Origin of the sequence: Pseudoalteromonas sp. A601, assembly GCF_002165575.1 — a bacterium.
GTDB lineage: Bacteria > Pseudomonadota > Gammaproteobacteria > Enterobacterales > Alteromonadaceae > Pseudoalteromonas.
The window spans coordinates 57,672-106,093 of the sequence record NZ_MXQF01000018.1 but is presented as its reverse complement, the minus strand read 5'-3'; the positions used below and the strand labels follow the sequence as shown (position 1 = coordinate 106,093).

Genomic DNA, 48,422 nt, shown 5'->3' with positions numbered 1-48,422 from the left:
AGCTTTTTCTTCCTTAACTGATCGGCATTACTTAACAGGCCTTTTTTATTACTAACTCGAAGATAAATCTGTTTAATTTAGTCCACAATAAAAACTAGCTTTATCTATACAAGTATTAGAATTACTTATCGAGCAATATGTCATGGATCTTTGCAAGATCAGTCTTACCTTCGATGATCTCATCAGGCGTTAGCCCTGAAAGCTCATGTGGGAATACTAACCACTCATCTGATTCATGAATGTAGTAATCAGGTTTCATATCAACCTTGGTATTCTTAGGCTTATAGTATGGGCATGCAACACGAATATCTTTAGGTAAGTTTAAACGCATAAGCTCAGAAAGCTTTTCTTTCAGAGCGAAAATACTACGGCCTGAATCAAAAACATCATCAACAATCAGTAAAGAATCACCCGCATTAGCTTTTTCAATAATGTAATGTAAGCCATGAACTTTGATTTCTTTTGACTGTTGATTAATACCGTAATACGAAGAAGTACGCACTGCAATATGATCCGTTTCTATACCTTTGTAGTCATAGTATTCTTGCACTGCAATACCAATTGGAGCACCACCACGCCAAATACCAATTATAAAGTCAGGACGGAAACCGTCTTGGTAAACTTGTGCTGCAACGCGAAAAGAATCTTCAAGTAATTGTTGCGCCGTGATGTAAGTCTTATCAGACATAATAGAAACCCCAGTGTAAGTAGTTCAATCAAGTGTAGTCTAAGCAAGACTAAGTTAACCACCTGAAAAGCTGTGGGGCGAGATTTTATACTAATTTGAGCGCAAAATCTTGCTTCTGAATAATTTAATCACTATTAACAGGCTTGGCTTGACCCGTAAGTGATTTAAGTTAGGATAGATTAAAAAGGTTATGAGGGAATCACAATGGATGCATGTATAAATCAACTCACTCAGCAATTACAGCAACATCAATTACAGTCCATTGTTGATGACTTTCCTAAATTATCTGCGCAGCAGCAAAGCATGCAGTTACTTCACTTATATCAAAGTGCACAAAGGATGGATGTAAAATACAGCTACTTACAAAATGTTGCGACCCGTATTTTAACTCATCACCCTCTCCCCAAACTTTTGATAAATCAATTCAAAGAGACAGATCAACTAAGCTTTTTTACTCCAGGGCTTAAATTCAATAAGGGTTTTGCCCTACAAAATGATACAAAAAATAATGTCATACACAGTTTATTTAGCCGCTGCGATGGTGAAAAACTGCCATTTAATTATGTGCGCTCGCTCATGTTATTTGAAAGTAACGAGACTCTATTATTGGCATTAACGCAGTATAATAATCAAGCACTAACACCGGTGGCTAGTTATATAACCTGTAACCTTAGCCAAACTAGTTTGCCTAAACATGAGTTTTCAGCGCTGCTCGCTTTAATGGAAGTAGAGTTAACACAAAATAAAGAGGTCAACACCACTGCTTTTTTAAAAGCCTTAGTCGCGCTAAAAAACACACTTCATAACACTCTCAATGAATACACTATTTTACTGGCAAGTGCTTATTTACGTTGTAAAACACATCAGCTTGAAAGCTATTTAGTCCGATAAATAGTATTCAATGGTGGTTACCACACGTACTTTTTTTAGTTGTGGTGTGTTTGAATCTCTATTTGAAATACTAAACTGACCTTGTCGAGCTGATTTAATTTTGCCTAATTTAGATTGTGAATCTTTTGCAAACTTAATTGCTACTTCCCGTGCCTTTTCAGTGGCTTCTTGCACCATTACAGGCTTAACATCATTGAGCCCAGTAAATAAGTATTCAATACGAGTCTCGTAGCTATCTTGAACTATCGCGATGCCTTGTTTAGCTAATTGCCCGACATGTGCAAGCGCATTTTGTACTTTACTAGGCTGTGATGAGTATACGGTTATATTAGCACGGGCAATATAACGAAACTGCTGATTATCACTGGAGTATTCACGAGCTTGTTTATCAACAATCGATTGTGCACCGCGACTGATTTCTTCATCATCAAAACCATGTAACTTTAGAAATGCAGTAACAGCATTATTTTTTCGCTCAATACGCTCAACCAACTTTTCAAGGTTATTGTCTGCATCACTAAATTGCAGCGGCCAAATGACAGTATCTGCAGGCACTTCCATTTCAGCAAGCCCCTTCACTTCAACTGTCCGCTCCATGCTTTTCACATCAAGCGCAGCACTTTTAAGGATCAAACCTAACCCGAGTAGGCCAATCGATATGGCTATCGCAGCGATTACGATATGGGAAGCTTTTGTGTTGATCATGTTTATTCCTTGATATAGATCTACTTAAGTACTCGAAAACTAGTACTAATAAGTGTTAGATTGAAATTTAAATGGTAGAGTTTAAGTGTTTCACCTTAACCGCCACTTTACAGCGAAGGAAAAGCCATGAGTGTAAAGCGCATTAGTCAATTTTTTAACCCTACTTCAGTTGCCGTTATAGGTGCATCAAATAATCCATCTCGCGCAGGCTTTATTGTAATGCGAAACTTGCTCCAAGGTGGTTTTAACGGCCCTATCATGCCCGTCAGTCCGACACATAAAGCGGTGCATGGCGTATTAGCTTATTCCTCTATTGCTGCTTTACCTAAAGTGCCTGATTTAGCTGTAATTTGCACCAATAAACATACAGTTACATCAATAATTACGGAACTGGGCGAATTTGGTTGCAAAAATGCTGTAGTCATCGCGGCAGGACTCAATGTAGATCAAAAAAACGCACTGCAACACGCAGCTAAAGAAGCAAACGTGTCATTACTTGGACCAAATTGCCTAGGTTTGTTAATCCCTCATATCGGCTTGAACGCAAGCTTTTCTCATACGGTAACAACACCTGGAAAAATAGCCTTTGTATCTCAGTCAGCTGCTGTGTGTTCAACTATACTAGACTGGGCGAAAAACAAAGAAATTGGCTTTTCTTATTTTGTCTCAGTGGGTGACTGTTTAGATATCGGTTTTGCTGAACTACTGGACTTTTTAGGACGCGATGCTAAAACCAAAGCGATTTTATTGTATATAGATAATATCGAGAATATTCGCAATTTTATATCAGCCGCGCGTGCCGCTGCATTTAGCAAACCAGTCATTGCAATAAAGACAGGAAAAACTGCCGCTGGCGCACTCGCTGCAGAAATACACACTGGTGGTAAGCAAAGCTCCGACGCTGTTTACGACGCCTTATTTCAGCGTGCGGGTATGCTGAGGGTAAGTGATTTAACGGAGTTATTTGCTGCAACTCAAACGCTAGCAATGCACCCTAAACTGCTACAAGTAGAACAACTGACTATCTTAACTAATGGTGGCGGCCCAGGAGTTATGGCTGTAGACAGCTTATTGCAAAGCTCTGGTAAATTAGCACAACTTAGTGACGAAACGCGCGCTGCCCTTAATAAAGTTATTCCGCAATCAGATATGACTTCAAATCCGGTTGATATTTTTGGAGATTCATCGCCGGCGCGCTATAAGCAAGCACTCGAAATATTACTGCACGCTAAAGAAGTTAAAAACTTACTAATCATTCACACTCCCTCTGCGATTGCACCGAGTGAAGAATATGCACACATTATAGCGCAAACACTCAGTAAACTCCCTAAGATGGCGCGCCCATATGTGATTACCAATTTTATGGGTGAAGATGCAGCTTATGCGGCTAGAAAGCTCTGCAGTAACTTTGCCATTCCTACTTATCGCACTCCCGAAGGCGCTGTCAGAGCATTTATGCATTTAGTGAGTTACCGTAGAAATCAAAAGCATCTAACACAAACGCCAGAGTCAAATACTGATGATGCAAAAATTAATAAACTTGGCGCTAAAGAACTTGTTAATGAGTTTTTAGCCGAGCAACAAAGCTATCTTTCAACTCATCAAGCGAGCCAAATACTGACTCATTACGGTATTGAGTGTATTCAAACCGAAGTAGCATACACCCCGACAGAAGCAAAAGAGCAAGCAATCGAGTTAGGGTTTCCGGTTGCGCTTAAATTGATTAGCCCAAGCATTCCTTCTAAATCAGAGGTTGGTGGCGTTGTATTAAACCTCAATGATGCACAAGAAGTTGAGCAAACAGCATTTGCTATGTTGCTACGAATTAAAAATACCTACCCAGATGCGATAATTGAAGGGTTTTCGCTGCAAAAAATGGCACCGCGCGCAGGAGCTAATGAGCTACGTATCGCCATTAAAACCGAACCAAATTTTGGTCCTGTTATCTTGCTCGGTGAAGCTGGAACAGGGCTTGAATTTGCTCAATCAGCTGTCGCCCTACCGCCACTAAATATGAACTTAGCTAAATACCTAGTTGCTGCAGCGCATGATAAAGGCGTATTAAAAGACCGTGTTTTGCCAGAAAAAGTTGATAAATACCGTCTATGCGCTTTATTAACTCGGATCTCACAGTTAGTTATTGATCAACCGGATATTACATCTGTTGAATTAAACCCAATACTGGCGAGTAACGGGCAATTTTTGGTACTTGATGCCACGATGACCCTAAGCCGTTATCAAATTCAAAGTAACCGCAAACGTTTATCAATTCGCCCTTATCCTATCGAGCTTGTGAAAAGCGTAACACTAAAAAATAAAAGTCTCGCTATTTTAAGACCAATTAAGCCTGAGGATGAGCAAGCACACAAAGCATTTGATCAATCACTCACAAAAGAAGACCGCTACAAACGATTTTTTGGTGAGCTACCTCAGTTTAACCATGATCAACTGGCTAAGATGACGCAAATTGATTATGACCGTGAAATGGCCTTTATTGTGACCCAGGAACAACAAGGTCAACAACTTACCTTAGGGGTTTCTAGAGTGTTGATGGATCCAGATAAAATTCGTGCAGAATTTGCCATTGTTGTTCGCTCTAATTGCCAAGGCCTCGGGCTAGGCGGTATGTTAATGCGTGCTGCTATCGAGTATTGCCAAAGCCAAGGAGTACAATTTATTGAAGGGATCACCTTACCTGAAAATACCGGAATGATAGAGCTTGCTCGTAAATTAGGTTTTAAAATTAGCCGGGATTTTGAAGAAGGTAGCATAAACATGCTACTTAAATTAACCAAATAGACTTAATACGGATACGACTTTGAACACTTTAAGAAAACGTACAGCTCTATTACTTGAAGGACATGGAGAATACACCAAAGCCGGACACATTATAGATATATTTTTAATCACATTAATTATGGTAAACGTAGTTGCTATTGTGCTGGAATCCATCGCGAGCCTTGCGCAAACTTATACTTACGAATTTTTAATGTTGGAAATCGCATCAGTCAGTATTTTTGCTATTGAATATATCCTGCGCTTATGGTCTTGTGTTGATCGCGCTGAGTACAAAAGCATAAAAACGGGGAACTTAAAACGCCGTCTTAAATATATATTTTCTCCTTTAGCGCTAATCGATTTACTTGCTATCTTGCCGACCCTATTAATGTTCTTTATTGCTTTTGATTTACGCTTCTTAAGAGTATTCAGATTGCTACGCGTATTCAAATTAACTCGTTACTCCCGCGCAATGCAATTATTACTAAAATCGTTTCGGGACGAAAGTAGCTCCCTGATGGCTGCTTTTTTTATAATGGCTGTAGTACTTATTTTAGCTTCCTGTGGCATTTACCTCATCGAACATGATATTCAACCAGATAAGTTTGGCTCCATTCCTGCGGCCATGTGGTGGGCGATGGCTACACTCACCACGGTAGGTTATGGCGATGTTGTACCCGTAACATCCCTCGGGCGTTTCTTTGGTGGAGTGATCACGTTACTAAGTATGGGCATGGTGGCTATTCCTACTGGTTTACTCGCCTCTAGCTTCTCTGAACAGTTACGCAAACGCCGTTTACATTTTAACGATGCGGTTCACGAAAGCCTTCATGATGGGCAATTAGATGACGATCAGCTCGAGCACTTAGAAACTCTGCGAATTAAATTAGGCTTAAATAAGCAAGAAGCGAATAAAATAATAAAAAAGCAACTAAACGCTCGCAGCCAGCACTTATATTGTCGTCATTGTGGTGCTAGGCAAGATTAGGGGCTAGCTAGATTTAATAAGTAAGGGCCATAACGCTATGATAATTTACTATAGCGTCTAGTCACTTTCTAAAACAGAGCTCCAATCCTTCGCCAATAATGCTGTTACGTCATCACCAGGGATAGGCTTACTAAATAGATACCCTTGGAACATATTACACCCAAGTGCACGCAAAAAAGTAAGCTGTTGTTTAGTCTCGACGCCTTCTGCAACACACTCCTTCCCTAAACTCTTTGCCAATGTCAAAGTGGATTCGATAATCGCTTCATCGCCATTATCAACCCCGATATCAGTGACAAAACTTCGATCTATTTTCAATACATCAATAGGGAAACGTTTTAAATAAGTAAAAGACGCATAACCAGTGCCAAAGTCATCCATATAGAGCCGACAACCAAGCTGCTTTAATCTCGTCATACTCTTTAATGCGTACGCGGAGTCATCCATTAGTACCGACTCAGTGATCTCAAACACCACAGTGTCAGGGCGTACTCCCGCAGTGCGCAAAGCAGTATTAACCTCTTCAACTAGTCCTTGATATTCAAAATCTAATGCTGAGAGGTTGATTGATACATATAAATCAGGCGTAATTAGCTGCCACTGCTTCAACTCTATTAATGCTCGTGACAATGTTTGTAGCATAATTTTTGTGATTAAACCTATGCTTTCAGCAACTAATGCAAATTCTTGAGGGTTGTTTACCGTGTTATCCGGCCAACGCAATAACACTTCGAATCCCTCTACTTTTTGCTCTTTTGCATTCACTATGGGCTGATAATGGTTGCAAAACTCATGCTCTTTATAAGCCTTATTTATTTGAGATTCTAAGTGTAGAGCTCGTTGTACATGTTGATTCATTTCTTGTTTATAAAACTGATAACTGCCCTCTGCACTCTTTTTAGCATGGTATAAAGCAACATCAGCTGCTTTAACCAGGTTTGTGCTTGTCGATGCATCATCCGGGTAAAGCGCCACACCGATGCTTAGGCTGACATTAACAGTTTGCTGAGTCAGAATAATCCCTTCGTTAACGCTGTTCATTATTTTAGCACACAGTAATACAACTTCTTCAATCTGCCCTACATCCTCGACTAACAACATAAACTCATCACCATTGAACCGAGCAATGCTGTCATTTATACGTAACCGTGACTTAATTCGTTTTGCGACCATTTTAATAATAGTATCTGCAGCTTCATGTCCAAGTGAGTCATTAAAGTATTTAAAACGCTTAATATTAATATTTAATAATGCAACTTTGCTGCTATGAGACTCTGCTTGCTCTAATGCATGTACAACACGGTCATTAAATAGGGTTCTATTAGGTAACCCAGTAAGGCCATCGTAATTAGCCAATAAAAACAACTCACTCTCAGCCATTTTTTGTGCATGAATATCCGTTAGAATAACCACGTAACTTTCGAGTCGGTTATCATTTCCTGCTACCGCGCTTATTTTTATCAATACATGACGTAATTCACCATTTGCTAATCGCACCGTGTCCTGTGCACTATAGTGTTCACCGACTTGTTGATTTCTCATAATACGCAGATAGTTCATACGCGCTGTACGGCTCATTCCGAGCTTTAGTGAGCGACTCGAATGAAAATCCGCGGCAAAATTAAAGGCCGTTTGCAAAGATTGATTTGTAGCTAAAATACGTAAGTTTTTATCGAGTATAAACACCCAGTCACGAGTTTGTTCAAAAGCCGCACCAAATAAACGCGCATGCTCTTCAAAAACGAGTTCTCGGGTCATATTGGTGTATGTGCCCGCGACTTTCTCTGGCGTTCCTCCTTGCCAAGCAACAACTTTGCCAAAGTCTTTATACCAGCGCCAATTCCCGGCTTTATGCCGTAAACGGTAGGTACAATTGAAGTAACCTTTCTCTGTTGATAAAAACTCAAGCCACTCTAGGCGGAATTTTTGCTTGTCCTGAGGGTGTATTTTTGCAAGGTAATCATCTAAATTAACCGTATCAATATCATAGTCCAACTCATTTTTTAATCGTGGCTGATAAATGATTGGACTTGATGACTGCCAATCCCATACCCCTGAATGACTTCCTTCTAACGCAAGCTTTAATCTAGCTTCACTTTCTTGGCTTTCTCTATGAGCTGCCAGCAATATTTGCTGTATTCGATTTCGACGCATCACCCACACAGTCACAATAGCTAAAAATAGCAATACGTAAAGCACCATAAATATTGGAGAGCGCCAAAGCGGGTATTTTACTTCTATATCTAGCGTTGCGGGGTGAGTAACGTCACCTGTTAACGGATCTTTTGCCCAAATTTTTAACTGGTATTCTCCTGGATTCAACTTAGGAAAGAGTACACGATTATTATTGCGGGTGTATGATTTTTGCCCACCTGATAGCTGATATTCATAAATAATCCGTTCTTGATAATTAAATGCCATAGCTGAAAAAGCAACTTCAAGTCCTATATCATCGTGCTCTAAAATCACTCTCTCAATTGGCTGTTTTAAATCAACCGCTAATTCACGAGACATAATATCGATACTGGTTACATTTACATGCTTGATGAGTCCATGCTTAGGGCTATTATCTTTAGGATAAAAATAAGTAAACCCTTTTAATGTGCCATAGACAATTTGGCCAGTTTTTAAACGGGTAAACGCGCCACTATTGAACTCAGTTGATACAACACCTTCGGAGGTAGTAAATTGCTGAAAATGCTTATTTTCAGGGTTTAAACGCCAAATTCCTTTATGGCTACTCATCCAAATCATACCAGATTCATCAAGTACCATGTCGTAAAGCAATGTCCCTAATTTATTTTTATCTAAATCAATAGTATGTAGAAGTTTATAGCTAGTTGCATCAAGACCTATCAGTCCAAAGTTAGATAATGAAATCCATAATACATTATTTTTATCAACAACATACGACATTACGTTAACCGCTACATTTTCATGTTGCTCTGGCAGAGTATAAATTTTAGTTAAAGCATAAGTATCAGGGTTAACATGATAAAGTACACCTGAATTATAAAATAATGGTGAATCGGGCATGGTCGATAAAGGGGGTAAAAAGCCGTACGCTAAAAATGGCTCGAATTGCTCAAATTCACCCACTAAAGGGGTAATCATTTGCGTATCGATGTTGTAAATGAACATGCCATATTCTGGATGGACATAAAACAGCTGTCCATTTGGCATCAACACCGAGCCATGTACCCAACCATCAATTAGATGTTGCTGACCTGGGTCTCGAACTTTGGCGGGTAATATCTCATAACTATGTGGGTCAAAGCTAAACACCCCGCGATTAGTATGTAACCAAAGCTTATTTTTATACGGTGTTATTTTATAAATACTAAATTCAGTGGTAAATAAATCTACTTGATAATCTTTTAAAAACACCTCACTTTCAAGTGTTGTTAAATCAACGGCAGTGAGGCCGTTATGTGTTGCCAACCAAACACGTTCTTCATACTCGGTTATCCCCCAAATAGATGGGTGCGACAAACCATCACCAGTTATTTTACTCGCATCCAGGTTTTCAAAGTGATAATTATCGAGTGGCAAATAAAATGCACCATCGCTTTTGGTCGCAACCCACATAGCTCCATTTTTATCTTTTACTATATCGATAATACTGGTATCTGAGAGTGCATATTCACTTTCTTGGATACGGGTATTTTTAACTAATTCCCCTTTAGTTGCATCGTACTTAAACAGCCCTTTATCCGTACCTATATCATAAACACCTTGTTCATTAATGATTTTCCAAATATTTAAATTCGGTAATAAAGTGGTATTTTTAAAGGGGGTATCAGGTCGTTCGAACATACTTGGTAAATTACTTATATCAACTTCATACAAACCACGTACCGCACCAACAAGCAGTTTATTATTCTCACCGAGGGCAAATGACTTAATATAGTTTTGATATATATGTTCAGGTTCAGTGCTAAGGTGTTCAAGCGGTCTATATTGCCCAGTACTCACATGATAAACATAGGCACCACTACTTGTAGCAATAAAAATATACCCTTGATGATAAAACAAATCTCTAATGACGGTGCTTCGAGTACGCTCTGGCAACTCAAAAATGGTTTCGATGACACCACTTTCGATATCTAACCGAGCAAAATCCCAGCCTCGCCCTATCCAAAGTGATTTATCATCCGAGGCCACCATGCTGAACACTGATTGACTCAGAATCTGTTCTTCACTGATTGGTTTTGATAAAAATTGCTGGTAGCTATCAGTAACAGGATCATAACGAAATAAACCCGCTAATAACGAGGCTATCCATATATTGCCTTCGGGGTCTTGGTAAATGCGATCTATTATGACTTCATTAAGCTCACCATTAGGCCCGGAAATGTGTAGTACTTGATAGCCGTCATACCGATTTAAGCCACCTTCTGTAGCCAACCAAAGGTAACCATTATTATCAATTAACATCTTACTGACGTAACTTTGCGATAAACCTTCACTTGGTGATAAGCGCTTTACTTTGGCATTTATCTGAGCAGTTATTACAGTGCAGCTGGCTAACACCGCAAAAATAAAAATTCTTAACCAGTTACCCATGTAATATCCCAATTATTATTTTGTGTATTCAGGCAGACACTGTAAAGCAACGATATTCCGCCGCTCATAGACTCTAAAAAGTGTCGATATAGGTAGCGGTAATGTTAACACATAGTTAAACCCAATTGAGCGATAAAAATCAATTAAACTTTGGTATGCAAAAGTAAAAACAGCCTCTTGCTGTTGTAATAGGAGCGATAGGAGTAACTTTTTAGCAATTCCTTGCTTTCGCCAGCGAGGGGCAACCAATAATGTAGATAAAAATAAATAGCCATCACGGCGTTGAATGCGGCACGCAGCAATTATTTCTAACTCAGCATAAACCACCCATATAATATCTTGTTTAGTTGCACGCCCTCTCGCCCCATACTTATTGTAAAACTTATTTACTAAAGGCGTTTTAATAGGCTCTAAACACACTATTCGAATCACAAATTAGCTCTGCATTAATGCAAGATACTGTTCAAATTGTTGTTTCAAAAATGCTTGCTCTGCAACAGGGCGACTATTTATAGTGCTGTACACGTTCTCACGCGTATTTTTACCACGCTTGATTTGGTATGCCCAAAATGAGGCTTCATAATCGAGTTGAATTTGATATTTTTGCTCACGAGGCAGTGAGCATAAGTTGTATGACATAACTTCCAACTATTTCCAGAACAATACATTAGTCTTAAGTATATCAAACATTTTGTTTTTGTAAGTAAAGTAGTCCCGACTACCCTTGCACTATGTATGATTTATAAGTAAATTAGAGGTAATCCCAGTCCCATATTGGAAACAAACTATTGAATAAACTGCTTCTTATTCTTTTTCTAACAAGCTTACTCCTACCTGTAACGAGCAAGGCAAGCAATCAACATCTACTGTTTAACCGTCCTGCTGATACTCCGCAAGCAAAATATGTTATCGATTTAATGTCAAAGGCTTACAATCAACTTGGCTACAAGATGCATATCATCGATTTTAATCATCAAAGTGCATTAACTGCTGCAAATGATGGTACTTTGGATGGCCAATTAGGTCGTATTAGCTCAATAGCAAAACAATATAAGAATCTGAAAATAGTTAATTTCCCATTATTTGAGTTTAACTTAGTTTTATTAAAAAACTGCCTCCAATGCAGTTTTGAACAGCTAGATAGCATCGCAATACAAGCAGGTTACCCTGCGGCACAAGAATATTTAGATAACAACCCTTTTATTGGCAACGTTGTCCGGGTAAAGAGCGTTACAGCACAGCTAAATTTGCTAACGCAAAAAAAGGTAAGTGGTTTAGTGTTGCTAGATTTTATACTGCACACTAAGCACCCTAATTTTGACACATCAGCATTTCAAACAGAAGTTTTAGTGCCCATCCAAAGCTTTCATTTTTTACATAAACGCCACAGTGCCTTAATACCTAAACTAGAAGCTGAGCTCATACGGTTACACAAAAATGGTACTGTGCAGCTTTTGAGAGCAAAATACAGTTTAGATTAAAAATCAAACCCACCTTGCTCCGGGTGCTGAGGTTTATCAGCTACACTGTGCTGTTTTTGTAAATAACGTTTATAACGCTGTTGGCAAAGACTTATGACCTTCTTTTTTTCTGCGTTTGAAAATGAGTTCCATGCAAAGCGCTCTTCACGGCTGCGATAGCAACCTTTGCAATATCCCCGATTATTTACTTCGCATATACTTTTGCAGGGGCTAGGAATTTCAAATATTTCAATTTGTTGCATTAATGCTACGCTGTTTACTCAACACTTCTTTGAGTATAGCCCGTTTTTTCGACAAAAAAAAAGCCGCAATCAATGCGACTTTCTTTAAAACACTTTTATCTCAACTTTCATCACTATTTATTTCAGCTTTACGATGAAATGGTTTTGCATACATAGCAGTGACTAAAGGCTTAAGCTCCGGTGGAACATTAGCCATGCGCTGTTCAAATGCTTTAGCGTCTTTTTTATCAATCACCGCTTGCTTACAGCCACCAGCAATATAATTTCCTGGATGCAAAAAGAATGAGTCAACAATTTGCTGATCTATTGTCTTTGCTAATTGCTCCGGTGAATCACATCCAGATTCAACTGGTTGGCCAAAAGCTAAATGCACATGCCCTTTAGCGGCACTAAAACCTTCAACAATACTGGCAATATCTTCACCTGCTGACTTCACATACTTACCATGCTGCTGCTTATGATACAGCTCTTTCGCTTTTGCTAAAGCACAAGGCTCATATTGATAAGAAATCGACACAGGTACAATTTTTAATTCCCTAACATAGTCAGCAAACTCTTTCTTTTGCTTACGGCCTTGCAGCTGTAACATTTTTAATAAAGCCGGATCTGTTTGATCGAAACCATCTTTAGCACGCCCTTCTTTTTGCGCAATCCAGATTGAGTTCCCTTCAATTAATGAGTCATAAATGTAAGCAGATAACTGTGAAAGTGCTTTGAACATTTCTTTTGGAGCTTTGGCTGATCGCTTAACAATAAAGCTTTTATTCAAACGCATTAGCTCTGTAATGTATGGAATTTGCAATAAGTTATCACCAATAGCAATACGTACCGTTTTCATTTTATGGCTAAAGAGACCCCAATTCACTAATGCAGGATCAAGCACAATATCTCGGTGATTAGAAATAAATAAATAAGCTTGATTAGGATCTAGTTGATCAAGCCCTGAAAACGTAACTTCTGATGTAGTACGCTTAACTAACAAGCTAAGGTATTTAGCAACTTCTTGCTGAACTTGTTCAACTGAGCTGATATTCCCCCACTTTTTTTGTAATTGATGCCTTACTAAAAAGCGCGAAAAAAATGGAATGGCGGATATAAATCGCGGTAAGTTATATTTAGCTAACACATCTATAAATGCATTGTCATTAATCAAGCGTGCAACCGAAGCGGCTACTTCATCGTCATTATAAGGTCTTATATCGGCGTACTTATCCACTAATTCACTCATTACTGTATCTATAAAGTTAAAAAAACGGCACGTAAAGTACGTACCGTTTATATTCTATCGCCGATTATAACTCAGGCAAGCAAAAATGCGAACTAAGTAGATGAAGTGAAAGCGTTACTTAATGCACACACCATTAAAAAAACACAATCATAACATTACATTACGCAATGCTCTTACCAGTTACTACAGTTCTGCCCCGCACTGCGATAATAACCAAGCGTAGCATTAATGCCATTAAAATTAGCCCACAAATCATACTAAACCAATATGGCAGTATCTCATGCTCTTCACCCATTAAAGGACTAACAACAAAACCAAACTCAGCGACTAGAAAATCAGTTAAAAACCCGAACGCTATTGCCACACCAATCACTGAGGTTAAATAGGCAAATACCGCCCGTTTACCAAGCTCTTTGGCTACAACCCCTAACGTTGCAACATTCGTAGCAGGCCCAGCGAGCATAAACACTAGTACAGCACCTGGAGCCACGCCACTGAGCAGCAGACCTGCCGCTATTGGGGTTGATGCTGTGGCACAAATATACATAGGGATGCTAATTAAGATGACCACTGTCATTGCTAAAATGCCACTGCCCCATTGCGTTAAGAACGACTCTGGTACATAAGTTTGTACTAAGGCGGCAAAGAATAAACCAATCATCAGCCACACCATGGTATCTGAGAGTAATTTATTACAGCTAAACGTAATCGCTTGCTCTACTTTTTGCCATTGGGTAGGCTTTTCACGGTGTTCACTTGCGCAGCAGCTAGTCGATTTAGTGGTTTCAGGTTTAACATCAGAACAGCACGCGGTCTTATTCGGTTGTTGTTTTTCACTTGAACAACAACTTTTTTCACTTGCTACGGTTGGATTTTCACTAACGCAGCATGATGTTGCAGCAATTTCTACCTCATCAGCAGGGCAACAACTCGTCGCTTGCTGTGAATTTTCATGCTCATGTTTAGTGTCACTTTTCAGGGCATCACGGCCAACTAAAACCCCAGCTACAATGGCACTAGAAATTGCAGCAATAGGCCGGATGATAGCCATAAATGGACCTAGAAGTACGTATGACACAGATACAGAATCAACACCCGTTTCAGGTGTTGATACTAAAAATGCAGTGGTTGCACTTTTTGAAGCACCAGCTCGGCGTAAACCTATGGCAGCAGGTATTACTCCACACGAGCACAAAGGCATGGGAGCGCCTATTAAGGCTGCTTTTACTGTGGTCCAAAATCCTTCTTTACCTAAATGCTTATTTAAAAAGTTAGCGGGCAAATACACATTTAATAACCCAGCGATTAATAAACCAAGCATCAACCAAGGAGCAGAAAGTAAAAATAGCTGCCAAAAATTATTGAGTAAGTCCATCTATATCCTCCAGGGTCGTTAAAATAGAACAGTTATCAGCGAGCTCTTCACCACCACAACATTTTTCAGCTAATACTGACAATGATTGATGAAAGCGAGTAAGTTCAGCGACTCTCTGAGCCACCAAATCACGTTTTTGTATAGTTAAGCTTTTAACTTCGTGACATGAATGCTGATGCTTATAAAGTTTAATAGCCAGTAGCTCTTTAATTTCGGTCAAGCTAAAACCGACATCTTTAGCACGTAAGATAAACCGCATTTGTTTTAAATCTGACAGACTATAATCTCTATACCCTGCCTCTGTTCGTCTCGAAGGCATTAACAAACCATGCTTTTCATAGTAACGTAAGGTATCTGTAGATACACTAAGTTGAGCTGCAACTTCACCTATTTTCATTATGCTCTCCAATGAGTGTTTGTTAACTGATGCCCAGTATAAACCTTAGAGTACACACTAAGGTCAAGCATTTAAATTTAATTAAGGAAATACATGAACATTACCCTGCTCGATTCAGCCACTTTGGCAAACACTTCATTAGCGCCTTTTGAACAACTTGGTAACTTTAAACACTACACTTTGACTAATGCAGACCAAGTACTTTCCCATAGCAAAGATGCTCAAGTATTAATTACCAATAAAGTCATACTTAATCGCAATACACTATCACAACTACCTCAATTAAAGCTTATCTGTGTAGCGGCTACTGGCACCAATAATATTGACCTTAATGCCGCAAAAGAACTCGGAATCGCTGTGACCAATGTGGCTGACTATTCCACGGCTTCAGTTGTTCAACATACTTTTACATTAATAACAAACTTACTTGGCAACACTCATCGTTATATTAACGACACTCAACAAGGCATGTGGCAAAAAAGTGCTATGTTTTGCAGGCTTGATTACACCATTAACGAAATTGCTGATAAAAAATTTGTCATCATTGGCTATGGCTCTCTAGGTAAAGCGGTTGCAAATGTAGCAAAAGCATTTGGCGCTAATGTGATCCTATGTGAACGCAAAGGCCAAGTTCCACGAAAAGGTAGAACTGAATTTACTGATGCAATCAGACAAGCTGACATCATCAGTATTCATTGCCCACTTACCGATGAAAGCCGCGATCTAATTAGTGCCCCAGAGCTTTTGATGATGAAACCAAATGCAGTGTTAATAAACACAGCCCGTGGCGGGATTGTTAACGAAGCCCAATTAGCTCACGCGTTGAGCAAAAATCAGATTGCTGGAGCTGGGTTTGATGTTTTAACAAAAGAACCGGCAGCTGAAGATAACCCGCTTGTGAATTATACCGGTGCTAACTTAATTTTAACTCCCCATATAGCCTGGGCGAGTGAAGAGTCGATTAAGCGCTTAGTCAGTCAAGTGAGTTTAAATATCACTGCGTTTGCTCAAGGTGAGAGTCGAAACAGGTTGGTTTAATTTGCAACTTTTTGGTTATTAACACTAAAACCAGAGTGAAATTAATAACCCAAAAAACCTAAAAAAATATAACCCATTGATTATAAAAACTTAAAAAGCTGGCCAACTATTTGCTATTACTAAGCTAATAATTTCACAATTCATTAGAACTTAGGAATAATAAAATGAAAAATTTGATGTTGATTGCAGCACTTAGCGCGCCCCTCCTTACTGGTTGTGTCATAGCTGTATCAGATGGTGAAGCACAAACCCATTGGGCTGGTGACTCATCAACGAGTTGGCAAAAACAACACAAAAACAATCGCGAAACGATTGCTAATTTAGCGTTAGATACCCATTATCAAGTTGTGTTAAATCGCTTGCAGACGCCTAACTTTACTGAGTTACTAAAAAAAGATGGTAATGTATACCAAGTCATATTTTACGCGACTCACAGTATTCACTCTGATGGAAAAATGACTAAAGATGAATGTACACCCTTAGTATTTGAAAATGATAAGCTAATTGGTATCGGTGATACCATCTATCTATCACTCAGAGGTCAGTAAAGCCCATTATCTTGACGCAGACACTGTACGGGCGACGATTTGATCTCGCCCTGAATCTTTCGCTTGATATAGCCCCAAATCAGCCTCTTCAAGTAACACTTGCTCAGCGTAAACTTGCCCTGTCTCAGTCGTTGCAATACCTAAGCTTATCGTTACATGCTCCGCATTCAGCGATGCTTTATGAGGAATATTTAGCGAATTTACCGCATCACGTAACTTATTGGCAAACGCCAATGCTTCTTGCTTGCCCATACCCGGTAATACCGCAGCAAATTCTTCTCCGCCATAACGGGCTACAAAATCACACCCACGCTGACATTCCCCTACTAATGCATGAGCAACGCGCTTTAAACAGTCATCTCCCGCTCTATGCCCGTAGCAATCGTTGTAGCGCTTGAAGTGGTCAATATCCATAAGAATAACCGACAATGGTGTTGAGCTTCGACGGCTTCGACGCCACTCTCTTGATAAATTTTCGTCAAGATAACGTCTATTTGGGATCTCAGTTAAGCCATCTATCGAAGCAAGCATCTCAAGTAAGTCATTTTTCTGCTTAATTAATAATTGATTACGAACCCTTGCTCGTACAATTACCGTACTAAAAGGTTTCGCTATGTAGTCCATTGCACCTAATTCAAAGCCTTTGGCTTCATCATCATGGCTAGTGTTTGCAGAAATAAAAATAACCGGAATGGTTTGTGTAACAGGGTTTTCTTTGAGCTGTACTAAAACTTCATAACCATTAATGCCTGGCATAACTATATCAAGGATAATTAGATCAACTGTTGTCGTTTTTAAAAATGTTAGCGCTTTTTCACCGCTCTCAACGAGGAAAACTTCATGTTCATCGGCTAACGTTTTTTCAAGTACTAATCGGTTTAATGGATCATCATCTACGATCAGTACTTTCGCTTTCTTCAACATCTGCTGTTCCTTGTATTTGAATAAAAGCAATAACTTGCTCTAATTCAATTATAAGTTGGTTAAAAAGTTGCGGTGCTATATTTTTCGAGCTGCGTATTGCAACCTCAAGCTGTTGTGCAATTAAGGATAGTCTAATAAAACCTAAGTTTCCTGATACGCCTTTTATGCTATGCACTAAACGTTCCACAGTTTCAGGCTGCTGTTCGACTTTTAACTTATCAAGCTGTGTTTTACATAATTCAGCTAATTTATCAACCATTACTAATAGCAAATCATTATCACCTGCAAACTGAGATAATGCAAAGGTTCGATCAAAGAAAGCTGAGGGAAGTATCTCAACCTCACTAATTGCTTGTAATAAAGTGTGTGCAACGATTGGTTTTGTCAGATGTTTATTCATCCCTGCAGCAAACGAGCGTTCTTCATCTTCTTTTTCACAATGAGCAGTAAGCGCAAAAATAGGTAATTGTTGTGAGCTATATTTCTTTCTCAATATCTTAGCGGCTTGTAGGCCATCGACTTCAGGCATTTGTATATCCATTAAAATTAAATCAGGCATAATTTTTTCAATTAAATTAATGCCCTTCAATGCACTGTTCGCTACTAACGCATTAATACCGGCTTGAGCCAGCACGTTGCACATAATATCCAGATTAAGCTGATTATCATCTATTACCAGTACCAATAAGCCACTTAAATCAGTCTTTGCTTGCGTAATAACTTGATTTTGTTGTTGTGTATTACTGGCTTCAACTAATAAACGCTGCGCTAATGCGGACCTGCTAACGTAGCTAATATTCAAATTATTAATGTGCTTATTCAAAGCAGCACTGTTAGTTTTGATAACAAATATTTTTGTTTGGCGCTTATTTAAAATGTCTTTTGTAGTTTTCTCTGACAGTAATAGATCCAAATCACTGTCATTTACAATAAAGTTATTATGGGGTGCTTCATTGAACCATGGGATTATTTGCGCAAGGGTTCTGAATCTAGGCTTTGTCATAACCACACGCATAGTTGGCTCAAGTTGCTTTTGATCAGCTTCTGATGCAATAACAATAGTGTTTCGCCAATCAAAATTATGTTCTTTTTTATCGCTTACTTCGCTAAATGAGATAGTAAAGTAAAACTCGCTCCCCTTATTTTTTCTACTTATCAGCTCTATCTCGGATCCCATTAAATCAAGCTCATACTTGACGATTGCTAGGCCAAGCCCGACCCCCTGATGCTTACGTGTTAACGATTCATCACCTTGAGTAAAGGCATCAAACAAACGTTTTTGATCATTTTTTTCAATACCTATTCCGGTATCAATAATACAAAAAGTAATAGCCTCAGAATCGTTTTCTGCATGTTGCGATTTTTCAATTTTTAGGGTGACACCACCGCACTCTGTAAACTTCACTGCGTTTGTCAGTAAATTACCAATCACTTGCTGTAAGCGTATGAAATCTCCAGCTAGGTAGACTGGAATAGTGGGATCGACTTCAATATTAAACCACAAGCCTTTATGTGGGCATAAACTCAATAACAGACTCTCACAGCTATCAACCAGATCCACTAAACTAAAATCGACTAACTCAAGCTGAACTTGATTACTTTCTATACGAGCAAAATCCAGCATTCGATTAAGCATTGTCAATAAATTTTGGGCAGATTGCTTTGCTTGAGATGCATGAAGCCCCTGCTGTGGCGATAGACCTTGTTGGGCGATCATATCAATCAAGCCCGTTACTGCATTAAGTGGTGTGCGTATTTCGTGGCTTAAATTAGCAATAAAGCGGCTTTTCGCTTGTGTTGCTCGTTCAGCATTCTGTTTAGCTTGCGTTAAGGCACTCACATCTTGAATATGAAAAACGTAATAATAAGGAGCTCGTTGTTCATCCCACACTAAGGACACACTCAATTGCCACCAGCAATTTGATTGCTGCTGAGCAAGCGTAAGGTGATACACCTTCTTTTTTTCTGTCAATAGTAATCCAAGTAGAGACTCTATCTCTTGCCATTGTGCTGGCGAAAAAAAAGAACTAAATAATTGTGAGTGTTGATGTTTATCTATTTTAAATAAATGCCTTGCAGCTTTATTTAATTGTAAAATAGTATGTTCTAAAGACAACAATACAACAGCATTGGCAGCATACTCGATGGCGCTACGAAACTTTGACTCTGACGCTTTTAATGCCGTTAAAGCCTCCTGCTGTACGGTAATATCGCGGCCTACTCCCATGGTACCAAGTAAGTGGTTTTGTTCATTATAAAAAGGGGCTATTGACAGGCGAAATAGTTTTTCACCACTTTCTATACGCAACTCCGCTTTTGAGCGGCTTTTTAAAACTTGGCGTTCCAGCTCTATAAGATGACTACTATCATCACTAATATCACACAACTGCAATCCAACTAACTGCCCTTGCTCAACACCAATATATTGCTCGTAAGCACGATTACAGCCTAAAAAAGAGCCATCAATATTTTTAAAATAAATCAAATCAGGAACACTGTTTAGCATAGTATTTAACAGGGCTAAATGTCGCTCTTTTGCTTCGTAACTTCGAGCTAATTCTTTGGTTTTAATTTTAATTTGGTTATCAAGTGCTAAGTTAGACTGTTGCAATGAATTAACTAGTTGCTTATTCTTATTAAGGACTGCTTTTATTCGGCCAAACCAAGGCTGCCAATTAACAGGAACTTGATAATCTAAAGAGTCAGAATAATACTCTTCGCTCTGTTCAAGATACGCCATTAAGTGAGTGATAGGTTTGACAAAAATGCGGCGACTTAGCCAAAAAATGCCGCTAAACATCATAATTAAAAATACGCTCAAAAATATAAATTCAATAAAAGCTTCATAGCGAATAGGAGATACTAACTGCTGCTGAGACTCATAAAAACCGGCATACACAGGTTGACGCTGCGGCGGCTGAAATAGTACCAAGCTATTATCGTTAAACCGCTTCTCTAGCGTTTTATCAATATTTAATATAGGCCAATATTGATTCAACTGACTGTAGGTTTTAACAGCCTTAGTCGAGCTTGCTATAACTTGCTGGGACTCAGTTATAAAAATATATTCGCCGCTGTCTGATGATATTTTTGCAAGCCAGGCTGACACTAACTGTAAGTCATAAATTAAAATCACATAATCTCGGCTTGTTGCTGAGCGACGTTGTCCTACAGCAAAGTAGTCTTTCCCTTCTAGAGCAACCACAGCACTTGAAGAGAGCATATCACCACGAAAATTGGGCTTAAATTGGTTATCTAGTATTTGCGTAATGAACAAACTGGTGTTTTCATTGCGGCGTTTAACGTAAGCAAAACCTTGTTCATTTACGTAAGCGACTGCTGATAGCGATTTAATTAACGAAAGCGCAGTATTAAAAGCAGGTCCTAATGCAATGACTTGCTGCCATTGAGCAATAGCTTGTGGAGTGGAAGAAAATCGCCCTTGGCCAACTATCTCTCCCCCTTGTTGAGGAATTTTACGATAGTAATAGTCATTAAACTGATTAACATCCTTCAACCATTGTTGGTCAAAGTGATAATACAAAGGTTGTTCGTACTGTGCTAACAGCGTTTTTACTAAGCTTTCAGCAGCCTCCATTCGAAAGCTCAGTTGTGCGGCTAGATTATCAAAATCAGCATGATGCTTGGTAATTGTGCGCTCTAGTTTAATATTATACAGGTGCAAGCAAAGCACAAAAGCGACCAATAAGGGAACTATCAGCGCAACAGCTAAAGAGCGGTAATAATGCTTTAAAGGTAAAAAGTCCAACCTATGTTCCGTTGTATGGCCCAATAATATTTTCTTAGACTATCGAGCCACGGAAATTGACGCAAGCTATAAATTTTCTTCTGCAAAAGAAGCTAATCGGCTGCGCACGACCCCATTTAAGTTAACTGTGGCGCTGCCTTCAAAGTCTTTGAAACGCTCCACAATATAGGTTAAACCCGACGTTACAGGGGTTAAGTAGTTACTGTCTATTTGCGCAAGGTTACCTGAGCAAATAAGTTTGGTACCTTCACCGCAGCGGGTAATGATGGTTTTAAGCTGTGATGCTGTTAAGTTTTGGCTTTCATCGAGAATAACCACAGCATTTTGAATGCTCCGTCCCCGCATAAAGTTGACTGACTTAAACTGCACATTTGCCTTTTCCATAATATAGTTACGGCTTGATACTGGGTTTTCATCCCCTTTATGTAACACCTCTAGAGTATCTGTTATTGCAGCAAGCCACGGCGCCATTTTCTCTTCTTCTGTGCCTGGTAAAAAGCCTATAGATTCGGCTATTTCAGGGGTATTACGAGTCACGATGACTTTATCGTAAATACCTTTTTCAATGATCATTTCAAGAGCGCTGGCAAGCGCGAGTAAGGTTTTACCACACCCAGCAGGACCGGTTAAAATGACCAACTCAATGCTTGGGTCGAGTAACGCGTCAAGCGCCATGCCTTGGTAAATATTTTTAGGCTTAACCCCCCACGCTGATTGATGCATTAAACGCTCAACCCCCATGTCTTTGAGCATGATGTTATCATCGTCATAGGATTTAACACGTGCAGCAAAATGACCGCTGCCATCCAATAAGTATTCATTACAAAACACGTCAGGTATTAAACTTTTTGCCACTTTATGAAAAGTATCTCGGCCTTGCTGCTGTGTTTCACATTCACCTACATGTTGCCAAAAATCCCCTTCGATCTTTTTATAACCGCTACTGAGCAAGGCAATATCATCAATTAGCTGATCAGTTCGGTAATCTTCAACAAACTTAAGCCCCGCGCCTTTAGCCTTTAACCGCATATTTATGTCTTTGGTCACGAGTACAACTTTGGCATCACTGTGCTGTTTTTGTAGATGAACGGCACAATTAATTATGCGATGATCGTTTTCATTACCTGGCAAGCCTGAGATAGAATCCGCAAATAAATGATCGTTTACAATAATTAAAGTACCCGTGGAAGATGCCTTAGCTTTTTTATTACTCGGTAATGCCACCCCTTGTAACATTTGCTCTGGTGTTGCGTCTTTTAGTACCTCATCTAAACCTCGTATTGCTACACGCGCATCACGGCTAACGTCGTGCTTGCGGTCTTTAATGTGATCTAATTCCTCTAATACTGTCATGGGGATAACAACATCATGTTCTTGAAAAGATAAATAAGCGAGGGGCTCGTGGAGTAATACATTGGTATCTAGCACATACATTTTACTATCAAGGTTCGAAGCTTTTTCCATAGCACTTTCCTTACGTTTTATGATTTTTATGCTATACCAAACTAATCAAATAAAACGGGATGATCTCTCGCCCTGTAAAATTTGATTGCTAAGGTATATTCTAAGTTTAGCTTAGATGTCATAAAAGTCTGTTTTATGACAAACCTTTTTTTGTTTTGAATTAGTCTTCACAGCAATCGCTGAAATAAGAATAATTCACAGTTATAAAATTAATTAAAAGTGAGCTAGTTAGCGCCTTGCAGTGGTGTTAGGTAACAGGTAACATAGCCGCCTTTTTCTTCATAGACGAGACATACATGAATTTTTCCTTAGGTCAGCGTTGGATCAGTGATACAGAGTCAGATTTAGGATTAGGCACAGTCGTTGCCCTTGAAGGCCGTCAGGTCAGCATATTATTTCCCGCCAGTGGCGAAAACCGCGTTTATTCGATGACAGAAGCGCCGGTGACTCGCGTGGCATTTAATCCTGGCGATGTGATCAAAAGCGTTGAAGAATGGGAACTTGAAGTCGAATCTATTGAAGTTCAAGGTGAACTACTGTGTTATCACGGCACTCGTGTTGATAACGGTGAACAAGCACAATTAAAAGAAACCTTTCTTGATCACTTTATCAAGTTTAATAAGCCACAAGACCGCCTTTTTGCTGGTCAAGTAGACCGTTTTGATCGTTACACATTACGTTATCAAACGTGGCAACATCAATTTGAACGCCAGCAATCTCCTATTAAAGGCTTAATTGGTCAACGTGCAAGCCTTATTCCTCATCAGTTATACATTGCCCAAGAAGTGGGTAAACGTTTTGCCCCTCGCGTATTACTTTCTGATGAAGTAGGCCTAGGTAAAACCATTGAAGCAGGCATGATATTACACCAGCAAATTATCAGTGGCCGTGCTAGTCGTGTTCTTATTGTGGTGCCTGAAAACCTGCAGCATCAATGGCTAGTTGAAATGCTACGCCGTTTTAATTTACATTTTTCTATTTTCGATGAAGAACGTTGTGATGAAGCCTTTGCCGACTCGCCAAATGTATTTGAAACAGAGCAGTTAGTACTTACTAGCCTTGAGTTTATCACCAAGAAAAAACGCTGGTTTGAACAAGCAACACTTGCCGATTGGGATCTATTAATTGTTGATGAAGCTCATCATTTAAGTCTTAATAATGGTAAGCCAAGTACAGAATATCAACGCATGGCCGAATTAAGCCAAGATATTCCTGGGCTTATTTTATTAACCGCAACACCAGATCAACTGGGTCATCGTAGCCACTTCGCTCGCTTACAATTACTCGACCCTGATCGTTTTTATGATTACGATGCATTTGTTGAAGAAGAAAGTAATTATAAAAATGTTGCAGAGGCTGCTAACCAGTTATTGCAAAATCAAGCACTTGACGACGATGCCAAAGCAACCCTTATTGAATTGCTAAAAGAAACCGATATCACCACGGTGTTAGAACAAGCACAAAATGGTGATGACGCAGCTCGCAAAGAAATTCTATCTATGCTGCTTGACCGTCATGGTACAGGGCGTATTTTATTTAGAAATAGCCGCAGCGGTATTGATGGTTACCCTAGCCGTAAACTACACGCCTATTCAATGACAATGCCTAAGCAGTATAAAACGGCTATCTCAGTACTGGGTAATATGAGCGGGATTCAAAGTGCTGAATTAAGCGCACAACGTGCTTTATTCCCTGAAAAAATATTCCAAGAGTTCGAAGGCGAAAGTGCCAGCTGGGGCGCGTTTGATCCGCGTGTAGATTGGCTAATTGACACACTTAAAACTCTCAAGCACGAAAAAGTATTACTGATTTGTGCAAAAGCAGAAACTGCAATTAGTCTTGAACAAATCCTGCGTGAACGTGAAGCAATTAAAGCTTCAGTATTCCACGAAGGTATGTCGATTATAGAACGAGACCGCGCAGCCGCGTTCTTTGCTGATGAGTACGATAATGCGCAAATTCTACTTTGTTCTGAAATTGGCTCAGAAGGGCGTAACTTCCAGTTTGCTCATCACTTAGTGTTATTTGATTTACCACTTAACCCTGATTTATTAGAGCAACGTATCGGTCGCTTAGACCGAATTGGCCAAACGCAAGATGTGAACATTCATGTGCCATACTTTGAAAACACAGCACAAGAAGTACTGCTGCGTTGGTACAATGAAGGCCTAGACGCATTTGAAACAACCTCGACCACTGGGCAATTGCTATATAAAGAGTTCAGTGAAGACTTGCTTGAGTTTATTGCCGCGCATAACTGCGATGAAGACGAGTTGGACCCACTGCTTGAGCAAGTTGCTAGCCAGAATACGAAGTTGCGTAAGCAAATGGAAAGCGGCCGTGACCGTTTACTCGAGCTGCATTCATCAGGTCAAGGTGCTGCTGATTCATTAGTCACTGATATTGAAAAACTCGATAATCAGTTTGAATTACCAAGTTACATGATCAACGTATTCGATACATTCGGCGTAAGCCAAGAAGATAAAGGCGAAAATACCATAATTTTAAAGCCAACGGAGCACATGCTAAACCCATCGTTCCCAAGCTTAAAAGATGATGGCATCACCGTTACTTTTGACCGTGACACCGCACTTTCACAAGAAGACGTACACTTTATCAGTTGGGATCACCCAATGGTCCAAGGCACGCTCGATATGATTTGCGATGATGATTTTGGTACTGCCTCTGTTGCGCTGTTGAAAAACAAAAAACTGCCTGCTGGTACTTTCTTTGTTGAGCTTATTTTTGTTGGTGGAGCTATGGCGCCTAAATCTTTACAGATTGGTCGTTTCTTACCTCCTACTCCGATCCGCATCTTGCTTGATAAAGCGAGTAACAACCTAGGTGATAATGTCGGTTTTGATGGCTTTAATCAGCAACTTTCAGCAGTGGGTCGTCAAACGGCAAGTAAACTTGCAGGTGCACTGCAAAGCGCGATTCACCCAATGATTAAATCAGCTCAAGAGATGGCACAGGCTAAATTAGAAGTTATTCGCACCGAAGCCCTTGAGCAAATGCAACAGTCGTTAGCACAAGAACAAGCCCGCTTAGCTGCCCTGAAGCAAATTAACCCTAATATTCGTGAAGAAGAACTGACTTTTTACGATAAGCAGCGCAGTGAATTAACCACGCATATTGAAAAAGCCCAGTTAAAACTCGATGCGATTCGCTTAATTGTGGTATCACACTAGGGGTGTAGCCGTTAGTTAGATATTATTAAACCATTTCAAAAAGCGCGGTATAAACACCGCGCTTTTATATTTAATTCTTCAGTTTGGCTCACATCGCAAGCTTGTTATGCTTAATTAACTTACCTGTTCTATAGTCCATTACGTGATGTTTTACTTTACTACACCTAATCAAAATAACTGGCTTATCATTCAACGTAGTTTCATATAGCATAGCCTCTGCTCCACATAGCTTTCCTGAGAACTTAGACTGTTTACATAGACATTTTATATATTTAGATTCTGCGTATTCGGAATATGGTTTGTTAGCAAGTCTTCTCGAAATTTTTTTATACGTTGGCTTAAAAGCATCTTTATAAATGGTAACCCCTGCAGCAGCAACACCAATAACAATTGTCGTCGTAATAGGATCAATACTAAATCTTGGACTAATTTGTTGACCTCTTTTTGACCGACAAACTATTCCTTTTTTTGATGCTATTTTTCGCTCATGGCTTAACTTCATCTATGTCCCCTAAATAAAAGAATTACAACCATTCATCAGTATCTTGGCCACCTAATATAGCCATTATTTCAACATCAGTTTCTGTAATCCTGTAATAAATACTGTCTGAGCCGCAAACAGCGCGCCGATAGCCTGTACGTATATGGTCAACTGATTGGTAGGAATAAGGATTTGCAGCTAGTTTTTCAAACATAGCGAAGAAACTGTAAAAGTAAGTATCCGCTTGTTGCTGTGAAAACTCTTGGCAACCATATTGATAAATGCGACGTAAGTCTTCTTTCGCATCATTTGAGAGCTTAAATGTTCGCATTACTTAGTATTTGATTTGAATTCTGCTAACATTTCGTCGGCCGATTGAGCGCTAAAGCCACTTTGTTCTGACTTAGCAAGCTTACTATTTATCGCCTCAGCCCTTCTTGCACGGCGTATTAAATCATTCACCAGTTCACTTTTATTTGCGTAGTCGCCGATATTTTCTACATGATTACGTAGCCATAAATCATTTTTTTCTGTAAGTGAAATACTTTGTCTTGCCATAATAAGCTCCTGCAACTTTAATCTGGTGTAATTTTACACCAGATCAAAAAGCATGCAATTAAACTTTTACCTTTTCCCTTGAGCCTAATGACTCACTCCACTAAAATAGCGCACTTAAAAATCACTGAGGTCTGCCGTGTTAATTAATTACAATCCCCCGCTCGCTCCGTATTTAACCATTTTGTATCAAGATGACGATTTATTGATTGTAAATAAACCCAGTGAATTATTAACCGTTCCCGGTAAAGATCCGAAACATGCAGATTGTTTAATATCACGTGTGAATCGTGTTTTTCCAACAGCTAAAATTGTTCACCGTTTAGATATGGCAACGTCGGGGATTATTTGTTTAGCTATGAATAAAGCCGCGCATCGCCACCTGAGTATGCAATTTCAAGAACGCCAAACTGCAAAACGCTACATTGCCCGCGTTTATGGTAAGTTAGAACAAGCAACGGGCTCTGTTGATTTACCGCTTATTTGTGACTGGCCTAATCGTCCAAAACAAATGGTTGATCACGAAAACGGCAAACCTTCCCTAACGCACTTTAAAGTGCTTGAATATGAAAAAAATGCCACTCGTGTAGAGCTAACACCTATTACTGGCCGCTCGCATCAATTAAGAGTTCATATGCTGTCATTAGGCCACCCTATTCTAGGCGATAGACTTTATGCTCACCCTGATGCACTAGCTGGCGCACCGCGCTTACAACTGCATGCACAAATGCTAAAGCTGTCACACCCTAGCAGCGAGCAATCAATGACCTTTGAAGCAGAGCCAGATTTTTAGGCTCTGCAAAATACATTAAACTTTTAGCCCGTATAGCCGATAGCTAATTATTAGTTTTTATCGGTGTTATTGTTTATGGTTTTAGCTGCTTTAATTAAGCAACGAACACGCTTAGCTTTATCTATCAGCGTATTGGGTGCTTTACTCATTAGCCAGCAAGCGCGTGCGGCTGAGCATATAGCACCGACTCCTTGGTCAACAATTACAAGTAGCGACATATCTCGTCTAACCCCCCATGGAGAAATAAAACCGCTGCAAGTCGGTGAAGATGAGTTTATTAGCCTATACCGCGAGTATATGAGCGCCGAGCAGCGTGGCGTAGTTCTAATTATTCCAGATTGGCAAAATTTACCAACAAATAACGCTGGGATTAACTTTTTACGCACTCATTTAACTGATTTTGGTTACACAACTATCGCTATGACAGTGCCTGATATCAACTGGCAAGCAAGTACAGAACAAAGAACAGCTGAAGATGGTAATAACACTGAAGAGGCTACGGATGAGCAAAAAGAGGTAGCCCCCGAATCAAATTCTGAAGCAGAAAAAGAAGCCGCAGAGACCCAAACTGATACGAGCGAAAACGAGGTTACACCGAAACACGTTGATGCACTTGCATATATCAATGACGATGTAATAGATGATTATAAAGAAAACTTAGTGGCTCGTTTTGAAGCCCTATACCAAAGCGCGCTTGATGAAGGTGGTAAAATAGTACTTATAGCTCAAGGAGCGAGTGCAGGCGTACTACTGGAGCATTATGCAAGCTTTCCAAATAACAACATTGATGCATTCATTAGTTTGAGTAGCTATTTACCCAACTATGAAAGAAATCAGCAACTAAACACTCTAGTCTCGACCATTAGTCCGCCGCTATTAGATGTTTTTTACAGTAATGATAATCCTGATTTGTTACTTAGTGTGGCAGATAGAAAACGTTGGGTTAAGCGCCACAGTAAATATGATTACCGCCAGCGCGAATTATTTGGTCTACGCTCAGAGCCTCAGCAACATGAGCGCTTAAGTAAGGAGATAGACGGCTTTTTACGCCGCCTTTTTTAAAAACTCGTAGGCTGATTGGATATCTTGGCTCTTTTTAACAGCCAACTCCATCATATGCTTTGGTAACCCTTGAGAAACGAGCTTATCAGGATGATGCTGAGCCATAAGCTTACGGTACGCTACTTTTATATCTCGTGCGCTGGCTTCATTATTGAGCCCTAACAATGCCAATGCTTGAGTGCGATTCATACCATTGTTATTTGGTGGAACATGATGTCCTGAACCTTCTCGATAGCTACTACTTTGTCCTTGTTGGCGCTGCTGTTGCTGCTGGTAACGTTGTTGTTGCTGGCGAAAGTTAAACTCTGCCTGATAACGTTTTAATACAAATGCAAAGTGGGTTTTAGAAATCCCTAACTGCTTACTCACTTCTTGCAATAGCTCTTTTTCTTGAGCTGCTAATACGCCGTCAGAAAAAGCCATTTGAATTTGAATTTCTAAAAATAACTGCAGTAAATCATGGCGACGTGCAAATCGCTCTTTAAAATCATACACCGTTTCTTTTAATGAGAAGTCAGCTTCTTTGCCCGCCTTGAATGCATCTTGTGCTTCTGTTCGGTTTTCACCCGACAAGCCCATTTCGTCCATAAATAAACTAGCTGCGCGAATATGTGTTTCACTCACTCGGCCATTTGATTTCGCAATATGCCCCATAACAGCAAAGCAGCTGGTAAAAAATAGCGCCTGGCGTTGATCAATATCATCATCACCATTAAATAAACTTGAAAAACCACCGGCTTTATCAAAATTTTGCTTGAGGCTTTTATCAAACATATGACCTAGATAAAGGCCGATAAATAAACCTATAATTCGGCCAAACATAAAGCCAAAACAGGCCCCTAAAATCTTACCCCACATGAGGTACTCCTTTTAGTGTTTCGGTTAACTGCTCATTTAACTGTGTTAAACGCTCAGGTGTGCCAATATCATTCCACATACCGATGTAAAGTTCAGTTGATATATCAGCCAAAGCTAAACCCTCGCGTAGTAGAGGTCCCAACGGTAATACACCATCTGGTATACCTTGGAAAAACGATGCTTTAAACCGGCTAATGCCAGAAAACGTATACTTTTGGCTTTGTGGCCCTAAGTGGCGCAATGTGAAGTCACCATTTGGGTTATGAGGTGGGTTTTCAACAAGCACGATATGACTTTCACCTTCATCTAAATGCAGCGTTTTTAATGCATTCACATCATAATCGGTAAATACATCACCATTAATAACAATAAAGTCATCACCTAAAAGTGGTAACGCACGAATTATCCCACCGGCAGTTTCAAGGCCTTGCTCGGGCTCTTGGCTATAATGAATATTAACGCCAAATGCTTGGCCATCTGCAAAGTACTCGGTTATCTTATTTGCGTGCCACGCAAGGTTAATAACTATTTCTGTAATACCTGCCGCTTTTAAGCGTTCAATATGATATTCAATTAATGGTTTACCCATTATTGTTAACATAGGTTTGGGCACAGATGCAGTAAGCGGCATCATCCGCTGACCACGTCCTGCGGCTAAAATCATCGCCTTCATACTAACTACCCATTTGCTCTTTTACTGCAATAAGTGTGGCCGGAATAATCTCTTGTTCTATCCAACAACCCAGTTCAGCCAGCGTAGTATGTTCTTTTGAAACATCCACTATATAACGTAGTGTTGGTAATACATTGTTCATATAACCAAGTTTGCCATCACGTAAATTGAGTCGACAGAAAATTCCCGCCGCTTTTAAGTGGCGTTGCACGCCAGTTAAATCAAACCATTGGGTAAACTGCGAAAAGCTAACATCGCTAATTAAATCTTGTTGTTCAAACTCTTTATATGCATGCTTAAGTAAAAATTCAAGCTCATCGTGAGGTAACTTGAAATAACAATCACGCAGTAACGACACCAAGTCATAACACACGGGGCCTTGTACGGCGTCTTGATAATCAATAATGGCCCATTGCTGATTACTGCGCATAATATTACGGCTATGAAAGTCTCGATGAACAGTTACCGTAGGTTGCGCTAAAATATTTTCAATTAATACTTCACAGCTATTTTTCCAAATGGCTTTTGTTGAATTATTTAACTCTAGCGCTAAAAATCCCTCAACAAGCCATTCTAAGAATATGCTTAGTTCAAACTCTAAAAAGTTGCGATCAAAATCCTTCATATGCTCAACAGCGGGCATTTTTGCCCATTGCGCACTGAGATCTATAAGGTGTTTGTAATGATTTGTACGTTCTTCATCATCGAGCAAATCTGCAAGGTGTGTGTTACCAAGGTCACTTAATAAGAAAAAACCTTGTTTTTCATCCGCGTGTAGAATTTTAGGTAGAGTAAAACCGTGCTCTGAAAACACTTTATTAAGTTCTATGTAAGGTGTGTTATCGAGAACTTGCGGATCGGAGTCCATCACGATAAAGCTATCTTGACCGCGATTTAAGCGAAAATAGCGACGAAAACTGGCATCTCCCGTGATCGCAGCTAACTGATATTCTTCATCATTAAAGTGCGGGGTTAAAAACTGTTGTAAACTTTTAAAACGATTCATTACACTCGATATCTATTTTTCACTAAGTCAAATACTGTATTTGCCATTGTTTTCCTTTATTATGTCAGACCTATATTCAATGACAGCATATTAAGGTTAATAAATGAGCAAAACCTGGGGCATAATGATGCTAAGCGTAATTAGCGCACCATCGCTTGCCGAAACTGAGCTGACACACAACTTTTGTGGCAATTCAATGCAAACCAGAGCTTGGCAACCGCTTGCTGGCCTTGACTTGGGCATGGTCGATATCCGTTCAGATGATATAGAACTGCTTGGTACCCAAAGCGCAGAATTTACCGGTAACGTTGATATTAACACCCTTACTATGAGTTTGTCCGCACAAAGTGCACTTATTGACAAACAGCGTGGGTTACTTAATGCCACAGGCCCAATTACTTACCGCGACACTGTGAGCGAAGTAAATAGTGCTGGATTAAATGCAGATTTAAATAATTCACAAATCAGTTTGCTTGGCGCAGATTACAAACTAACGCAGCAACAAGGTCACGGTGGAGCCGAAAAGCTCACAGTCAACGAGTCTGGCTTAAACCTGCTGAACGCAAGCTTTACTACCTGCCCTGAGGCGGTTCCTCTTTGGGCAATAGAAGCGGATGAAATCGACTTATCTCGTGAAGAAGGTTGGGGTGAAACCCATGACATGGTATTGCGTATATTGGATACGCCAGTGCTGTACTTACCCTATTTTACATTCCCAATTGATGAACGTAGAAAGTCAGGCCTACTAACACCTAATTTTTCAACTTCCGACCGTTATGGCATCGAGTCTGTTACTCCTTATTACTGGAACATTGCGCCCAATTACGATGCCACTATAACACCTAGGTATATGTCTAAAAAAGGACTGCAATTAATCACCGAATTTCGCTACCTTAGTGAGACTAGTGAAGGTTTATTAGGCTTAGAATACTTGAATAAAGATGATTCAGAACCTGAGCTGGACGATCGTTACCTTTTTCATTGGCAGCAACAAAGCTACTTTGGTGAAAAATGGCGAGCCAACATAGATATTACGAATGTTAGTGATGATAACTACCTAACTGATTTGGGTTCAGATTATGCCACCCGCACAGATACTCAGTTGTACCGTACCGGTTCATTATCGTACTTAGGCGAACGCTGGCGTACTGATATAAAAGTGCAAAACTTTGAAGTGTTGGGTAATCACGTTGAGTCATATGCGGCTTGGCCACAAATTAGTTTCTCTCAAACAGCGCCATTTAGCTTCAGTGATATTGAGCTAACTCTGGATGGTGAGTTAAGCCACTTTACCAATAGCTCTGCAATCATCGATAAAGCAACACGTGTGCATATTGAACCAAAAGCGAGTTATGGCTATCAAGAGTATGCATGGTCATTTTTATCTGAGTTTAGTGTTTTACACACTAACTACAAACAAGAAGGTGATTTAGCCGGAAGCGGGTATTCTGAGTCAGTATCCAGAACCTTGCCTAAAGTGCGTTTGTATAGCCAGCTAAACTTTGAGCGTGATACAACGTTAGTTAGTAACGGCATTCAAACTCTTGAACCTCAGGTGCAATATTTATATACACCTGATGAGGATCAATCTGATATTGGTTTATACGATACAACAAAACTACAAGATGATTTTTTTGGTTTATTTCGCGACAGTCGTTTTTCGAGCATTGACCGTATTGCCGCAGCCAACCAATTTACTTTAGGTGCTACAACCCGATTATTTAACGATAAGAGCGAAGAGCTGTTTAATTTCAGTGCCGGACAAATTTTTTATTTAGAAGATTCAGCCAAGCCGACAGAGCAAGGACTGAATTCCGACACTAATTATAATGCATTGTTTGCAGCGCAAAGCATGATACATTGGCACCGTCGCTGGTATTTATCAGGTGGTATTCAATATGACACCGATGGCAAGCAAGTAATCCAGTCTAACGTTACTTTAGATTACAAAGGTGATAATAATCAGCTGGTACAATTGAACCATCGCTATGCAAATGATGTCTCAGGCAATACAATCGAACAAGTTGGCTTTTTTACTAGCTTTCCAATTAGTGAACAATGGCAGTTTGTAAACAGTTATCACCGTGACTTAGAGACGGGGCGTAGTATTGAAATATTTACTGGATTGCAATACGAATCGTGCTGTTGGGCATTCCAATTAACAGCTAGTCGCCAAATTGAAACCGATTTAAACCAGGCTATAGGCCAAGAACAAGCTACATTTGATTCAAGCATTGGGTTTAACATTGTCTTGAAAGGATTAGGTAGTAAAAGCCGTTATGATGCACAAAAATTATTACAACAAGGTATTTTTGGCTATCGTAGACCGTATTTTCTTAATAACTAGTATTACCGTACTATTAGCAAGAGTATTAGAAAAAGTATGAATTTAAAAAAATTATTAGCATCAGCATTTTTAAGCTTTGGGTTATGTCAAAGTGTTATCGCAGCCCCTGTTGAAATAGACAAGGTAGTAGGTATTGTTAATCAGGGTGTTATTTTACAAAGTGAAGTAGACACTATAGTTAACCGTGTTAAAGCACAAGCGAAGGAACAAGGCCAAGAACTTCCTTCTGATGAAACATTGCGTATTCAAGCAATGGAGCGTCTGGTTAATCAAACCCTAATGATGCAATTGGCCGAACGTATGGGCCTTGAGATCTCAGACAGTCAACTTGATCAAACCCTAGTCGGCATGGCGAAAGAGCAAGGCGGTACAATTGCTGACTTACGTCGTACAATTGAGGCCTCAGGTGAAAGCTTTCAATCATACCGTGAAGAGATTCGTAAAGAGATCACCACGCAACAAGTTATGCGTGCTAACGTCGATCGCCGTATTTATATCAGCCCACAAGAAGTTGATAACTTATTAAAGATTATGGAAAGCCAAGGCCAAAATACGGAAGAATATGATATTGGTCATATCTTAATAGATATCCCTAATAACGCCTCCGCAGATGAAATTGCTAGTGCTAAGACTCGTGCTGATAAAGTCATCGAGTTTTTACAAGACGGTAAAGAGTTTAAACGTATTGCAATCTCTTCCTCGAGTGGTTCTAAGGCACTTGAAGGCGGCCAGTTAGGTTGGATGAGCATTAACGAAATGCCGTCATTATTTGCAGAAGCTGTAAAAGGGGCGAAAAAAGAGGCGATAATTGGTCCACTTCGCTCTGGTGCAGGTTTCCACATTGTAAAAGTACAAGATATTCGTGGTCGCCAAGTGGTCGAAACAACTGAAGTTCGTTCTCGTCATATTTTGATTAAGCCATCTATTATCTTAAGTGAAGAAAAAGCACGCACCATGCTAAATGGCTTTGCCAAGGAGCTACGAGCTGGCACAGCTGACTTTGGTGAATTAGCTAAAGAGTATTCAGAAGACCCAGGTTCAGCACTTAAAGGTGGTGAGTACGATTGGACAGATCCAACAACCTACGTACCTGCGTTTAGAGATACTTTGCTATCGCTTGATCAAAATGAAATTAGTGACCCATTTAGAACTACATTTGGTTGGCATATTGTGCAACTGCTTGATAAGCGTGTTGCAGACAAAACTGAGCTAGCTAAGAGAAACCGTGCGCACGGCATGTTATTTAACCGTAAATTTAAAGAAGAAAGTTTTAACTGGCAGCAAGAAATGCGTGAACAAGCCCACGTTGAAATTTTCCCAATTGATGAGTAACAAATGACGTTACGTATAGCGATTACTCCCGGTGAACCTGCCGGGATTGGCCCAGATTTACTGCTAAAGTTAGCCCAACATGATTGGCCTGCTCAACTTGTTGTAATTGCAGACGGCCAATTATTAAAGCAACGAGCTGAACAGCTTGGTTTAACAATTAACTTAATTGAATTTGATGAATCAGCACCTGCCACCACCAGCCCTGCTGGGACTGTATATTTACATCAAGTTGATTTAGGTGCACAGGTCGAGCTAGGCGTATTAGATGATGCAAATGGCCAATATGTCCTTGATACACTGCGCATAGCGTCAGAGAAAAACATGGACGGCACATTTGATGCTGTGGTTACCGGGCCTGTACATAAAGGCATTATTAATAAAGCGGGCATTTCATTCAGTGGCCACACTGAATACTTTGCTCAGCAATCAAATACCGCCGACGTAGTAATGATGTTAGCAACTGAAGGTTTACGTGTGGCTCTAGTGACGACACATATTCCTTTGGCCTATGTATCACGTGCTATAACAGTTGAACGCTTATCAAAAGTAGCCGGCATTTTAAATCATGACTTACAAACTAAGTTTGGTATTGAAAAACCACGTATTCTCGTGTGTGGCTTAAACCCGCACGCTGGTGAAGATGGCCACTTAGGCCGTGAAGAAATTGAAACTATCACGCCTACCCTTGAGTTATTAAACAATCAGGGAATGAATTTAATTGGCCCGTTGCCCGCTGATACATTATTTCAAGATAAATACCTATCTCAAGCAGATGCTGTACTTGCAATGTATCACGATCAGGGCTTACCTGTGCTAAAATACAAAGGATTTGGTAAGTCAGTGAATATCACTTTAGGTTTACCTTTTATTCGCACCTCAGTTGACCATGGGACAGCCCTAGATTTAGCTGGTACTGGTCATGCTGAAGTGGGTAGTTTTGAATTAGCGATCCGCGAAGCAATTAAGCTCGCCCATGAAAAAGCACAGAATCAATGACAGATAAAGTACATTTAGGGCACCGTGCCCGTAAACGTTTTGGCCAGAACTTTTTATTCGATGAATCGATTATTGATAAAATAGTCACCGCTATCGATCCAAAACCTGAAGATAATCTTGTAGAAATTGGTCCTGGTCTTGGTGCCATCACTGAGCCTGTAAGTGAATTAAGTGGTCATCTAACCGTTGTTGAACTAGATAAAGACCTTGCTCAGCGATTAACTGAGCACCCATTTTTAGGGCCAAAACTAACCGTGCATCAAGGCGATGCAATGAAGTTTGATTTTTCAAGCTTAGTACGTGATGACAAAAAGCTAAAAGTATTTGGTAACTTGCCATATAACATTTCAACACCGCTACTTTTTCACCTGTTTGAATTTGCAGATAATGTTGAACACATGCATTTTATGCTACAAAAAGAAGTCGTAAAACGTATGGTGGCAGGCCCTGGTAGTAAAACATTTGGTCGCTTAAGTGTTATGACGCAGTATTATTGCAATGCGATGCCTGTAGTTGAAGTGCCGCCTGAATGCTTCAAGCCAGCACCAAAAGTTGACTCTGCGGTTATTCGCTTGATACCGAAAAAACCAGATCAACGTACCGCGAAAAACGTTAAAATCTTAAACACGGTTTGCCTAGAAGCCTTTAACCAGCGCCGTAAAACTTTGCGTAACAGCTTAGCTAATTTACTGACTGCAGATGAACTCACAAGCATTGGCATTGATATTACTCTTCGTGCTGAAAGCCTTTCGTTACAACAATTTATAGATATAGCTAATTGGATTTATGACAACAAGCAGTAATTTGGGCTCGCCCATTAAAGTATCCGTAGAAACTTTTTACGTAGAAGGTCAATCACAACCTGAACTTGATAAATACGTTTTTGCGTATTCTATTACCATAAAAAACCACAGTTTATGTAGTGCAAAGCTAGTTAGTCGCTACTGGTTGATAACCGACGCCAATGGTAAAGAAGTGGAAGTTCAAGGTGAAGGTGTTGTTGGCGAAAAACCCACTATAGGGCCTGGTGAAAGTTATAAATACACCAGTGGTGCTGTGCTGGATACCCCCGTGGGTACCATGCAAGGTTACTACACGTTAAAAAATGAGTTTGGCACTGAGTTTGATGCCCCTATTAATGTGTTTAGATTAGCTCAGCCAAACATTTTGCATTAATTTACTATGGCTAACTATGCGATAGGTGATTTACAGGGCTGTTTTGATGAGTTTCAAGCCCTGTTACAACAGGTTGACTTTAATCCGAGTAAAGATCACCTATACTTGGTAGGCGATATTGTGGCGCGAGGTCCAAACTCGCTTGCATGTTTAGAATATCTATATCAAAACCAAAATAGCATCACAGTAACACTGGGTAATCATGACCTACACCTCATTGCTTGTTATCTACTTGGTAAACCGATAAACCCTAAAGATAAATTAGACACTGTTTTTGACTCCCCAAAACTCCCTGCCTATATTGAGTTACTATTAAAGCAGCCGTTAGCGCTATGGCTAGAACAAGAAAACGTATTTATATCTCATGCAGGCCTTAACCCAGACTGGTCAATTAAGCAGGCGCTAAATCATGCTCAGTTTGCCCAAAAGTGCTACCAAAGCAGTGAGGCTCAAATCTTTTTTCAGCGCATGTATGACCAACATCCTCCTTCATGGAGCGAGCAGCTAACCCAATATGAGCAATTTCGATTTATTGTGAATTACTTTACCCGAATGCGATACCTAACTGTCGATGGTCAGTTAGACCTTAAATGTAAGGGGGCGACTGCTGACTCAAACACAATAATACCTTGGTTTTCCCACTCTCGTTTTAGCACATTTAAAAATCATATTGTATTTGGCCACTGGGCATCTTTAGAGGGAAAAACAGGCCTTAAAAATATTCATGCACTTGATACTGGCTGTGTGTGGGGAGGCTCTATGACTTTGATGGAGCTAAAAAATAAACAATGCTTTAGTGTTATTTCTGCCAAATCTAATTAAATTTAACTGAAAAAAAGGCGTTCTTCTGTTAGATTTAGTATAATAATTGTTAAAAGTAATTAAATTTAATTACTTAACTTATCTGCAATTAAGCCGATAAAGTCTAATTACTACTCTTTTATGGAAATTCATATGAACTTAACTGTTAGCCAGCGTATTTGGGGTGGGTTTATCTGCATCACTCTATTGCTTCTTTTGATTGGGGGTAACTCACTGTTCAGAATTGCAAATATTAACAATTCTTCACAACAGGTAAACCAGTTATCATTACCCGCATTAGAAGAAAGCTCAGACCTTCAAGTTGAATTTATATTAATGAGTAAAGCTGCACAAGCCAGCTTTTATACTACTTCAACAGCAGAGCTAGCGCCTATCAAAACCGCGATTACAGAACGTAAACAACGCTTTGCTAAATCGAAGGCACAGTTACAAAGCATTGTGGGTGATCACCCGCAATTAAACCGCAACAGCCAAGATGTGCAAAAAACATACAACAGCTTTATCAAAGCTGTTGATGGCTTATTGAACGACAAAGCTGATGAGCTTGAAATTAACAAAACACTCCGAACTCAGCTTGAAACAATAGAGTTGGCCGCAGAAGATGCAAATTCAGTGGTGCTAGATATTATTGATATAGATGGCCTTGAAGAAAATGATGCTCGCGCCTATCAAGCCGCTAATATGCTAGAGAATAACTTTTTATCTCTAGTGACCAACAGTACAGATATGCTAACAGTTCAAACTCAAAATACATTAGATATCGTTAAAAACGAACAACTCTATTATTTAGAAGAGGTCGAGCGTAGTATTAGTTTATTAAAACCTGCTGTAGAGGCCGATAACCCTGACTTATTTGCTGATTTAAATAATTACTTAGTGATTATCCGCGAAAACATACAAGGCACCAACAGCCTATCGGCTAACAAAAAGCGCTTAATAGACGTAATCGCGATGACAAAGTCAGAGCTTGCACAAGCTGATGAAGCCACCACCACCGCGCTAAAACAACTCAATGAACTTGTAGAACAAGCTAGTAACGTGGCATTTGAGCTGCAAAAAGGTGTAAGTAACGATGTTAATTCTGCCAATTTATGGACATGGATTGGTATGATTACTGCAACTTTACTAGCTATTGTGGTTGCCTTTATCACCGTAAATCGGATAACAACACCATTAGCTGAAGTTAATCGCATTTTAGATATCGTTGCCAGCGGGGATATGACACAGCGCTTAGATGATTCAGCTAAAGATGAGTTTGGTGAATTATCACGTAGTTGTAATACCCTAATAGACAGTTTAAGAAGCTTGATCCAAGGAATTATTTCGCGCTCGACACAACTTGCTGCTGCATCAGAGCAAACATCGGCAATCACCGGTGAGTCAAGCCAAGCAATTCGCAACCAACAAGCTCAAGTGGAGCAAGCTGCAACTGCAACCACCGAAATGAGCAGTACTTCACAAACGGTTAGCAACAGTGCGCAACAAGCACTGAAAGAAATTAAAAATGCCGATAAAGAAGCGGATCGGGTTAAAGGTATTTCAAGCCAAAACAAAGCAACTATTGAACAACTCGCCCGCGAAGTTGACGACGCATCACAAGTGATCAATAAATTACATCAGGATAGCGCCTCTATTGGCAGTATACTTGATGTTATTCGTGGTATCGCAGATCAAACTAACTTACTCGCACTTAATGCCGCAATTGAAGCTGCCCGTGCAGGTGAACAAGGTCGAGGTTTTGCCGTAGTTGCTGATGAAGTGCGTTCTCTTGCCAGCAAAACACAAGAATCAACACAAGAAATTCAAGCAATGATCGAGTCACTGCAAAGTGGTGCTGAAGCAGCAGTATCAGCTATGTCCAAAGGCAAACAACAAGCTGAATCGTGTGTTGAGCAATCAGATTTAGCCAATACTGCTCTTGATTCTATCACTACTGCTGTCGCGCAAGCTCATGACGTGAGTGAAGAGATATCAACCGCAGCACAAGAGCAACAGCAAGTGTCTCAAGAAATTAGCGAACGTCTTGAGTCAATCGTAGCGATTGCCGAGCAAACAGCTGAAGGGGCGAACCAAACTAATATTTCAAGCTCTGAAGTTGCAAAGCTCGCTGAGGAATTACGTTTGTCAGTCGATGAGTTTAAAGTTTAAAGTCATAAAACAGTATTAAAAAGCCCCGCTGATTGCTCAACGGGGCTTTTTCTTTACCTATCGTTAGGTTTTAAAGCGCCTAAACTTGTCGCAGTACTTAGATTAATCTCTAAAGTTTTTAAACTGAAATGGCTGCCCCAATTCAGCACTACGAACGACTTGCATTGCTTCTTGTAAGTCATCGCGCTTTTTACCTGTCACTCGTATTTCTTCGCCCTGAATCGCAGCTTGCACTTTCACTTTTGAATCTTTAATTGCTTTAACCACTTTTTTAGCAACGTCTTTTTCAATACCTTGCTTAAGAGCGACGTTACGAAAAACATTTTTTCCTGCACGAGAGATATCTTGCAACTCTAGGCTTGATACATCCATACCACGTTTTGATATTTTGTTTGCTAAAATATCAAATAATTGCAGCACTTGAGCGTCAGCTTCTGCTTTAAGTTTTATGGTTTTATCGTTTAGCTCAATTGATGCATCAACACCTCTAAAATCAAAACGAGTGTCTAGTTCACGTTTTGCATTATCAACAGCGTTTTGTGCTTCATTCATTTCTACTTCAGATACAATATCAAAAGAAGGCATTAGTCTCTCCTAACAAGATTTTTTAATTTATATATTATACCGCCTATTTTATAAATCTTTACATATTTCTGTGTTTCGTTCAGGTGCGATACTAAATTTGTTTGATATACTATGGCTCTATTTTTAAACGATTTAGGATATATCGTGACTAGGCGTGTTTACCAAGCTGTTTTTTTAGTCAGTATAGTGGCCTTTACCTTTTTATTTGCCAAGGAAATCAAAGGCGCTGCCAATCTGTTCCCACATGTTGATAAAGTTGCCCACTTTGGCATTTTTTTTGTCCTTGCCGTTGTAATGGACAAAGCATTTAAAATTCCATTATGGGTGCAAATCTTAACGCTAGCAGGCTACGGTGCCGCCATTGAGGTAATGCAAGATATGCTACCCTACCGCCAAGCATCTGTGGCTGACTTTATTGCTGACTTTGCTGGTGCTGCCAGTTACTTCATAGTCAAATTTGCTTTTCATATTGGTAAAAAACCCAATCATGGATAATATTGTTATTGTAGGCGATGGAGCAATAGGTTTACTTTACAGTCACTTTTTAAGCGCTAACAATCATATCAGCTTAATTTCTCGCAAAGCTAAAGTAATCAATCAATATTATTATCAAGATTCTGATAAAAGCAAAATCATCAATGTTAATGTTTTAAGCAATAAAAATTTAGAACAATTGAAACCTATAGACACGGTTATATTTGCGGTTAAAGCATATCAAGTAAATGAAGCTTTAGCTCAGTTACTCCCCTACTTAAGTCCATCATGTCAGCTGGTTTTATCACATAATGGCATGAGTGATCTACAGGCTATTTTAACTAAATTAAAAAGCCAACACGCTCTCTATTTTTTAACCACCCGCTTAGCAGGCTACAAAGCTGACTCTAATACTGTGGTACATACCGGCGATGGTGAGAGTATTTTAGGCAGTTGTAATGATATCGCAACCCAAGGTCTACCAGATATAGTTAAACAGCTATCAGCCATTCCTGATATCCGTCATAGCAAACACATTGCTTTAATCCGTTGGCAGAAGTTACTTATAAATATTGCAATTAACCCGTTAAGTGCATACTACAATGTTAAAAATGGTGAGCTCACAGCACCTAGGTTCAGTACTGAAGTATTTAATTTACTCAGTGAGTCGTGTTTTATTGCCAATAAGTCAGGTATCAATATCAATCTAGCGGATACACTAGCAACAGCATACCAAGTGATGACAGATACTGCATTTAACTACTCATCAATGCAGCAGGATATTACCCATAACCGCCCAACTGAAATCGATGCTATGTGTGGCTACATTTGCCAACAGGGAGCAAAAGTTGGCGTTAAAACGCCTTACAATCAGTATTTTCTCGATATGATAAGGCATAAAAAAAGCGCGAATTAATCGCGCTTTCTACCTATTAACTAAACTATTATGGGCGATATACCTTCACATTGGCAAACCCATTTTCATGTAATATCAGCGCCTGTAATTGACTCATCACCCCTTTCGCGCAATATAAATAGTAGTCTTTATCTTGTGGTAAATCCCCAAACTTAGTCGCTAAACGGAAGAACGGTAAATGTACAACCTCAGTACCATTAATTTCTAACGGGTTAGCATCTTCTTCTTCAGGTGAACGAATATCAACAACCACTGCACCGACGGGTAAATCAGAAACCGATTCAGCCTCTTTAAGCTCTTGTTTTGCTTCTACGTCAATATCACGCACGTCCATCATACGAGCATTAGCAACAACCGTATCGAGTACATCAAAGTCAAACTTTTGCTCTTCGGCTTCAATAACCTGGATTTTTGCTTTAACAGTCGGCTTTTTCGAAATTACGCCGCAGTACTCAGGCATAGTTTCAGCCATTTCTGCGGTGCCAATTTTACGGGCGATGTTTATAATTTCTTGCTTGTCATGTTGAATAAGTGGACGCAAAATAAGGGTTTCAGTTACACGATCAATCACGCTTAAATTAGCCAATGTTTGGCTTGAAACTTGCCCAATACTTTCACCAGTAACTAAAGCTTGAACTCCCATTTTCTCGGCTATTTGGCTACCAGCACGCATCATCATACGTTTAAGCACCACACCCATTTGGCTGTTTTCAACGTTTTCAAGAATTTCAGCAACAACAGGTTCGAAATCCACACTTATAAATTTAACTTTATGTGTAGAGCTAAACTGTTTCCAAATATAGTAGCTGGCTTGCTTTACACCAACCTCATGAGCCGCCCCACCGAGGTTAAAGAATAAAAAATGAGTACGTGCACCTTTACGGATCATTTGATAGCTAGCAACACCAGAGTCAAATCCACCTGACATAAGTGATAGCACATCTTCTTGTGTGGGTAGTGGGAAGCCGGCCATACCAAAATGAGTTTGCGTAACTATATAGGCTTTATCATCTTTTATTTCGATACGAATTGTCACTTCAGGGCGACTAAGCTGTACACGCGCACCTTCAACATGTTGGTTAAGGCCTCCCCCTACATAACGCTCTACATCTGTAGAGGTAAAGTCGTGCTTACCTTGTCGTTTACAGCGCACACAAAAGGTTTTGCCTGCAATGGTATGGCCGATAAGATCTAAGGCAATCTCATAGATGTCGTGAAGGTTTTCGTAGGTTGTTTCAGTTACCTCAATAAATTGCACTATGCCAGGTATACGCTGTAGAGAATCAATAAAATCAAGACGCATCTGTGCGTCGTCACTGAGCGTGACAACTGAAATATTATCCCAGTTGTTTTTAACTTGTACTTTCTCGTCTAGCTTACGCAGCACGATTTTAATGTTATTTTCTAACACTTTAGTAAAACGTTTACGTACTGAACGGCTTTTAATGGCTATTTCAGGATGAAGTTTGACGATAAATTTAAGCATAGTTTACTCGTTTGGCAATTTAAGAATTCACGCACCCAAGTGCTGGGCGCGCGATTATAGCAAAAAATCTAACGTCTAGGAAATAAACAAGTACCGCTTAACTTAGTTTGGATTAAGTCGGTAGAGTTTGCTGTGCAAGTTCGGTGTATTTTTCTTTTAATTGATTCAACTTAGGCAAGCTTTGCTCTGCAGCATAAGCTTTAAACAGCGCTAACACTTTTAAAATACCTTTATAGATATCTTGTTGTAGTAACTCACCACTGAGTCGACGTGCCTTAATATACGGCGTCCAAAAGCTTACGGTCAGTTTTAACATGTGCGCCAGCTCTGTAGCATCTTCATCGTCAAGCTCCATTAAGCCGTTATCACGTAAGCTTATTATGATACCACGCACTTGCATGAGTAAGGCTGACTGAAATTCTATGTAGTCTTTTTTTAGTACTTCATCGCGAGACAGGATATCGCCTAAATTGTCGTAGAAAAAATGAAAACGCCACATTAATTCAAACAACGCATCTAAATAGCCACTGAGCTGTACAAAGCCATCACTATCATTGCTTACTGGCGTAAATTGGGTATGCAAATGTTCACTGTAAAGCGCAAAAATATGACGAAGAATGTCTTCTTTATTTTTAAAGTGATAATAAAGATTGCCAGGGCTAATCCCCATATGAGAAGCAATATGGTTAGTTGTAATCGCACGTTCCCCGTGCTGGTTAAACAGCTCTATGCTGGTCTTAATTATTTTATCCTTGGTACTCATATATTCAGCTACTCTAGGTTGTTAGTAAAGTAAATGCTCAAAGTTTATGCAAATAATATTAGCCGCGCAGTATATACAAATCCAATCGAATAAAACACCACCTTGAAAATTTCTATCTTAAATATAACTGATACAATAATCACCTTGAATAATACTAACGTTAAGTAATAACAAGTGATTACCTTAACAAGGCTGATTTGCAGTAAAAACACTGATAATATAACCACAAAAACAACACTAAGCTAAATCATATGAAAGTTACAGCTATTTACCCTGGTACCTTTGATCCGCTCACGAACGGTCACACAGACTTGATTCAACGTGCAGCTAAAATGTTTGATACTGTTATTGTTGCTATTGCACATAATCCAAGCAAAAAACCCTGCTTTAGCTTAGATGAGCGTGTAGAAATTGCTAATAGCCTACTGAATCATATTGATAATGTCTGTGTCATTGGCTTCTCTGGCTTACTTGCTGATCTAGCTCGTGACCACCAAGCCAATGTACTCATAAGAGGCATTCGCGCTGTTTCTGATTTTGATTATGAATTCCAACTAGCTAATATGAATAGGCGTTTAAACCCCGATTTAGAAAGTGTCTTTTTAACGCCCGCTGAAAAAAACTCATTTATTTCGTCAACATTAGTTAAGGAAGTAGCCCGCCACAAAGGTGATGTCAGCGAGTTTGTGAGCCCAATTGTCGTTAAGGCTTTAGAGGATAAATTACACGGATGAAGTTAACTAAGCTTGCGAGCTTTGCCGCATTACTCTCGCTTTCTGCGCCCAGCATAGCAGGACCTTGGATTGAAAGTGATGATCCACTCTTACGCGCTTCAATTGAAATGCTCTTTAATCAAGGTGTGATAAAGCAACCAATTAATAGCTACCCGTTGATGTGGCAAGGTATTGCTCGAGACCTAAATAATATTGATCGCGATAAGCTATCAGTGCAAAGTCAATTTGCCTTACAACATGTAAAACATGCCCTAGCAAATGCTAAGCACAGCACTAGCTCAGGTATTAGAGCAAACTACAATAGTGATGCAAACTTGCAACAGAGTTTTGGCAGCCGTGATCAACAAAAAAGCGGAGTAAACAGTTACGGCTCTATTACAGGAAATAGAGTCAGTGCCAAGGTCAGTGTTAATTATGCAGATGAAGCGCTAGATGATAAGTACACAAATTATCAGGGAAGTTATTTAGCGGTACTGATTGCCGATTGGTCTATTAGCGCAGAACAAATAAGCCACTGGTGGGGGCCAAGTAATGATAATGCCCTACTCCTATCAAATAACGCTGCGCCAATGAAAGGCGTTAGAGTTAACCGCGCCAATACGCAATACGATGGACCGAGCTTTTTTTCATTTATTGGTAACTGGCAACTTACCGGTATTTACGCTAAACAAAAACCGACTCTTACTAATAATGATGAAGGTGATTATTGGGCAATGCGTTTTGCCAGTACACCGCTGCCTGGGCTTGAAATTGCGTTCAGCACATCAGGGTCAGATTTCTTAACTAGCTCTTATATTGATACCACAACATTAGAAGCTGACAATAAAAAGCAGCAGCTTACCAGCCTAGATGCAAAATATTCTACGCAAATAGCAGGTCAACCGCTTGGATTTTACGCTGAGATAATGGGCCGTAATGACAGTGGGTTTGCCCCGAGTGATCCATTTTATACTGTTGGCATTGAAAGTTTTTTTGGCGATCAAAAGCAACTACTAAAAACTTACCTTGAGTATACCAATACCCAACAAGAGTGTGTGTCGGCAATGGATTGCACTTATGGCAATGATACCTTAACTAATATCAGCGCAGGCTATATTCATAAAGACCGCTTAATGGGCAGCTCAACACCTTATAACAGCAAATCTGCAGTCATAGGCGCCCAATATCACACAATGAATGGTTATGCTGGTTTTGCTAAGCTACGCTGGTTAAGCGGGGAGTCACTCATAACAGCCCCTGCACAAGAGATTGGCTCATTTAAACGAGTACAATTAGAGCTTGGTTATCAACAAGCACTATTTAGCGGCCTTTGGCAAGTAACTGGCTCCGTATTCAAAGATGAGCTGAATAATGATTCAGACACAAACACCGCGGTTAAAACCAGTTGGGAATACCGTTTTTAAAAGCTTTTAAAGCGACCGCTAAATACATTGAGATCAAGCACTTTGCTTGGTCTCAAACACCCATCTATAACACCCTAATAGCCCTAAAAAGTCTTTGTTAGTTAACAGTGCAATAATCATCATCACATCCATAACATTGACGGTAATCGAGTAAAAAGTCCAAAACCACCAAGGCTCGTAGTTCATTAATACATTAATATCGATATGCATTGCCAAAAACAGCAGCATGCTCACCGTTAAACCAATAATGATGTAGAGCTTAGCGGGTAGTTTGCCAAGATATGTACCACTGGTAAGCCGTAAGATTATCAATAGGCAAACTAAGTTAGACGAAAACCAAAATAGGTAGGTAACACTACTGTGTAATATGTCGAAGCCAAGTACAGTAATAATGAGAGGATCTGAGAACAAATAAAATAAAAAAATAGTCAACGATACCGCCATTAGAGCTGTATCCCCCTTGGGAAATGCAGACTTTTTCACCAAGTTGAATAGAAAAACCATAAGAAAGCTCCACATAATGAATGAAGCTACATAAAGCTCAAAATAATACTCTATTGAGCTCATCAGTTATCCAAAGGCTGCTTATCTATATTGTGCGAATACCCTGACCTCTGTGTGTTCACGGCTTTTCTAAAAAAGAAAAAATCTTTTTCTGTAGTCAGTGCCATTATCATTAAAAAGTCTATTATGTTTACACCGTAAGAATAGACTGTCCACAAGAACCAATACTCATTATTATGACGAACATAAATATCATAATGTGTTACTAGCATCAGTAGAGCATTCAAACCTAGACCTATTAGAATATAATAAAGTAAGAGGAATTGATGTTTTTTTATAATAAGAAACCATACCAGCAAAACTACGATAGTTATTAAATCGTAGATAAACCAGTTCATATAATTACTTGATGACAAACGAACAATATCACTAAGTATGTACGAAAAAGCCATGCAAAAACATAGTTGGACTATTGATTTATCAGGGTTATTTAGCTGTGAAACTAATTTAAAAAGGAAAGCCATCAAAAAGCCCCACTCGATAAGCACACCGATATAAGGGCCTATTACATCATTTATGTACATAACTACTACAGTGAGTGGCTAAGATTACGTGTTTTAAATAATGCTTTAATTCCGTTTTTAAGCTTAATTAACCCTAAAATATCTCTATCAACAATCAGCGCAACGATCATTGTGAAGTCGATAATATTCACACCGAAAGAATATATATCCCAGAGAATCCATGGCTCTTTATTATACAATATGTAGATATCATAATAAATTAACAGAAATAATGAACAATTGATTATTAAACCAGTACAGAGGTATAAAAACGAAGAAGGCGTAGCTGTGTTTGAAAATTTCCAAATTCCCATTAAAATTGCGACTGTCACTAGATCCCATACAGCCCAGTGAAGATAAGTTTCAGTAGTCGAAAACCAAGAAAAAAAATAGTCACTACTAAAATAAGATAAAAAAAGAATAAATGAACTAAGTAATAAAGTTAAATTTTTTTTAGGTGTCGCAAAGTAAA

The 48,422-nt window shown here is 39.5% G+C and carries 43 protein-coding genes (1 of these 43 only partly in view); 20 read left to right on the top strand and 23 right to left on the bottom strand.

What is annotated here, in order from left to right; genetic code table 11:
* Nucleotides 1–121: 121 nt before the first annotated feature.
* Nucleotides 122–688, bottom strand: a complete 567-nt coding sequence (locus tag B5G52_RS15455) for a phosphoribosyltransferase (RefSeq protein WP_087533541.1) — start codon at nt 686–688, stop codon at nt 122–124.
* Nucleotides 689–892: 204 nt separating this feature from the next.
* Between B5G52_RS15455 and B5G52_RS15450 the strand changes: the two genes are divergently transcribed.
* Nucleotides 893–1,579 (top strand): hypothetical protein, encoded by a 687-nt coding sequence (locus tag B5G52_RS15450; RefSeq protein WP_087533540.1) that lies wholly within the window; start codon nt 893–895, stop codon nt 1,577–1,579.
* Here B5G52_RS15450 and B5G52_RS15445 read toward each other — a convergent pair.
* A complete protein-coding gene (locus B5G52_RS15445) occupies nt 1,568–2,284 on the bottom strand; it encodes an SIMPL domain-containing protein (RefSeq protein ID WP_087533539.1) in 717 nt (238 codons plus the stop codon). The genes B5G52_RS15450 and B5G52_RS15445 overlap by 12 nt on opposite strands.
* A 126-nt stretch (nt 2,285–2,410) precedes the next feature.
* Here B5G52_RS15445 and B5G52_RS15440 point away from each other — a divergent pair, with 126 nt between their 5' ends.
* Together B5G52_RS15440 and B5G52_RS15435 are read left to right on the top strand one after the other, a co-directional pair.
* Nucleotides 2,411–5,083 carry a bifunctional acetate--CoA ligase family protein/GNAT family N-acetyltransferase gene (locus B5G52_RS15440; RefSeq protein WP_087533538.1) on the top strand — a complete coding sequence of 891 codons (2,673 nt, stop codon included), beginning with the start codon at nt 2,411–2,413 and terminating at the stop codon, nt 5,081–5,083.
* A 19-nt stretch (nt 5,084–5,102) separates the two neighbouring features.
* Nucleotides 5,103–6,050 (top strand): ion transporter, encoded by a 948-nt coding sequence (locus B5G52_RS15435; RefSeq protein WP_087533537.1) that lies wholly within the window; start codon nt 5,103–5,105, stop codon nt 6,048–6,050.
* Nucleotides 6,051–6,107: 57 nt separating this feature from the next.
* Here the strand turns inward: B5G52_RS15435 and B5G52_RS15430 are convergent, their stop codons facing one another.
* From B5G52_RS15430 to B5G52_RS15420, 3 genes are read right to left on the bottom strand one after another with little or no spacing between them, the layout of a single operon-like run.
* On the bottom strand, nt 6,108–10,616 hold the full coding sequence (locus B5G52_RS15430; RefSeq protein WP_087533536.1) for an EAL domain-containing protein: 4,509 nt from the start codon (nt 10,614–10,616) through the stop codon (nt 6,108–6,110).
* 15 nt (nt 10,617–10,631) lie between these two features.
* A complete protein-coding gene (locus tag B5G52_RS15425; RefSeq protein WP_087533535.1) occupies nt 10,632–11,048 on the bottom strand; it encodes a GNAT family N-acetyltransferase in 417 nt (138 codons plus the stop codon).
* A gap of 3 nt (nt 11,049–11,051) precedes the next feature.
* Nucleotides 11,052–11,255, bottom strand: a complete 204-nt coding sequence (locus B5G52_RS15420; RefSeq protein ID WP_087533547.1) for a DUF3283 family protein — start codon at nt 11,253–11,255, stop codon at nt 11,052–11,054.
* A gap of 149 nt (nt 11,256–11,404) precedes the next feature.
* Between B5G52_RS15420 and B5G52_RS15415 the strand changes: the two genes are divergently transcribed.
* A complete protein-coding gene (locus B5G52_RS15415; protein ID WP_254911227.1) occupies nt 11,405–12,097 on the top strand; it encodes a transporter substrate-binding domain-containing protein in 693 nt (230 codons plus the stop codon).
* On the opposite strand, the gene B5G52_RS15410 is transcribed toward B5G52_RS15415, so the two are convergent.
* The 4 genes from B5G52_RS15410 to zntR all read right to left on the bottom strand — a co-directional run bounded on the left by B5G52_RS15410 (nt 12,094) and on the right by zntR (nt 15,339).
* On the bottom strand, nt 12,094–12,339 hold the full coding sequence (locus tag B5G52_RS15410) for a DUF1289 domain-containing protein (protein WP_087533534.1): 246 nt from the start codon (nt 12,337–12,339) through the stop codon (nt 12,094–12,096). The genes B5G52_RS15415 and B5G52_RS15410 overlap by 4 nt on opposite strands.
* Before the next feature lie 100 nt (nt 12,340–12,439).
* A complete protein-coding gene (locus B5G52_RS15405; protein WP_087533533.1) occupies nt 12,440–13,567 on the bottom strand; it encodes a 1-acyl-sn-glycerol-3-phosphate acyltransferase in 1,128 nt (375 codons plus the stop codon).
* Nucleotides 13,568–13,727: 160 nt separating this feature from the next.
* Nucleotides 13,728–14,942: an SO_0444 family Cu/Zn efflux transporter gene (locus tag B5G52_RS15400; protein ID WP_087533532.1), complete on the bottom strand. Its 1,215-nt coding sequence runs from the start codon at nt 14,940–14,942 to the stop codon at nt 13,728–13,730.
* Nucleotides 14,926–15,339, bottom strand: coding sequence for a Zn(2+)-responsive transcriptional regulator (gene zntR / locus B5G52_RS15395; protein ID WP_087533531.1), 414 nt, complete (start codon nt 15,337–15,339; stop codon nt 14,926–14,928). Before zntR ends, B5G52_RS15400 begins: the two co-directional genes overlap by 17 nt.
* A gap of 93 nt (nt 15,340–15,432) precedes the next feature.
* Between zntR and B5G52_RS15390 the strand changes: the two genes are divergently transcribed.
* Together B5G52_RS15390 and B5G52_RS15385 are read left to right on the top strand one after the other, a co-directional pair.
* A complete protein-coding gene (locus B5G52_RS15390) occupies nt 15,433–16,377 on the top strand; it encodes a D-2-hydroxyacid dehydrogenase (protein WP_087533530.1) in 945 nt (314 codons plus the stop codon).
* Between the two features lie 164 nt (nt 16,378–16,541).
* Nucleotides 16,542–16,925 carry a DUF3192 domain-containing protein gene (locus B5G52_RS15385; protein WP_087533529.1) on the top strand — a complete coding sequence of 128 codons (384 nt, stop codon included), beginning with the start codon at nt 16,542–16,544 and terminating at the stop codon, nt 16,923–16,925.
* A gap of 6 nt (nt 16,926–16,931) precedes the next feature.
* On the opposite strand, the gene B5G52_RS15380 is transcribed toward B5G52_RS15385, so the two are convergent.
* The 3 genes from B5G52_RS15380 to B5G52_RS15370 all read right to left on the bottom strand — a co-directional run bounded on the left by B5G52_RS15380 (nt 16,932) and on the right by B5G52_RS15370 (nt 23,082).
* Nucleotides 16,932–17,849: a diguanylate cyclase gene (locus tag B5G52_RS15380; protein WP_087533528.1), complete on the bottom strand. Its 918-nt coding sequence runs from the start codon at nt 17,847–17,849 to the stop codon at nt 16,932–16,934.
* Nucleotides 17,815–21,618 carry an ATP-binding protein gene (locus B5G52_RS15375; RefSeq protein ID WP_087533527.1) on the bottom strand — a complete coding sequence of 1,268 codons (3,804 nt, stop codon included), beginning with the start codon at nt 21,616–21,618 and terminating at the stop codon, nt 17,815–17,817. The genes B5G52_RS15380 and B5G52_RS15375 overlap by 35 nt, the downstream gene beginning before the upstream one ends.
* Nucleotides 21,619–21,684: 66 nt before the next feature.
* On the bottom strand, nt 21,685–23,082 hold the full coding sequence (locus tag B5G52_RS15370; RefSeq protein WP_087533526.1) for a PhoH family protein: 1,398 nt from the start codon (nt 23,080–23,082) through the stop codon (nt 21,685–21,687).
* A gap of 296 nt (nt 23,083–23,378) precedes the next feature.
* Between B5G52_RS15370 and rapA the strand changes: the two genes are divergently transcribed.
* Nucleotides 23,379–26,273, top strand: a complete 2,895-nt coding sequence (gene rapA, locus B5G52_RS15365; RefSeq protein WP_087533525.1) for an RNA polymerase-associated protein RapA — start codon at nt 23,379–23,381, stop codon at nt 26,271–26,273.
* A gap of 88 nt (nt 26,274–26,361) precedes the next feature.
* Here the strand turns inward: rapA and B5G52_RS15360 are convergent, their stop codons facing one another.
* Genes B5G52_RS15360 through B5G52_RS15350 form a run of 3 tightly spaced genes read right to left on the bottom strand, consistent with a single transcriptional unit; the run spans nt 26,362 to nt 27,312 of the window.
* Nucleotides 26,362–26,775 carry a hypothetical protein gene (locus B5G52_RS15360; protein WP_087533524.1) on the bottom strand — a complete coding sequence of 138 codons (414 nt, stop codon included), beginning with the start codon at nt 26,773–26,775 and terminating at the stop codon, nt 26,362–26,364.
* Between the two features lie 22 nt (nt 26,776–26,797).
* Nucleotides 26,798–27,085 (bottom strand): type II toxin-antitoxin system RelE/ParE family toxin, encoded by a 288-nt coding sequence (locus tag B5G52_RS15355; protein ID WP_087533523.1) that lies wholly within the window; start codon nt 27,083–27,085, stop codon nt 26,798–26,800.
* Nucleotides 27,085–27,312, bottom strand: coding sequence for a CopG family transcriptional regulator (locus B5G52_RS15350; protein ID WP_087533522.1), 228 nt, complete (start codon nt 27,310–27,312; stop codon nt 27,085–27,087). Before B5G52_RS15350 ends, B5G52_RS15355 begins: the two co-directional genes overlap by 1 nt.
* Nucleotides 27,313–27,448: 136 nt before the next feature.
* Here B5G52_RS15350 and rluA point away from each other — a divergent pair, with 136 nt between their 5' ends.
* Entirely contained in the window at nt 27,449–28,102 is a 654-nt protein-coding gene (gene rluA / locus B5G52_RS15345) for a bifunctional tRNA pseudouridine(32) synthase/23S rRNA pseudouridine(746) synthase RluA (RefSeq protein WP_087533521.1), read from the top strand.
* Nucleotides 28,103–28,177: 75 nt separating this feature from the next.
* Nucleotides 28,178–29,164 carry a DUF3530 family protein gene (locus tag B5G52_RS15340; RefSeq protein WP_087533520.1) on the top strand — a complete coding sequence of 329 codons (987 nt, stop codon included), beginning with the start codon at nt 28,178–28,180 and terminating at the stop codon, nt 29,162–29,164.
* Here the strand turns inward: B5G52_RS15340 and djlA are convergent.
* The 3 genes from djlA to B5G52_RS15325 are packed head-to-tail and all read right to left on the bottom strand — an operon-like array spanning nt 29,147 to nt 31,701.
* A complete protein-coding gene (gene djlA, locus B5G52_RS15335) occupies nt 29,147–30,022 on the bottom strand; it encodes a co-chaperone DjlA (RefSeq protein WP_087533519.1) in 876 nt (291 codons plus the stop codon). The genes B5G52_RS15340 and djlA overlap by 18 nt on opposite strands.
* Complete coding sequence (murU, locus tag B5G52_RS15330) at nt 30,012–30,695, bottom strand: N-acetylmuramate alpha-1-phosphate uridylyltransferase MurU (RefSeq protein WP_087533518.1); 684 nt, start codon at nt 30,693–30,695, stop codon at nt 30,012–30,014. The genes djlA and murU overlap by 11 nt, the downstream gene beginning before the upstream one ends.
* Nucleotide 30,696: 1 nt before the next feature.
* Nucleotides 30,697–31,701 carry an aminoglycoside phosphotransferase family protein gene (locus B5G52_RS15325; RefSeq protein ID WP_087533517.1) on the bottom strand — a complete coding sequence of 335 codons (1,005 nt, stop codon included), beginning with the start codon at nt 31,699–31,701 and terminating at the stop codon, nt 30,697–30,699.
* Nucleotides 31,702–31,804: 103 nt separating this feature from the next.
* On the opposite strand from B5G52_RS15325, the gene lptD reads away from it, so the two are divergent.
* The 7 genes from lptD to B5G52_RS15290 all read left to right on the top strand — a co-directional run bounded on the left by lptD (nt 31,805) and on the right by B5G52_RS15290 (nt 40,522).
* A complete protein-coding gene (lptD, locus tag B5G52_RS15320; protein ID WP_087533516.1) occupies nt 31,805–34,048 on the top strand; it encodes an LPS assembly protein LptD in 2,244 nt (747 codons plus the stop codon).
* 36 nt (nt 34,049–34,084) lie between these two features.
* Complete coding sequence (gene surA / locus B5G52_RS15315; RefSeq protein WP_087533515.1) at nt 34,085–35,380, top strand: peptidylprolyl isomerase SurA; 1,296 nt, start codon at nt 34,085–34,087, stop codon at nt 35,378–35,380.
* Nucleotides 35,381–35,383: 3 nt separating this feature from the next.
* Nucleotides 35,384–36,376 carry a 4-hydroxythreonine-4-phosphate dehydrogenase PdxA gene (gene pdxA / locus B5G52_RS15310; RefSeq protein ID WP_087533514.1) on the top strand — a complete coding sequence of 331 codons (993 nt, stop codon included), beginning with the start codon at nt 35,384–35,386 and terminating at the stop codon, nt 36,374–36,376.
* A complete protein-coding gene (rsmA, locus tag B5G52_RS15305) occupies nt 36,373–37,179 on the top strand; it encodes a 16S rRNA (adenine(1518)-N(6)/adenine(1519)-N(6))-dimethyltransferase RsmA (RefSeq protein ID WP_087533513.1) in 807 nt (268 codons plus the stop codon). Before pdxA ends, rsmA begins: the two co-directional genes overlap by 4 nt.
* Nucleotides 37,163–37,552 (top strand): Co2+/Mg2+ efflux protein ApaG, encoded by a 390-nt coding sequence (gene apaG, locus B5G52_RS15300; protein WP_087533512.1) that lies wholly within the window; start codon nt 37,163–37,165, stop codon nt 37,550–37,552. Before rsmA ends, apaG begins: the two co-directional genes overlap by 17 nt.
* A 6-nt stretch (nt 37,553–37,558) precedes the next feature.
* Nucleotides 37,559–38,374, top strand: coding sequence for a symmetrical bis(5'-nucleosyl)-tetraphosphatase (locus tag B5G52_RS15295; RefSeq protein WP_087533511.1), 816 nt, complete (start codon nt 37,559–37,561; stop codon nt 38,372–38,374).
* Nucleotides 38,375–38,506: 132 nt separating this feature from the next.
* Complete coding sequence (locus B5G52_RS15290; RefSeq protein ID WP_087533510.1) at nt 38,507–40,522, top strand: methyl-accepting chemotaxis protein; 2,016 nt, start codon at nt 38,507–38,509, stop codon at nt 40,520–40,522.
* 102 nt (nt 40,523–40,624) lie between these two features.
* Here the strand turns inward: B5G52_RS15290 and B5G52_RS15285 are convergent, their stop codons facing one another.
* Nucleotides 40,625–41,107 (bottom strand): YajQ family cyclic di-GMP-binding protein, encoded by a 483-nt coding sequence (locus B5G52_RS15285; protein WP_087533509.1) that lies wholly within the window; start codon nt 41,105–41,107, stop codon nt 40,625–40,627.
* A 144-nt stretch (nt 41,108–41,251) separates the two neighbouring features.
* Here B5G52_RS15285 and B5G52_RS15280 point away from each other — a divergent pair, with 144 nt between their 5' ends.
* The gene (locus B5G52_RS15280; RefSeq protein WP_087533545.1) at nt 41,252–41,602 is read left to right on the top strand and encodes a VanZ family protein; all 351 of its coding nucleotides are present in this window, start codon (nt 41,252–41,254) and stop codon (nt 41,600–41,602) included.
* A complete protein-coding gene (locus tag B5G52_RS15275) occupies nt 41,595–42,497 on the top strand; it encodes a ketopantoate reductase family protein (protein WP_087533508.1) in 903 nt (300 codons plus the stop codon). The genes B5G52_RS15280 and B5G52_RS15275 overlap by 8 nt, the downstream gene beginning before the upstream one ends.
* A 28-nt stretch (nt 42,498–42,525) precedes the next feature.
* Here B5G52_RS15275 and thiI read toward each other — a convergent pair whose 3' ends face one another.
* Together thiI and B5G52_RS15265 are read right to left on the bottom strand one after the other, a co-directional pair.
* Complete coding sequence (gene thiI / locus B5G52_RS15270) at nt 42,526–43,983, bottom strand: tRNA uracil 4-sulfurtransferase ThiI (RefSeq protein WP_087533507.1); 1,458 nt, start codon at nt 43,981–43,983, stop codon at nt 42,526–42,528.
* Between the two features lie 112 nt (nt 43,984–44,095).
* Complete coding sequence (locus B5G52_RS15265; RefSeq protein ID WP_087533506.1) at nt 44,096–44,746, bottom strand: TetR/AcrR family transcriptional regulator; 651 nt, start codon at nt 44,744–44,746, stop codon at nt 44,096–44,098.
* Nucleotides 44,747–44,997: 251 nt separating this feature from the next.
* Between B5G52_RS15265 and coaD the strand changes: the two genes are divergently transcribed.
* Together coaD and B5G52_RS15255 are read left to right on the top strand one after the other, a co-directional pair.
* Complete coding sequence (gene coaD, locus B5G52_RS15260; protein WP_087533505.1) at nt 44,998–45,480, top strand: pantetheine-phosphate adenylyltransferase; 483 nt, start codon at nt 44,998–45,000, stop codon at nt 45,478–45,480.
* Complete coding sequence (locus tag B5G52_RS15255; protein ID WP_087533504.1) at nt 45,477–46,883, top strand: capsule assembly Wzi family protein; 1,407 nt, start codon at nt 45,477–45,479, stop codon at nt 46,881–46,883. The genes coaD and B5G52_RS15255 overlap by 4 nt, the downstream gene beginning before the upstream one ends.
* A 33-nt stretch (nt 46,884–46,916) precedes the next feature.
* On the opposite strand, the gene B5G52_RS15250 is transcribed toward B5G52_RS15255, so the two are convergent.
* On the bottom strand, nt 46,917–47,387 hold the full coding sequence (locus B5G52_RS15250) for a hypothetical protein (RefSeq protein WP_140394336.1): 471 nt from the start codon (nt 47,385–47,387) through the stop codon (nt 46,917–46,919).
* A gap of 589 nt (nt 47,388–47,976) precedes the next feature.
* On the bottom strand, nt 47,977–48,422 hold the 3' portion of the coding sequence (locus tag B5G52_RS15240) for a hypothetical protein (RefSeq protein ID WP_087533501.1). It continues 85 nt past the right edge of the window; the window shows 446 of its 531 coding nt (coding positions 86–531); its start codon lies beyond the right edge, outside the window — the gene reads right to left on this strand; its stop codon occupies nt 47,977–47,979.

What these genes read in the sequence shown, in the direction of transcription:
- apaG (WP_087533512.1), top strand. Translation starts at nt 37,163, where the DNA reads ATGACAACAAGCAGTAATTTGGGCTCGCCCATTAAAGTATCCGTAGAA.
- B5G52_RS15440 (WP_087533538.1), top strand. Translation starts at nt 2,411, where the DNA reads ATGAGTGTAAAGCGCATTAGTCAATTTTTTAACCCTACTTCAGTTGCC.
- lptD (WP_087533516.1), top strand. Translation starts at nt 31,805, where the DNA reads ATGAGCAAAACCTGGGGCATAATGATGCTAAGCGTAATTAGCGCACCA.
- B5G52_RS15445 (WP_087533539.1), bottom strand. Translation starts at nt 2,284, where the DNA reads ATGATCAACACAAAAGCTTCCCATATCGTAATCGCTGCGATAGCCATA.
- B5G52_RS15350 (WP_087533522.1), bottom strand. Translation starts at nt 27,312, where the DNA reads ATGGCAAGACAAAGTATTTCACTTACAGAAAAAAATGATTTATGGCTA.
- B5G52_RS15255 (WP_087533504.1), top strand. Translation starts at nt 45,477, where the DNA reads ATGAAGTTAACTAAGCTTGCGAGCTTTGCCGCATTACTCTCGCTTTCT.
- B5G52_RS15380 (WP_087533528.1), bottom strand. Translation starts at nt 17,849, where the DNA reads ATGTTGAAGAAAGCGAAAGTACTGATCGTAGATGATGATCCATTAAAC.
- B5G52_RS15360 (WP_087533524.1), bottom strand. Translation starts at nt 26,775, where the DNA reads ATGAAGTTAAGCCATGAGCGAAAAATAGCATCAAAAAAAGGAATAGTT.
- rsmA (WP_087533513.1), top strand. Translation starts at nt 36,373, where the DNA reads ATGACAGATAAAGTACATTTAGGGCACCGTGCCCGTAAACGTTTTGGC.
- pdxA (WP_087533514.1), top strand. Translation starts at nt 35,384, where the DNA reads ATGACGTTACGTATAGCGATTACTCCCGGTGAACCTGCCGGGATTGGC.
- djlA (WP_087533519.1), bottom strand. Translation starts at nt 30,022, where the DNA reads ATGTGGGGTAAGATTTTAGGGGCCTGTTTTGGCTTTATGTTTGGCCGA.
- coaD (WP_087533505.1), top strand. Translation starts at nt 44,998, where the DNA reads ATGAAAGTTACAGCTATTTACCCTGGTACCTTTGATCCGCTCACGAAC.
- B5G52_RS15285 (WP_087533509.1), bottom strand. Translation starts at nt 41,107, where the DNA reads ATGCCTTCTTTTGATATTGTATCTGAAGTAGAAATGAATGAAGCACAA.
- B5G52_RS15325 (WP_087533517.1), bottom strand. Translation starts at nt 31,701, where the DNA reads ATGAATCGTTTTAAAAGTTTACAACAGTTTTTAACCCCGCACTTTAAT.
- B5G52_RS15385 (WP_087533529.1), top strand. Translation starts at nt 16,542, where the DNA reads ATGAAAAATTTGATGTTGATTGCAGCACTTAGCGCGCCCCTCCTTACT.
- zntR (WP_087533531.1), bottom strand. Translation starts at nt 15,339, where the DNA reads ATGAAAATAGGTGAAGTTGCAGCTCAACTTAGTGTATCTACAGATACC.
- B5G52_RS15455 (WP_087533541.1), bottom strand. Translation starts at nt 688, where the DNA reads ATGTCTGATAAGACTTACATCACGGCGCAACAATTACTTGAAGATTCT.
- B5G52_RS15450 (WP_087533540.1), top strand. Translation starts at nt 893, where the DNA reads ATGGATGCATGTATAAATCAACTCACTCAGCAATTACAGCAACATCAA.
- B5G52_RS15400 (WP_087533532.1), bottom strand. Translation starts at nt 14,942, where the DNA reads ATGGACTTACTCAATAATTTTTGGCAGCTATTTTTACTTTCTGCTCCT.
- thiI (WP_087533507.1), bottom strand. Translation starts at nt 43,983, where the DNA reads ATGCTTAAATTTATCGTCAAACTTCATCCTGAAATAGCCATTAAAAGC.
- B5G52_RS15410 (WP_087533534.1), bottom strand. Translation starts at nt 12,339, where the DNA reads ATGCAACAAATTGAAATATTTGAAATTCCTAGCCCCTGCAAAAGTATA.
- B5G52_RS15370 (WP_087533526.1), bottom strand. Translation starts at nt 23,082, where the DNA reads ATGGAAAAAGCTTCGAACCTTGATAGTAAAATGTATGTGCTAGATACC.
- surA (WP_087533515.1), top strand. Translation starts at nt 34,085, where the DNA reads ATGAATTTAAAAAAATTATTAGCATCAGCATTTTTAAGCTTTGGGTTA.
- B5G52_RS15290 (WP_087533510.1), top strand. Translation starts at nt 38,507, where the DNA reads ATGAACTTAACTGTTAGCCAGCGTATTTGGGGTGGGTTTATCTGCATC.
- B5G52_RS15340 (WP_087533520.1), top strand. Translation starts at nt 28,178, where the DNA reads ATGGTTTTAGCTGCTTTAATTAAGCAACGAACACGCTTAGCTTTATCT.
- B5G52_RS15295 (WP_087533511.1), top strand. Translation starts at nt 37,559, where the DNA reads ATGGCTAACTATGCGATAGGTGATTTACAGGGCTGTTTTGATGAGTTT.
- rapA (WP_087533525.1), top strand. Translation starts at nt 23,379, where the DNA reads ATGAATTTTTCCTTAGGTCAGCGTTGGATCAGTGATACAGAGTCAGAT.
- B5G52_RS15390 (WP_087533530.1), top strand. Translation starts at nt 15,433, where the DNA reads ATGAACATTACCCTGCTCGATTCAGCCACTTTGGCAAACACTTCATTA.
- B5G52_RS15275 (WP_087533508.1), top strand. Translation starts at nt 41,595, where the DNA reads ATGGATAATATTGTTATTGTAGGCGATGGAGCAATAGGTTTACTTTAC.
- B5G52_RS15250 (WP_140394336.1), bottom strand. Translation starts at nt 47,387, where the DNA reads ATGGTTTTTCTATTCAACTTGGTGAAAAAGTCTGCATTTCCCAAGGGG.
- B5G52_RS15430 (WP_087533536.1), bottom strand. Translation starts at nt 10,616, where the DNA reads ATGGGTAACTGGTTAAGAATTTTTATTTTTGCGGTGTTAGCCAGCTGC.
- B5G52_RS15355 (WP_087533523.1), bottom strand. Translation starts at nt 27,085, where the DNA reads ATGCGAACATTTAAGCTCTCAAATGATGCGAAAGAAGACTTACGTCGC.
- B5G52_RS15420 (WP_087533547.1), bottom strand. Translation starts at nt 11,255, where the DNA reads ATGTCATACAACTTATGCTCACTGCCTCGTGAGCAAAAATATCAAATT.
- B5G52_RS15265 (WP_087533506.1), bottom strand. Translation starts at nt 44,746, where the DNA reads ATGAGTACCAAGGATAAAATAATTAAGACCAGCATAGAGCTGTTTAAC.
- murU (WP_087533518.1), bottom strand. Translation starts at nt 30,695, where the DNA reads ATGAAGGCGATGATTTTAGCCGCAGGACGTGGTCAGCGGATGATGCCG.
- B5G52_RS15405 (WP_087533533.1), bottom strand. Translation starts at nt 13,567, where the DNA reads ATGAGTGAATTAGTGGATAAGTACGCCGATATAAGACCTTATAATGAC.